At 68.3% G+C, this 54,657-nt stretch carries 55 protein-coding genes and 3 pseudogenes (2 of these 58 running past the window's edge); 25 read left to right on the top strand and 33 right to left on the bottom strand.

Translation table 11 applies throughout. The features are described from left to right. The 8 genes and pseudogenes from AC07NF_RS25585 to AC07NF_RS25550 form a co-directional block, all read left to right on the top strand. Positions 1–406 carry the 3' end of a type II and III secretion system protein family protein gene (locus AC07NF_RS25585; RefSeq protein WP_494633991.1) on the top strand. Its footprint begins 1,298 nt before the window's first position, so 406 of the gene's 1,704 nt are visible here — the last part of the coding sequence; the start codon falls outside the window, past its left edge; it ends in the stop codon at positions 404–406. A gap of 9 nt (positions 407–415) precedes the next feature. Beyond that, positions 416–1,096, top strand: coding sequence for a CpaD family pilus assembly lipoprotein (locus AC07NF_RS25580; protein ID WP_494633973.1), 681 nt, complete (start codon positions 416–418; stop codon positions 1,094–1,096). Next, a complete protein-coding gene (locus tag AC07NF_RS25575) occupies positions 1,096–2,664 on the top strand; it encodes a CpaE/TadZ family protein (protein WP_494633975.1) in 1,569 nt (522 codons plus the stop codon). Before AC07NF_RS25580 ends, AC07NF_RS25575 begins: the two co-directional genes overlap by 1 nt. After that, positions 2,665–4,179 (top strand): TadA family conjugal transfer-associated ATPase, encoded by a 1,515-nt coding sequence (locus AC07NF_RS25570; RefSeq protein WP_492814791.1) that lies wholly within the window; start codon positions 2,665–2,667, stop codon positions 4,177–4,179. Positions 4,180–4,185: 6 nt separating this feature from the next. Then, positions 4,186–5,163 (top strand): type II secretion system F family protein, encoded by a 978-nt coding sequence (locus AC07NF_RS25565; RefSeq protein WP_492814793.1) that lies wholly within the window; start codon positions 4,186–4,188, stop codon positions 5,161–5,163. A 12-nt stretch (positions 5,164–5,175) separates the two neighbouring features. Beyond that, complete coding sequence (locus AC07NF_RS25560; RefSeq protein ID WP_492814795.1) at positions 5,176–6,162, top strand: type II secretion system F family protein; 987 nt, start codon at positions 5,176–5,178, stop codon at positions 6,160–6,162. Continuing rightward, positions 6,159–6,268, top strand: a pseudogene (locus AC07NF_RS25555) (hypothetical protein); the annotation flags it as partial. The gene AC07NF_RS25560 and the pseudogene AC07NF_RS25555, both read left to right, overlap by 4 nt. A 73-nt stretch (positions 6,269–6,341) precedes the next feature. Then, positions 6,342–6,539 (top strand): hypothetical protein, encoded by a 198-nt coding sequence (locus tag AC07NF_RS25550; RefSeq protein ID WP_295112154.1) that lies wholly within the window; start codon positions 6,342–6,344, stop codon positions 6,537–6,539. On the opposite strand, the gene AC07NF_RS25545 is transcribed toward AC07NF_RS25550, so the two are convergent. Further along, positions 6,540–7,352, bottom strand: coding sequence for a tetratricopeptide repeat protein (locus AC07NF_RS25545; RefSeq protein WP_494633978.1), 813 nt, complete (start codon positions 7,350–7,352; stop codon positions 6,540–6,542). An 85-nt stretch (positions 7,353–7,437) separates the two neighbouring features. Between AC07NF_RS25545 and AC07NF_RS25540 the strand changes: the two genes are divergently transcribed. Then, positions 7,438–8,844, top strand: a complete 1,407-nt coding sequence (locus AC07NF_RS25540; RefSeq protein ID WP_494633980.1) for a leucyl aminopeptidase family protein — start codon at positions 7,438–7,440, stop codon at positions 8,842–8,844. Next, the gene (locus AC07NF_RS25535; protein ID WP_494633982.1) at positions 8,841–9,674 is read left to right on the top strand and encodes a C40 family peptidase; all 834 of its coding nucleotides are present in this window, start codon (positions 8,841–8,843) and stop codon (positions 9,672–9,674) included. The genes AC07NF_RS25540 and AC07NF_RS25535 overlap by 4 nt, the downstream gene beginning before the upstream one ends. 10 nt (positions 9,675–9,684) lie before the next feature. Here the strand turns inward: AC07NF_RS25535 and AC07NF_RS25530 are convergent, their stop codons facing one another. Next, on the bottom strand, positions 9,685–10,653 hold the full coding sequence (locus tag AC07NF_RS25530) for a helix-turn-helix transcriptional regulator (protein WP_494633983.1): 969 nt from the start codon (positions 10,651–10,653) through the stop codon (positions 9,685–9,687). 209 nt (positions 10,654–10,862) lie between these two features. On the opposite strand from AC07NF_RS25530, the gene AC07NF_RS25525 reads away from it, so the two are divergent. After that, a complete protein-coding gene (locus AC07NF_RS25525; RefSeq protein WP_494633984.1) occupies positions 10,863–11,108 on the top strand; it encodes a hypothetical protein in 246 nt (81 codons plus the stop codon). 27 nt (positions 11,109–11,135) lie between these two features. Here AC07NF_RS25525 and AC07NF_RS25520 read toward each other — a convergent pair whose 3' ends face one another. The 3 genes from AC07NF_RS25520 to AC07NF_RS25510 form a co-directional block, all read right to left on the bottom strand. Then, complete coding sequence (locus tag AC07NF_RS25520) at positions 11,136–12,179, bottom strand: alpha/beta fold hydrolase (protein ID WP_494633985.1); 1,044 nt, start codon at positions 12,177–12,179, stop codon at positions 11,136–11,138. Between the two features lie 27 nt (positions 12,180–12,206). Beyond that, on the bottom strand, positions 12,207–12,722 hold the full coding sequence (locus AC07NF_RS25515; protein WP_494633987.1) for a thioredoxin family protein: 516 nt from the start codon (positions 12,720–12,722) through the stop codon (positions 12,207–12,209). A 110-nt stretch (positions 12,723–12,832) separates the two neighbouring features. Then, positions 12,833–13,534 (bottom strand): c-type cytochrome, encoded by a 702-nt coding sequence (locus AC07NF_RS25510; RefSeq protein WP_492814813.1) that lies wholly within the window; start codon positions 13,532–13,534, stop codon positions 12,833–12,835. Between the two features lie 167 nt (positions 13,535–13,701). Between AC07NF_RS25510 and AC07NF_RS25505 the strand changes: the two genes are divergently transcribed. The 3 genes from AC07NF_RS25505 (at position 13,702) to AC07NF_RS25495 (ending at position 15,793) form a co-directional block, all read left to right on the top strand. Further along, on the top strand, positions 13,702–14,442 hold the full coding sequence (locus AC07NF_RS25505; RefSeq protein ID WP_494633448.1) for a 3-deoxy-manno-octulosonate cytidylyltransferase: 741 nt from the start codon (positions 13,702–13,704) through the stop codon (positions 14,440–14,442). Continuing rightward, complete coding sequence (locus AC07NF_RS25500) at positions 14,439–15,287, top strand: prephenate dehydratase (protein WP_492814817.1); 849 nt, start codon at positions 14,439–14,441, stop codon at positions 15,285–15,287. Before AC07NF_RS25505 ends, AC07NF_RS25500 begins: the two co-directional genes overlap by 4 nt. An 89-nt stretch (positions 15,288–15,376) precedes the next feature. Further along, positions 15,377–15,793, top strand: a complete 417-nt coding sequence (locus tag AC07NF_RS25495) for an MAPEG family protein (RefSeq protein ID WP_494633447.1) — start codon at positions 15,377–15,379, stop codon at positions 15,791–15,793. A 4-nt stretch (positions 15,794–15,797) separates the two neighbouring features. On the opposite strand, the pseudogene AC07NF_RS25490 reads toward AC07NF_RS25495, so the two are convergent. From AC07NF_RS25490 to nadA, 4 genes and pseudogenes are all read right to left on the bottom strand, one after another. Further along, positions 15,798–15,935: pseudogene (locus AC07NF_RS25490) on the bottom strand (hypothetical protein); the annotation flags it as partial. Next, positions 15,931–16,782 carry a carboxylating nicotinate-nucleotide diphosphorylase gene (nadC, locus tag AC07NF_RS25485; protein ID WP_494633446.1) on the bottom strand — a complete coding sequence of 284 codons (852 nt, stop codon included), beginning with the start codon at positions 16,780–16,782 and terminating at the stop codon, positions 15,931–15,933. The gene nadC and the pseudogene AC07NF_RS25490, both read right to left, overlap by 5 nt. Continuing rightward, the gene (locus AC07NF_RS25480; RefSeq protein ID WP_494633445.1) at positions 16,779–18,293 is read right to left on the bottom strand and encodes an L-aspartate oxidase; all 1,515 of its coding nucleotides are present in this window, start codon (positions 18,291–18,293) and stop codon (positions 16,779–16,781) included. Before AC07NF_RS25480 ends, nadC begins: the two co-directional genes overlap by 4 nt. A 154-nt stretch (positions 18,294–18,447) precedes the next feature. Then, positions 18,448–19,536, bottom strand: coding sequence for a quinolinate synthase NadA (gene nadA, locus AC07NF_RS25475; RefSeq protein WP_494633444.1), 1,089 nt, complete (start codon positions 19,534–19,536; stop codon positions 18,448–18,450). Positions 19,537–20,261: 725 nt separating this feature from the next. Here nadA and AC07NF_RS25470 point away from each other — a divergent pair. Further along, positions 20,262–23,195, top strand: a complete 2,934-nt coding sequence (locus AC07NF_RS25470; RefSeq protein WP_492815272.1) for a TonB-dependent receptor plug domain-containing protein — start codon at positions 20,262–20,264, stop codon at positions 23,193–23,195. Positions 23,196–23,389: 194 nt separating this feature from the next. After that, a complete protein-coding gene (locus tag AC07NF_RS25465) occupies positions 23,390–25,735 on the top strand; it encodes a hypothetical protein (protein WP_494633443.1) in 2,346 nt (781 codons plus the stop codon). A gap of 4 nt (positions 25,736–25,739) precedes the next feature. Here AC07NF_RS25465 and AC07NF_RS25460 read toward each other — a convergent pair whose 3' ends face one another. From AC07NF_RS25460 to AC07NF_RS25440, 5 genes are all read right to left on the bottom strand, one after another. Further along, entirely contained in the window at positions 25,740–26,336 is a 597-nt protein-coding gene (locus AC07NF_RS25460; protein ID WP_494633442.1) for a hypothetical protein, read from the bottom strand. Positions 26,337–26,507: 171 nt separating this feature from the next. Further along, positions 26,508–28,811 carry a TonB-dependent receptor gene (locus AC07NF_RS25455; RefSeq protein WP_494633441.1) on the bottom strand — a complete coding sequence of 768 codons (2,304 nt, stop codon included), beginning with the start codon at positions 28,809–28,811 and terminating at the stop codon, positions 26,508–26,510. 211 nt (positions 28,812–29,022) lie between these two features. After that, positions 29,023–30,648, bottom strand: coding sequence for an autotransporter outer membrane beta-barrel domain-containing protein (locus AC07NF_RS25450; protein WP_494633440.1), 1,626 nt, complete (start codon positions 30,646–30,648; stop codon positions 29,023–29,025). Between the two features lie 96 nt (positions 30,649–30,744). Then, on the bottom strand, positions 30,745–31,422 hold the full coding sequence (locus AC07NF_RS25445) for a DUF1353 domain-containing protein (protein WP_494633439.1): 678 nt from the start codon (positions 31,420–31,422) through the stop codon (positions 30,745–30,747). Between the two features lie 61 nt (positions 31,423–31,483). Continuing rightward, entirely contained in the window at positions 31,484–31,819 is a 336-nt protein-coding gene (locus AC07NF_RS25440; protein ID WP_494633438.1) for a winged helix-turn-helix transcriptional regulator, read from the bottom strand. A gap of 102 nt (positions 31,820–31,921) precedes the next feature. Here AC07NF_RS25440 and AC07NF_RS25435 point away from each other — a divergent pair, with 102 nt between their 5' ends. Then, positions 31,922–32,794, top strand: a complete 873-nt coding sequence (locus AC07NF_RS25435; RefSeq protein ID WP_494633437.1) for an NAD(P)-dependent oxidoreductase — start codon at positions 31,922–31,924, stop codon at positions 32,792–32,794. Here the strand turns inward: AC07NF_RS25435 and AC07NF_RS25430 are convergent. The 5 genes from AC07NF_RS25430 to AC07NF_RS25410 form a co-directional block, all read right to left on the bottom strand. Then, on the bottom strand, positions 32,791–33,210 hold the full coding sequence (locus AC07NF_RS25430) for a DUF1801 domain-containing protein (protein WP_492814846.1): 420 nt from the start codon (positions 33,208–33,210) through the stop codon (positions 32,791–32,793). The genes AC07NF_RS25435 and AC07NF_RS25430 overlap by 4 nt on opposite strands. Before the next feature lie 9 nt (positions 33,211–33,219). Further along, positions 33,220–33,420, bottom strand: a complete 201-nt coding sequence (locus AC07NF_RS25425) for a hypothetical protein (protein WP_494633436.1) — start codon at positions 33,418–33,420, stop codon at positions 33,220–33,222. A 5-nt stretch (positions 33,421–33,425) separates the two neighbouring features. Then, on the bottom strand, positions 33,426–33,845 hold the full coding sequence (locus AC07NF_RS25420) for an SRPBCC family protein (protein ID WP_494633435.1): 420 nt from the start codon (positions 33,843–33,845) through the stop codon (positions 33,426–33,428). After that, positions 33,842–34,168, bottom strand: coding sequence for an ArsR/SmtB family transcription factor (locus tag AC07NF_RS25415; protein ID WP_492814852.1), 327 nt, complete (start codon positions 34,166–34,168; stop codon positions 33,842–33,844). Before AC07NF_RS25415 ends, AC07NF_RS25420 begins: the two co-directional genes overlap by 4 nt. Before the next feature lie 178 nt (positions 34,169–34,346). Next, the gene (locus AC07NF_RS25410) at positions 34,347–36,746 is read right to left on the bottom strand and encodes a PAS domain-containing protein (RefSeq protein ID WP_494633434.1); all 2,400 of its coding nucleotides are present in this window, start codon (positions 36,744–36,746) and stop codon (positions 34,347–34,349) included. Between the two features lie 60 nt (positions 36,747–36,806). On the opposite strand from AC07NF_RS25410, the gene AC07NF_RS25405 reads away from it, so the two are divergent. Both AC07NF_RS25405 and AC07NF_RS25400 read left to right on the top strand, forming a co-directional pair. Continuing rightward, on the top strand, positions 36,807–37,286 hold the full coding sequence (locus AC07NF_RS25405; RefSeq protein ID WP_291871399.1) for a Dps family protein: 480 nt from the start codon (positions 36,807–36,809) through the stop codon (positions 37,284–37,286). Between the two features lie 27 nt (positions 37,287–37,313). Then, positions 37,314–38,555, top strand: coding sequence for a cell wall hydrolase (locus AC07NF_RS25400; RefSeq protein ID WP_494633457.1), 1,242 nt, complete (start codon positions 37,314–37,316; stop codon positions 38,553–38,555). Between the two features lie 124 nt (positions 38,556–38,679). Here AC07NF_RS25400 and trxB read toward each other — a convergent pair whose 3' ends face one another. Beyond that, positions 38,680–39,687 (bottom strand): thioredoxin-disulfide reductase, encoded by a 1,008-nt coding sequence (trxB, locus tag AC07NF_RS25395; RefSeq protein WP_494633433.1) that lies wholly within the window; start codon positions 39,685–39,687, stop codon positions 38,680–38,682. A gap of 123 nt (positions 39,688–39,810) precedes the next feature. Between trxB and AC07NF_RS25390 the strand changes: the two genes are divergently transcribed. Genes AC07NF_RS25390 through pseI form a run of 4 tightly spaced genes read left to right on the top strand, consistent with a single transcriptional unit; the run spans position 39,811 to position 41,751 of the window. Beyond that, entirely contained in the window at positions 39,811–40,038 is a 228-nt protein-coding gene (locus tag AC07NF_RS25390) for a DUF433 domain-containing protein (protein WP_492814860.1), read from the top strand. Next, positions 40,035–40,367, top strand: a complete 333-nt coding sequence (locus AC07NF_RS25385) for a DUF5615 family PIN-like protein (RefSeq protein ID WP_492814862.1) — start codon at positions 40,035–40,037, stop codon at positions 40,365–40,367. The genes AC07NF_RS25390 and AC07NF_RS25385 overlap by 4 nt, the downstream gene beginning before the upstream one ends. Next, positions 40,364–40,639, top strand: a complete 276-nt coding sequence (locus AC07NF_RS25380; protein WP_494633432.1) for a hypothetical protein — start codon at positions 40,364–40,366, stop codon at positions 40,637–40,639. Before AC07NF_RS25385 ends, AC07NF_RS25380 begins: the two co-directional genes overlap by 4 nt. Positions 40,640–40,698: 59 nt before the next feature. Continuing rightward, on the top strand, positions 40,699–41,751 hold the full coding sequence (gene pseI / locus AC07NF_RS25375; RefSeq protein WP_494633431.1) for a pseudaminic acid synthase: 1,053 nt from the start codon (positions 40,699–40,701) through the stop codon (positions 41,749–41,751). Here pseI and AC07NF_RS25370 read toward each other — a convergent pair. The 4 genes from AC07NF_RS25370 to AC07NF_RS25355 all read right to left on the bottom strand — a co-directional run bounded on the left by AC07NF_RS25370 (position 41,748) and on the right by AC07NF_RS25355 (position 46,515). After that, positions 41,748–42,920 carry a DUF418 domain-containing protein gene (locus AC07NF_RS25370; RefSeq protein WP_494633430.1) on the bottom strand — a complete coding sequence of 391 codons (1,173 nt, stop codon included), beginning with the start codon at positions 42,918–42,920 and terminating at the stop codon, positions 41,748–41,750. The genes pseI and AC07NF_RS25370 overlap by 4 nt on opposite strands. Then, a complete protein-coding gene (locus AC07NF_RS25365) occupies positions 42,920–44,116 on the bottom strand; it encodes a DUF418 domain-containing protein (RefSeq protein WP_494633429.1) in 1,197 nt (398 codons plus the stop codon). Before AC07NF_RS25365 ends, AC07NF_RS25370 begins: the two co-directional genes overlap by 1 nt. 65 nt (positions 44,117–44,181) lie before the next feature. Beyond that, positions 44,182–45,042 carry an SDR family NAD(P)-dependent oxidoreductase gene (locus tag AC07NF_RS25360; protein WP_494633428.1) on the bottom strand — a complete coding sequence of 287 codons (861 nt, stop codon included), beginning with the start codon at positions 45,040–45,042 and terminating at the stop codon, positions 44,182–44,184. A gap of 15 nt (positions 45,043–45,057) precedes the next feature. Beyond that, positions 45,058–46,515, bottom strand: a complete 1,458-nt coding sequence (locus tag AC07NF_RS25355; RefSeq protein WP_494633427.1) for a LytR/AlgR family response regulator transcription factor — start codon at positions 46,513–46,515, stop codon at positions 45,058–45,060. Between the two features lie 111 nt (positions 46,516–46,626). On the opposite strand from AC07NF_RS25355, the gene AC07NF_RS25350 reads away from it, so the two are divergent. Further along, on the top strand, positions 46,627–48,084 hold the full coding sequence (locus tag AC07NF_RS25350) for an alpha/beta hydrolase (protein ID WP_494633456.1): 1,458 nt from the start codon (positions 46,627–46,629) through the stop codon (positions 48,082–48,084). Here the strand turns inward: AC07NF_RS25350 and AC07NF_RS25345 are convergent. From AC07NF_RS25345 to AC07NF_RS25335, 3 genes are read right to left on the bottom strand one after another with little or no spacing between them, the layout of a single operon-like run. Next, positions 48,081–48,788, bottom strand: coding sequence for a WbqC family protein (locus AC07NF_RS25345; protein ID WP_494633426.1), 708 nt, complete (start codon positions 48,786–48,788; stop codon positions 48,081–48,083). The two genes, AC07NF_RS25350 and AC07NF_RS25345, sit on opposite strands and share 4 nt — an antisense overlap. Further along, positions 48,785–50,038 (bottom strand): flavin monoamine oxidase family protein, encoded by a 1,254-nt coding sequence (locus AC07NF_RS25340; RefSeq protein ID WP_494633425.1) that lies wholly within the window; start codon positions 50,036–50,038, stop codon positions 48,785–48,787. Before AC07NF_RS25340 ends, AC07NF_RS25345 begins: the two co-directional genes overlap by 4 nt. After that, positions 50,035–50,682, bottom strand: coding sequence for a class I SAM-dependent methyltransferase (locus AC07NF_RS25335; RefSeq protein ID WP_494633424.1), 648 nt, complete (start codon positions 50,680–50,682; stop codon positions 50,035–50,037). The genes AC07NF_RS25340 and AC07NF_RS25335 overlap by 4 nt, the downstream gene beginning before the upstream one ends. Positions 50,683–50,750: 68 nt before the next feature. On the opposite strand from AC07NF_RS25335, the pseudogene AC07NF_RS25330 reads away from it, so the two are divergent. Then, positions 50,751–50,884, top strand: a pseudogene (locus AC07NF_RS25330) (hypothetical protein). Between the two features lie 21 nt (positions 50,885–50,905). On the opposite strand, the gene pseG reads toward AC07NF_RS25330, so the two are convergent. From pseG to greA, 6 genes are all read right to left on the bottom strand, one after another. Beyond that, a complete protein-coding gene (gene pseG / locus AC07NF_RS25325; RefSeq protein ID WP_494633423.1) occupies positions 50,906–51,886 on the bottom strand; it encodes a UDP-2,4-diacetamido-2,4,6-trideoxy-beta-L-altropyranose hydrolase in 981 nt (326 codons plus the stop codon). Then, positions 51,883–52,596 (bottom strand): cytidylyltransferase domain-containing protein, encoded by a 714-nt coding sequence (locus AC07NF_RS25320; RefSeq protein WP_494633455.1) that lies wholly within the window; start codon positions 52,594–52,596, stop codon positions 51,883–51,885. The genes pseG and AC07NF_RS25320 overlap by 4 nt, the downstream gene beginning before the upstream one ends. Continuing rightward, positions 52,593–52,688, bottom strand: coding sequence for a hypothetical protein (locus tag AC07NF_RS25315; RefSeq protein ID WP_492815278.1), 96 nt, complete (start codon positions 52,686–52,688; stop codon positions 52,593–52,595). Before AC07NF_RS25315 ends, AC07NF_RS25320 begins: the two co-directional genes overlap by 4 nt. Beyond that, entirely contained in the window at positions 52,689–52,916 is a 228-nt protein-coding gene (locus AC07NF_RS25310) for a hypothetical protein (RefSeq protein WP_492814885.1), read from the bottom strand. A gap of 45 nt (positions 52,917–52,961) precedes the next feature. Next, on the bottom strand, positions 52,962–54,092 hold the full coding sequence (locus AC07NF_RS25305; RefSeq protein WP_492814887.1) for a mitochondrial fission ELM1 family protein: 1,131 nt from the start codon (positions 54,090–54,092) through the stop codon (positions 52,962–52,964). Between the two features lie 98 nt (positions 54,093–54,190). Then, positions 54,191–54,657, bottom strand: partial view of a transcription elongation factor GreA gene (greA, locus tag AC07NF_RS25300; protein WP_492083176.1) — the 3' portion only. It continues 7 nt past the right edge of the window; the window shows 467 of its 474 coding nt (coding positions 8–474); the start codon falls outside the window, past its right edge; it ends in the stop codon at positions 54,191–54,193.

The raw sequence follows: 54,657 nt of genomic DNA, 5'->3' as shown, positions 1-54,657 counted from the left end.
GACGACGTCGTCGCCGGCCCTGACGGTCCCCGGCCTGGCCGTGCGCCGCGCCGAGACGACGGTCGAGCTGCCGTCGGGCGGGTCGTTCATGATCGCGGGCCTGCTGCAGCAGACCACCAAGCAGACCATCGACTCCATACCGGGCATGACCTCCATGCCGATCCTGGGGACGCTGTTCCGCTCGCGCGACTTCCTGAACAACCAGACCGAACTGGTGATCATCGTCACCCCGTACATCGTCGACCCGACCCGTCCGCAGAACCTGCAGACGCCGGCCGACGGCCTGAGGTTCGCCAGTGACATGAGCACGGTCTTCATGGGCCGCATCAACAAGGTCGTGAAGGCGCCGCCCGGCGCGAACGCGGGGCGCGCGTATCAAGGCCCCGTTGGCTATGTGATCGAGTAGGACGCCGCCATGACGCTTCGCACCTCCGTCAAGATCGTCCTGATGGCCGCCGCCGTGGCGGGCCTGTCGGCCTGCGCCTCGGCGCCGAAGGACGAGGGTCCGTCCACGACCGCCGCCACCGAGACCCAGCAGTGGGTCGACAAGATCAAGGTCACCTCCGCGCCGGACGAGATCGTTCTGGCCCCGCATACGACGGGCCTGTCGGCCAACCAGTCGGCTGCCCTGGAAGACCTGCACCGCCGCTGGCTGGAGGCCGAGAGCCGCGAACTGGTCGTCACCGCGCCCAACAGCTCGGGCATGATGGCCACGCAGATCCGCGACCGCCTGATCGGCCTGGGGGCGCCGGGCGCGCGGGTGCGCGTGGTCGGCTTCAACCCGGTCGGTCCCGAGGATAACACCATCCGCGTCGGTTTCCTGCGCTACGAGGCCGAGAAGCTGAAGTGCGGCCAGCAGTGGGAAAACCTGACGGCGACGCGCAACAACGTCGCCTATGACAACTTCGGCTGCGCCATGGCCGCCAACCTGGCGGCCCAGGTCGCCAACCCCGAGGACCTGATCCGGCCTCGCGACATGACGCCGGCCGACACCGGCCGCCGCGACCGCGTCACGGGTCTCTACCGTAAGGGCGAGATCACCAGCACGGCCAAGGACGAACAGGCGACAGGCTCGATCTCGAAGGCGATCCCGTAATGCGGCCGACCGACAACGATCCTTTCGACCTGGGCTTCGACGCCGCCGACGAGTTCACGACCGGCGCGTCCGATCCCTGGCGCTCGTCCGCCCCCTCGCTGACCCCCGCGGGCGGCTTCGACGACCCGTTCGCCGAATTCCCGCCGGCCCGTCCGCGCGACGACGCCCTGCCCGCGCGTGCGCCGCAAGCCGCGCCGCCGGTCACGCGTCCGCAGCAACAGCAGGTCCGCCAGGCCCAGCCGCAGCAGCAGCGCGCGCCGCAGCCGGCCGTCGCCGCGGCCGACCTTCACGACCGCGACCTGGACATCGCGCCCCGCGCTCCGGTCGCGCCCGAGCCCGTGTACAACGAGCCGATCCCCGACAACGGCATGGGCGAGGCGGTAATCCCGCGCATCACCCTGCACGCCTTCTGCGCCCGTCCCGAGACGATGGCGCTGATCGAGCACGCCGCCGCCGACCGCCGCATGGCCCGCGCCTCGACCATCGTCCGCGACGGCGGCCTGGAAGCGGCCGTCGAGTACTACCAGAACCAGCCGACGCCTTCGCTGGTCATGGTCGAGACCAACGACACCGCCCAACGCCTGCTCCACCTGCTCGATAGCCTGGCCCAGGTCTGCGATCCGGGCACCAAGGTGGTCGTGGTCGGCCAGACCAACGACATCGCTCTGTATCGCGAGCTGATCCGCCGCGGCGTTTCCGAATACCTGACCCAGCCGCTGTCGCCTTTGCAGGTGATCCGCGCGGTCGGCGGCCTGTATGCCGACCCGTCCGCGCCGTTCATCGGTCGCCAGATCGCCTTCGTCGGCGCCAAGGGCGGGGTGGGGGCCTCGACGCTGTCGCACAACTTCGCCTGGGCCATGGCCGAGAAGATGCAGACCGCCACCGTGCTGGTCGATCTGGACCTGGCCTTCGGCACCGCCGGCCTCGACTTCAACCAGGACCCGCTGCAAGGCGTGCTGGACGCGCTGAGCCAGCCCGACCGCCTGGACCCGGTGCTGATGGACCGGATGATGGTCCGCTGCGGCGATCGTCTCAGCCTGTTCGCCGCTCCGGCCTCGCTGGACGACGACTACGAGATCACCGCCGACGCCTATGAGGAAGTGACCCAGAAGATCCGCGGCGCCGCGCCCTTCGTGGTGCTGGACATCCCGCACATCTGGAACGCCGCCGCCCGCCGCGTGCTGGTCGGCTCGGACGAGCTGGTGGTGGTGGCGACGCCGGATCTCGCGTCCCTGCGCAACGCCAAGAACATCATCGACCTGGTCAAGGGTTCGCGCCCCAACGACGTGCCGCCGCGCCTCGTGCTGAACCAGGTCGGCGTGCCCGGCCGTCCCGAGATCCCCGTGAAGGACTTCGGCGAAGCCCTGGGCGTCCAGCCGTCGCTGGTGCTGCCGTTCGATCCCAAGCCCTACGGCCAGGCGGCCAACAACGGTCAGATGCTGGCCGAGGTGGCGCCCAAGTCGAAGGCCGCCGAGGGACTGGAACACCTGGCCCGCCTGATCAGCCGGCGCGAGCCGCCGCCCGTCCAGAAATCTTCCATGCTCTCGGGCCTGTTCAAGAAGAAATAGATGTTCGGCAAGCGCGATCAGTCAGCCCCCGCCGAACAGAAGGCGCCGCCCCCCGCTCCGGCGGGCGGCGCGCCTATCGCCACGCGCCCGCAACGGGTCGAGCCGTCCGCGACCGCGCCTGAACCCAAGGCGCCGGCGCCGAAGGTGAACGGCCCCGCGCCCAAGTCGACCGCCGGCCTGGACCAGCTGCGCGCCGCCCAAGGCGTGGCCGCCGCCCAGACGACCAACATCGTCCGCGAGCAGAGCGACTACTACCACGCCACCAAGACCACGATCTTCAACGCCCTGCTGAACACCATCGACCTGAGCCAGCTGGCCCAGCTCGACCAGAAGCAGGCGGCCGAAGAGATCCGCGACATCGTCGCCGAGCTGGTGGCGATCAAGAACGTCTCGATGTCGGTGGCGGAACAGGAACACCTGGTCCAGGACATCATCAACGACGTCCTCGGCTACGGCCCGCTGGAGCCCCTGCTGGCGCGCGACGACATCGCCGACATCATGGTCAATGGCGCGCACCGCGTGTTCATCGAAGTGGGCGGCAAGGTCCAGCTGACCAACGTGCGCTTCCGCGACAATCTGCAGCTGATGAACATCTGCCAGCGGATCGTCAGCCAGGTCGGCCGCCGCGTCGACGAAAGCTCGCCGATCTGCGACGCCCGCCTGCCCGACGGCTCGCGCGTCAACGTCATCGCCCCGCCCTTGGCTCTGGATGGTCCGACCCTGACCATCCGGAAGTTCAAGAAGGACAAGCTGACGATGAAGAACCTGGTGGAGTTCGCCTCCATCAGCCCGGAAGGGGCGCGGGTTCTGGGGGTTATCGGCGCCTGCCGCTGCAACATCGTCATCTCCGGCGGTACGGGTTCGGGCAAGACCACCCTGCTCAACACCATGACCGCCTTCATCGACCCCACCGAACGGGTCGTGACCTGCGAAGACGCCGCCGAACTGCAGCTGCAGCAGCCACACGTGGTGCGCCTGGAAACCCGTCCGCCGAACCTGGAAGGTTCCGGCGCGGTGACCATGCGCGATCTCGTCAAGAACTGTCTGCGGATGCGTCCCGAACGCATCATCGTCGGCGAAGTCCGTGGCCCCGAAGCGTTCGACCTGCTGCAGGCCATGAACACCGGCCACGACGGCTCGATGGGCACGCTGCACGCCAACAGCCCGCGCGAAGCCATCAGCCGTATCGAGAGCATGATCACCATGGGCGGCTACGGCCTGCCCTCCAAGACCATCAAGGAGATGATCGTCGGCTCGGTCGACGTCATCGTCCAGGCGGCCCGTCTGCGCGACGGTTCGCGCCGCATTACCCACATCACCGAAGTCGTGGGCCTGGAAGGCGACGTCATCGTCACCCAGGACCTCTTCGTCTACGAGATCACCGGCGAGGACGAGGCGGGCAAGGTCGTGGGCAAGCACCGCTCGACCGGCATCGCCCGCCCGCGCTTCTGGGATCGCGCCCGCTACTACGGCCTGGAGCGCGAGCTGGCCGAAGCCCTCGACGCGGCGGAGTAGGCGGCGATGCTGTTCATCATCGCCGGGATCCTGGGCTTCATCACCATCGCGGGGCTGGGCTTCGCCTTCGCCGGCGGCGACAGCGATACGGTCAAGGCGACCAAGCGCGCCCAGCTGATCGCTGGCGGCGGCGAGCGCCAGGCCAGCGTCCGCGCCAAGGCCGCCGCCAACACGCCCGACGCCCGTCGCCAGGCCATCCTCAAGTCCCTGAAGGACCAGGAGCGCAAGCAGAAGAAGGCGTCGCTGAGCATCGGCGCGCGCATGCAGGCCGCGGGCCTCGCGCCAAACGTCAAGATGTTCTGGATCGTCAGCGGCGTGCTGGGCGTGTTCGTGGCCCTGATCATCCTGGTGCTGGGCCAGTCGCCGCTGGGCGCCCTGGGCGCGGGCTTCGCCGCGGGCCTGGGCCTGCCGCGCTGGGTGCTGGGTTTCCTGGGCAAGAGCCGCACCACCAAGTTCACCGAGGCCTTCGCCGACGCCGTCGACATCATCGTGCGCGGCATCAAGTCGGGCCTGCCGGTCCACGACTGCCTGAAAATCATCGGCAAGGAGTGCCCCGAGCCCCTGGCCGGCGAGTTCCGCACCCTGACCGAGAACGTCGCCATGGGCGTGCCGATGGATGCGGCCCTGGAGAAGATGTACGAGCGCATGCCGACCAACGAGCTGCGCTTCTTCTCGATCGTGCTGGCCATCCAGCAGAAGACCGGCGGCAACCTGGCCGAAGCGCTGGGCAACCTCTCCACCGTGCTGCGCGCGCGCAAGCTGATGAAGGAGAAGATCAAGGCGCTATCGGCAGAGGCCGTCGCCTCGGCCTTCATCATCGGCTGCATGCCGCCGGCCGTGGTGACGCTGATCACCGTGACGTCGCCGGCCTACATGAAGCCGATGTTCACCGACCCGCGCGGCCACCTGATGCTGCTGGCCGGCGCCACCCTGATGACCATGGGCATCTTCGTGATGCGCAAGATGATCAACTTCAAGTTCTAGGGGGAGGGGAACATGACCATCGTCGACACCCTGACCGATCCCTCGAACCTGCTGACAGCGTTCATCGCGCTCGTCGTGTTCGCCACCATCATCACCCTGGCCGCCCCGGCCATGCGCGACAACAACCTGGAAGGCCGCCTGAAGTCGGTGGCCAACCGCCGCGAGGAGCTCAGACGCCGCTCGCGCCAGAACATCGCCACGCGCACCGGTCCGGGCAGCAGCTCGCTGCGCCACACCGACGAAGGCCTCTACAAGAACGTCGTCGAGCGGCTGCAGCTGTCGCGGCTGCTGGAGGATCCCAAGGTCGTCGACAAGCTGGCCCAGGCCGGCTTCCGTGGTCCGCGCCCGGTCTCGACCTTCTACTTCTTCCGCTTCGTCATGCCGTTCGCCTGCGCGGCCATCGCGGCGTTCTATCTGTACGTGATCAACGGCTTTGGCCTGCTGCCCATCCAGAAGGTCTGCTTCTGCGTCGGCTTCCTGGCGCTGGGCTACTACGCGCCCAACGTCTACATCACCAACATCGCCCAGAAGCGCCGCGAGTCCATCGTCGCCGCCTTCCCCGACGCGCTGGACCTGCTGCTGATCTGCGTGGAAAGCGGCATGTCGATCGAGGCGGCCATCCAGAAGGTTGGCTCGGAAGTCGGCGCCTCGTCGATGGAGCTGGCCGAGGAACTCAGCCTGCTCACCGCCGAGCTGTCGTATCTGCCCGACCGCCGCCAGGCCTACGAGAACCTGTCGCGCCGGACCAACCATCCGGGCATCAAGTCCGTGGCCACCGCCATGATCCAGGCCGAGCGCTACGGCACGCCGCTGGGCACCGCCCTGCGCGTCATGGCCAAGGAAAACCGCGAACTGCGCCTCTCGGCCGCCGAGAAGAAGGCCGCGGCCCTGCCGGCCCAGCTGACCGTGCCGATGATCATGTTCTTCCTGCCGGTGCTGTTCCTGATGATCCTGGGCCCGGCGATCATGAGCATCATGGACGTGTTCGGGAAGAAGTGACGCCCGAGCGCGAAAACCTCGTCCTTCGACAAGCTCAGGATGAGGTTTTCGACTGAACCGCCGTGCCAATAGCCCTCATCCTGAGCTTGTCGAAGGACGAGGGCGGACCCACGGCCTCCCCGCAACTGGCGTATGGTTTGCGAGTCCTTAACCGGAACGTTTCGGTTTGGGACAGTGCGATGGATTACGGCTTCGGCAAGGGTCCTCCGATCCGCGTGTTCGCGGAGGAGGAAGAGGGCGGCGCGGCCCTGGAGATGGGGCTGCTGCTGGGGCTGGCGGCGTTCTTCGCGTTCACAATGAAACACCTGATCGCCGCGCCCCTGCTGGGCACCTTCACCAAGGCGGCGCAGGTGATGAGCCAGGCGCTGGCGGGCTAGTTACTGCCCGCCGCCGGCCTTCAGGGAATCCCACGAGCGGTTCGCGCCGGCCTGGCCGGTCGCGGCGCGCAGGTAGGCCAGGTTGTTGGCGACCTGTTCGGGGGGGAGGTCGGCGCGGGCCAGTTTTTCGGCTTCGGGCAGGCGGCCTTGCAGGCCGACGACCAAGGCGAGGTTCTGGCGCACCTGGATGGTGGCCGAGGGCAGGGCGGCGGCGCGGCGCAGTTGCGCTTCGGCGCCGGGCAGATCGCCCTTGGCGGCCAGGTGCATGGCGTAGTTGGCCAGCGGCGTGGCTTCGGTCGGCGCCAGCGCGAGCGCTTGGCGGTGCGCGACCTCGGCCTCGTCGTCGCGTTCGGCCTGTTCGTAGGCCACGCCCAGCAGGGTCAGCGGACGCCAGTCCCTGGGGTTGGTCGCGGCGGCCTTGCGGGCCGGGTCGATGGCGTAGAAGCCCTGGCCGCGCGCGATATGGGCGCGGGCCAGTTCCAGCAGCAGGGTCTCGTCATTGGGATTGGAGACCAGCGCCTTGGTCGCGGCCTCGGCGGCGTCGTCATTGCGGCCAAGGCCGCGCAGGGCCTGGGCCAGGCCAGCGCCGGCCTGGGCGTCGGCCGGATCGATCTCGAACTCCGAGCCCCAGAAGGCCGCGCGGGCCAGCGGGTCCAGGCGCGCGGCTTCGGCGCGCTGCTGCGGCGAGGCCTTGACCGGGGCGGCGACGGCCGGCGAGGCCGGCTTGGGCGCATCCGCCGCGAAGGCGGGAGCGGCCAAAGCCAAGAAAGCCGGGGCGAGAACGGTTGCGACGAGCGCGCGCTTGCGACACATGAAAGACATGTCTCCAGAGAGTGCGCGCATCATCCGGGCGCGGCCCTCAAGGAATCGTTAAGCATAATTTTAAAGGGTTTCGCCGATGTCCGACGTCACGCACCCGATCCTCGCCGACGCTCCGGGTCAGGCGATCCCGGTCCATCCGTTGGCGGAGAGCGAAGTCGAGGCCTTCCTGGCGCAAAAGCGTGCTCCGGTAAGGACTTACGTCGCCGCCAACAAATTCTCGGGCAAGACCGGCCAGGTGCTCAGCGTGCCGGGCGCGAGCGGCGCGGTCGAGCGGGTGCTGCTGGGAACCGGCGCGGGCCGCGTTGATCTGTCGCTGTTTCGGACGCTGGCGGGCAAGCTGCCGGCCGGCGACTACGCCCTGGCCAAGATCCCCAAGGGCGTCGATCCGGCCGAGGCGGCGCTGGCCTTCGCGCTCGGGACCTACCGCTTCGATCGCTACAAGAAGAAGGGCGAGCCGATCGCCCGCCTGGTCGCGCCCAAGGGCGTCGACGCCGCCGCCGTGACCGCCTTCGCCCACGCCTGCGCCCTGGCCCGCGATATGGTCAACACCCCGGCCAACGACATGGGGCCGCTGCAGATCGAGACGATCGCCGGCGAGATCGCGCAGAAGTACGGCGCGACCCTGTCGGTGGTGCGCGGCGACGACCTGCTGAAGGAGAACTACCCCGCCGTCCACGCCGTGGGCCGCGCCGCCGTCGACGCCCGCGCGCCGCGCATGATCGAGGTGTCGTGGGGCGATCCCTCGCACCCCGTGCTGGTCCTGGTGGGCAAGGGCGTGGTGTTCGACACCGGCGGCCTGGACATCAAGCCCTCGGCCGGGATGCGGCTGATGAAGAAGGACATGGGCGGCGCCGCCCACGCCCTGGCGCTGGGCCGCATGGTGATGGAAGCCAAGCTGCCGGTGCGCCTGGTGATCCTGACCCCCGTGGTCGAGAACGCCATCGCCGGCGACGCCATGCGGCCGGGCGACGTGCTGCAGACCCGCGCCGGCCTGACCGTGGAAGTGGGCAACACCGACGCCGAGGGCCGCCTGATCCTGGCCGACGCCCTGACCCGCGCCGGCGAGCTGAAACCCGCCCTGACCCTGGACTTCGCCACGCTGACGGGCGCGGCGCGCATGGCCATGGGGCCGTTCGTGATTCCGTTCTGGACGGCCGACGACAAGCTGGCCGGCCAGATCGAGGCGGCCTCGCGCCAGGTCTCCGACGCCCTGTGGCGCATGCCGCTGACCGAGGCCTATCGTGAGGCCCTGGACAGCGACATCGCCGACCTGAAGAACGACCCCGACGGCTGGGCCCAGGCCGGGGCCACCACGGCGGCCTTGTTCCTGCAGCGTTTCGCGCCACATGGTGAGGATGTGGGACCCTGGGCTCACTTCGACGTCTTTGCCTGGAACCCCAAGGGACGCCCCGGATTCCCGGTAGGGGCGGAGGTCCAGGCCATCCGCGCCGCGTTCGCCATGATCAAGAGCCGCTTCGCATGACGCTAGACACCCGCATCACCCTGGCCCGCCCGGATCTGGCCGACCAGCGCCTGGAAGGCCTGGCCCCGGCCGAGCGCTACGCCGAGAGCCGGGTCATGGTCTGCGCGGTCCCTGCCACGGCGATCCGCGCCGCCGCCGCGCCCGACGCCGAGCAGTGGGACCAGCTATTGTTCGGCGAGGTCTTCCGCGTGCTGGAGGAGAAGGACGGCTTCGCCTGGGGCCAAGCCCCGCGCGACGGCTATGTCGGCTACGTCGCCGTCTCCGACCTGGCCGAGCAGGGCCATCCGCCGACCCACGCGGTCAGCGCCATCCGCACCTATGCGTTCTCAAAGCCCGACATCAAGTCGCGGCCCGAAGGCCTGTACAGCCTCAACAGCCTGATCACGATCGAGGCGCGCGAAGGCCGCTTCGCCAAGGGCGCCGGCACCGGTTGGTTCGTTGAGGCTCACCTGACCGCCATCGGCCGGGGCCAGCGCGACTACGTGTCCGTCGCCGAACAGTTCCTGGGCGCGCCCTACCAGTGGGGCGGCCGCGAGAGCCTGGGCCTGGATTGCTCGGGCCTGGTGCAGCAGGCGCTTTATGCCTGCGCCCGCGCCTGTCCGCGCGACACCGACATGCAGCGCGGCTTCTTCCCGGAGGTGGCCGAGGCTGACCGCCGTCGCGGCGACCTGATCTTCTGGAAAGGCCACGTCGCCATCCTGCTCGACGCCGACACCATCCTGCACGCCAACGCCCACCACATGGCCACGGCGGTCGAGCCGCTGGCCGAGGCGGTGACGCGGATCGAGGGCACGCCGACGGGCGGGGTGCTGGGGTATCGGCGGGTCTAACGCGCCGCCTTTATCGTCCCCGCGCCTGGCTTGGCGAGAGGCCGTACGTTCGGCGAAACTGTCTGTTGAAATAGGACAGATCGTTGAAGCCGCTCGCCGCAGCGATATCGGTGATGCGCAGCACATCGCCTTCCGCGCTGGTCAGCAGGGTCATGGCGCGCGCGAGCCGCAAGGCGTTGACGCGCTGGTCCAGCGACTGTCCGGTCTCCGCCAGCAGCTCATTGACGTAGCGTCGCGACAGGCCCAGCGATCGCGCCAACACCTCCGACGAAAACCCAGGCTGGGCGAAGCGGCTATCGATGGCGAGCAGGACGTCGGTCAGCCGTTTCGCGCGCAACCCCCTGCCGATCGCCGCTTCGGCCGCTTCTCCCCTGCCGCCCAGTCCCAGCACCGCCAGATCGGTCAACATGGCGCCGATGCTGACGCCGACGGCCGGCGGCAGGGCCTGTTCGCCGCTGCGCAGCAGGAAATCGGCATAGCTCTGCAGGTGCCGCAGGGCGGGCGTATTGACCGCGATCGGGCGGGCCACGGCGTCCTCGATCTCCGGCGCCAGGGCCGCCAACCGCGCCCGGTCGAAGCCGATCATGTGGCCGGAAACGCGATCCTGCTCGCGCCGTTCGAAGGCGACGGTATTGCTCCAGATCAGCATCTCGCCGGCATGGATCACGCTGTCGCGACCGCAGTGGCGCACCCAGACCGGCCGCGGCGATCGGTTGAAGCCCATATAGAGATAGTCGTGCTTGTCGGCGGCCGCCTGCGCCGCGGTGCGCACATAGTGGCTCGTCGTCGCATCGACCTGCGCGACGACGACCTCGTCGAACCAGGCGACGTCGGCCCGCGCCTCGAACGGCCGGTCCGGGATCGCCGCGATATCGCAGGCGCCGACTTCGTCGCCCCAAAGCTCCTGCCAGCGCGCGACACGGGTCTTGTCGCTCAAATGGGCCGGCAGGCTACGGGACGTGAAGGTCTTGCGGTTCATTCGACGTCCAGCGCTGTGTCCGCACACCTTGCAGGTCGCGGAAGCGCAAGAAAACCGGTCTTGCCGCCCAGCGGTCATAAAAGTCCGCGGTTCCGCTCGTCAGTCCGCACCCAGCGCTCCAGAGGCCAAGCCCTCCGCCGTGGGTTCACCGTAAAGGTTCCCGCGATTTCAAAACCGGCGTCGCTGTCGGACATCCCAGGGAGTGTTTCATGACCATCGTCCGTCGCGTTCGATCGCTATCGATCGCCGTCTGCATCGCTTCGACCAGTCTCCTGGCCACCCAGCCGGCGCTGGCCGGTCCGGTCGGAACCGGGACGAAGGCCGCGGAGGCCACGTCGGCCGCCCAGGATCAGCAGGAGGCCCTGAAAGGCTTCGTCGCGAAGATCCTGCAGATCCTGAAGGATCTTCGCGATCGGACGTCCGAGTCCTCGACCGGGACCATCCAGCGAGGCTGATGGTGGGGCCGGCGCGAGCAGGGGACCCTAGCGGTCCCCCGCGACCGCCTCGGCCCGCACCGCCATCAGCGCCGCGAACTGCGCGTCGATCATCGTCGGGTTCGGGTCGTGTCCCGTCCGAGCCAGCGGGACCCAGGTCTTCTTCGGCGCGATGATCTCGTCGAAATAGGCCTTCGACACCTCGGGCGGCGTGACCAGATCGGCGTCGCCCTGCAGCATCCAGACCGGCATGGCGAAGCGGGTCCCCAGCTTGCGCAGGTCGATCTTCGGGCCCATGCCGTCGCCGGCCGGGCCGACGAATTCGAAGAACGAATAGTCCTCGCCGGCCGTGTAGTCGGCTTCGTAGGCGGGGGTGTCGTAGCCTGGGGCGAAGGCGAACCAGCCCTTGGGCGGCGGGTCGCTGGCCAGGGCTTCGTACTTGCGGCCGATGCGGCGCAGGATCCCAAAGTTGCGAGGATTGGTCCAGGGCGGCGGGCCGATCGTCTCCAGCTTGCTCAAGGACTCCGCGTCGCCGGCGGCCTTCACCAGGGCCCGGGTCCGTGCGTAGCCGGCCTGGACGTCCAGCTGGTAGTTCACCAGCTGGGCCGTGCCGACATAGGCGTTGAACAGATCGGGCTGGGCCATGGCCATGTTGACGGCGAGGGCCGAACCCCACGACCCGCCCATCAGGATCATCTTGCGCTTGCCAAGGTGGCCGGCGGCGTAGCGGGCGACCTCGACGCCGTCCTGCGTCAGGCGGGCCATGGTCAGGCGCTCGCCTTCCGCGGGCTTGCTTTCACCAAAGGTCTTGCCCGCGCCGCGCTGGTCCCACTGGACGATCGTGAAGTCGCGGGTCCAGGCGCCGAACAGGGCCTCGGCGAAGGGCGTGTTCGGATTGCCCGGGCCGCCGTGGACGATCAGCACCACGGGGTTGGCGCAGTCCTGGCCGTTGACCGTCACCCACTGGCGGATGCCGCCGATCTGGACAAAGCCGGCCTCGCCGATCGCCTGGCCTGCCTTGCAGGCCGCCTGGGCGATCCCCGGCGCAAGCAACAACACGGCCGCCGCGACTGCCCACAAACGCTTCATCATGCCCCCGGAGGAAAAGCTCTCTTCCGCCTACTTCACCCACTGCGCCAGCCAGTCGACGATCGACTGCGGCGTCATGTGGCGGGCGTCGGTCAGGGCGAAGAAGGCGCCGTCATTGACCAGCTTGCCCTGGGTGTCGACCACCAGGAAGGACGGCACGCCCTTCAGTTTGTCGACGCCGTAGCGGGCCGGGATCTGCATGTTGTGGTCGTAGCGGCCGACATTGATGGTCACGACCTCGTAGTGCTTGTCGACCCAGCGCTTGACGTCGGGCTGCTCGATGACGCCGGCGAAGACGCGGCAGTCGCCGCACCAGTTGCCGCCCAGGTCGATCAAAACGAGCTTCTTGTGAGCCTTGGCCTTCTTGAGCGCGGCGGCCAGGTCGGCTTCGGCGTCGGCCTTTTCGTCATAGGGATAGGGCAGGGGCGTCGGCAGGCCGTCGATCGACTTCAGGGCGACGGTCGGGGCCTTGGCGGCGAGGGCCATGGCCGGAGCGGTGAGGGCCAGGAGGCCGGCGACGGCCAGGACGCGGAGCTTCATCGACATAAGGCTTTCAAGCGGACGTTCAGTCCTCAAAGCCTAGCTGCCGGATAGAAAAAGGGCCGCGAAGAAATCTTCGCGGCCCTTTCAGATTCGGTGATCCGCTTAAGAAGCGATCAGACCTTCGGCGGCGCCGCAGCGCCACCGGCTTGCGGGGCGGCCGGTGCGGCAGCCGCGCCAGCGGCCGGAGCGGTCGTGCCGCCCACAGCGCCAGGCGCGGCGGCGTCGGCGGCCGGAGCGCCAGCAGCGGCCGGAGCCGCGGCGGCGGCGGCCGGGCGCGGCGGCGGCACCGGCAGCTTGCTGCCCAGGCTGTGCAGGTAGGCGATCATCGCGATGCGATCTTCCGGCTTCTTCAGACCCACGAAGGTCATGTTGGTGCCGGGGACGTCCTTACCGGGCGCCTTCAGGAACAGGTACAGGGCGTCGTAGTCCCACACCGGGGTCTTGCCCGAGAAGTCCTTCATCGCGCCCGAATAGTTGAAGCCCGGGTGCGCGGCCGGCTTGCGACCGACAACGTCCCACAGGCCCGGGCCGGTGGCGTTGGCGTTCGAGGCGTCCAGCTTGTGGCAAGCGGCGCACTTGGCGGCGACGGCTTCACCGGCGGCCACGTTGGCCGGGGTCAGCACGGCATTCCAGTCCGGCGGGGTGTCGACAGCGGCGGCGCCGCCGGCCGATTCTTCCTGCACGGCGATCTCGTAGCCGGCCTTCTCGACTTCATGCTTCTTGAAGACGATGTCCGACGCTTCGCGGAGACCGAAGATAACGAGGCCGGTCAGCAGCACGCCGCCAGCGATCTTGTTGAACGTCAGGTCGCTCATTTCAGCCTTGTCAGCCTCTTGTCCACCCGTCGGAAGGCGGGTCTGAAACCTGCGTACCGGAAGCCCCCCAAATGAGTCCCCAGTACGCGTCATGTTGCGCTCGCGTCTCTTACACGCTACCGCCCCTCGCGCAACCGGTTGGCAAAGATTTGAGGCCACGAAGCGTCATGAACCCCATCGTCCTGATCCCGGCGCGGATGGCGGCGACGCGTCTGCCGAACAAGCCGCTGGCCGATATCGGCGGCCTGACGATGATCGTCCGGGTTCTGCGCCAAGCCCTGGCGGCCAAGATCGGCCCCGTGGCCGTGGCGGCGGGCGATGCGGAGATCGTCGAGGCGGTGCGGGCGGCCGGCGGGACGGCGGTGCTGACCGATCCGGATCTGCCCTCGGGCTCTGACCGCATCCTGGCGGCGCTCGCGCAGCTGGATCCCCAGTTCGAGCACGACGTGGTCATCAACCTGCAGGGCGACATGCCGTTCGTCGATCCGGCGGTGCTCAGCGACTGCGCGCGCATCCTGGAAGAGTTCGGCGACGCCGACATCGCCACGGTGGTCGCGCCCGAGGCCTCGCCGGCCGACCGGTCCAACCCCGATGTGGTCAAGGCCGTGCTGGCCATGGAGGACGACGGCCAGAGCGGCCGGGCGCTCTATTTCACCCGCTCGACCCTCTACGGCGACGCCCCCGTGTGGCGCCACATCGGCATCTATGGCTATCGCCGCGAGGCGCTGGAGGCGTTCAACGCCGCCTCGCCCTCGCCGTTGGAGACCCGCGAGAAGCTGGAACAGCTGCGCGCCCTGGAGCAGGGCATGATCATCCGCGCGGCCGTCGCCGCCGAGGCGCCGATCTCCGTCGACAATCCATCAGACCTAGAAGCCGCACGCCAAGAAGCTGGAAAACAGGCCCAATGAGCATCCTCAAGAAGATCGCCTTCCAGGGCGAGCCCGGCGCCAACAGCCACGAGGCGTGCCGGACCTACTTCCCGGATCACGAGGCCTATCCCTGCGCGACGTTCCAGGAGGCGTTCGAGGCTATCAAGACCGGCGTGTGCGAGCTGGGCATGATCCCGATCGAGAACTCGATCGCCGGCCGAGTCGCCGATGTGCACCACTTGCTGCCGGCCTCGGGCCTGAAGATCATCGGCGAGCGCTTCAAGCCGATCCGCTTCCAGCTGATGGCCAACAAGGGCGTCAAGCTGTCGGACGTCAAGGTGGTGGCCTCGATGCCGATCGCCCTGGCCCAGTGCCGTCACAGCCTGAACAAGCTGGGCGTGGCCACCGAGGCGGCGGGCGACACCGCCGGCGCCGCCAAGGCCCTGGCCCTGAAGCCCGACCCGACGCGCGGCGCCGTAGCGCCCGCCCTGGCCGCCGAGATCTACGGCCTGGACATCCTGGCCAGCGACATCGAGGACGAGCGCCACAACACCACCCGCTTCCTGGTGATGACGGCCGACAAGGCCCCGCCGGCCCCGGACTTCACCCACCGCTGCGTGACCAGCTTCGTGTTCCGCGTCCGCAACCTGCCGGCGGCTCTGTACAAGGCCCTGGGCGGTTTCGCGACCAACGGCGTCAACATGACCAAGCTGGAAAGCTACATGGAGGGCGGCGCCTTCACGGCGACCTTCTTCTACGCCGAGGTCGACGGCCGGCCCGAGGACCGCTCGCTGGCCCTGGCCCTGGACGAGCTGAAGTTCTTCTCCGAGCGCTTCGAGATCTTGGGGGTCTATCCGGCCGATCCGTTCCGCGACCGGGGGTAGCTTCCCCAAACGTCACTATTTGCCAGAACGGCGTTCTCTGATCTTCTCCCCGGGGTAACAACGAGAAATCCCTGGGGAGGGGACCAAAGATGCAAGCTTCGATGATCGCGCCGGTCATGGCGCTGGTGGGCTGGTCGCTGCTGGTCTGGCTGTGGATGTACATCCAGCGAATCCCGGCGATGCAGAAGGCCGGGATCAAACCGCAGGACGCGCGGTTTCCCGGATCGCTGGACGGACTGCCCGACACGGCCCGCCAGGCGGCCGACAACTACAATCACCTGATGGAGCAGCCGACCATCTTCTACGCCGCCGCCCTGGCCATCCAGGTGGCGGGGCATGCCGACGGCATGGCGGTGCATTTCGCCTGGGTCTATGTGGTGGTGCGGGTGCTGCACAGCCTGCTGCAGGTCAGCGTGAACCTGGTGGCGGTGCGGTTCTTGTTGTTCGTGATTTCCACCGGCGTGCTGGCGGCGATGGTGGTGCGGGAGTTGATGCGGCTCTTTTAAGCGCAAAATCCGTGTCATCCCGGACGGCCCGCAGGGCCGATCCGGGACCCAGGGGCCGGCGCACTGCGGCTACCCCTGGGTCCCGGCTCTCCGCTTCGCTACGGCCGGGATGACACGCTATTTTTGCTGCGGAATTTTCAATCCGCCGCGTCCAGCCCGATATCCAGCACCGGCGCCGAGTGCGTCAGCGCTCCTACGCTGATCACGTCCACGCCCGTCTCCGCGATCGCCCGCACCGTGGTCAGGTTCACCCCACCCGAGGCCTCCAACACCGCCCGGCCCTTGGCGAGCGACACCGCCGTCCGCAGGTCCTCGAGACTGAAGTTATCCAGCATCACCACGTCGGGCCCGTGCTTCAGGGCCTCGTCCAGCTGGTCCAGCCCGTCGACCTCGACCTCGACCTTCACCAGGTGCCCGGCATGGGCCCGCGCCCGGCGGACGGCTTCGCCGACGCCGCCGCAGGCGACGACGTGGTTGTCCTTGATCAGGATGGCGTCATCCAGGCCGAAGCGGTGATTGACCCCGCCGCCGCAGCGGACGGCGTATTTCTCCAGGGCGCGCAGGCCGGGCGTGGTCTTGCGGGTGTCGACGATGGTCGCGCCGGTGCCCTCGACCAGGCGCACATAGGCCCGCGTCAGGGTGGCGACGCCCGACAGGCGGCCCAGCAGGTTCAGGCCGGTGCGCTCGGCGATCAGCACGGCGCGGGCGTTGCCCTCGGCGCGGGCCAGGACCGTGCCGGGCAGGACGTCCGAGCCGTCCGGCGTCACGACTTCGAAGCTGGCGCTCGGGTCCAGGGCCGCGAGCGACAGGCGTGCGCAGGAAAGGCCGGAGACCCTCCCATCCTGCCGGCTGGCCCAAACCACCGACAGGCGGGCGTCAGGATCGATGCAGGCCTGGCCGGTGATGTCGCCGGCGCGGCCCAGGTCTTCAGCGAGCGCCAGGTCGACGATCGGACGGACCAGCAGGTCGTCCAGAGGCTGGATGGTCATTCGGCGGCGTAGCGGACGGCGGTGTCCGCATTCTCCAGGGTCACGAAGGTGCGGACCGGTGCGGCGGTCGCGGGGAAGTCGCTGCGATAGTGGCCGCCACGGCTTTCCTGGCGGGCCAGGGCGGCGTCGACGATCAGGCGGGCGGCGACCAGGGGCGGGCAGGGGCCGTAGGCCGGCTCCAGGGCGTCGATCTGGGCGAGCAGGCGGGTTAGGCCGGCCTCGTCGCGGATGACGCCGGCGTCGCGGCTCATGGCCTTGCGCAGCACCTGCAGCGTGGCGTCGGGCAGGTCGGGCAGGGGCGCCAGGCTGACCGGCTCGCCGCCAGCCACGCCCTCGGCCGCCGCCGCATGACCGGCGCGGGCGCCGAACACGGCCGCTTCCAGCAGGCTGTTGGAGGCCAGGCGGTTGGCGCCCTGCACGCCGGTCGAGGCGCACTCGCCGGCGGCGTAGAGGCCCGGCAGGCTGGCGCGGCCGTCCAGATCGGTGGCGACCCCGCCCATGTGATAGTGCACGGCCGGCGTGACCGGGATCATTTCGCGGCGCGGGTCGATGCCGGCGCTCTGGCAGGCCTCGAACACGGCCGGGAACTCGTGCGGGAAGTGCGCGCCGACCGCCGTGGTCGCATCGAGGAAGGCGCCGCGGCCCGCCGCGCGCTCGGCGTGGATGGCGCGAGCGACGACGTCACGCGGCGCCAGCTCCTTGGCCGGGTGATAGTCGGCCATGAAGGCCTTGCCATCGGTGTTGCGCAGGATCGAACCCTCGCCGCGCAGGGCCTCGGTGGCCAGGGGCGCGGGGTCGCGGCCGATGTCGATCGCGGTCGGGTGGAACTGCACGAACTCCGGATCGGCGATCGTCGCGCCGGCCAGGGCGGCCAGGCCCAGGCCTTCGCCGCGCACCTGGGCCGGCGTGGTGGTGACGGCATAGAGGCCGCCGACGCCGCCGGTGGCCAGGATCACGGCCTTGGCGCGGATCTCGACCAGCGCGCCGTCGATTTCAGCCAGCACCCCGACCACGCGGCCAGTCTTGTCCTGCAGCAGGCGGCGGGCGCGGGCGGTCTCGCGAACCTCGATCGTGGGCGCAGCGCGGACGGCGGCCACGACGGCGGCCATGATCGCCGCGCCGGCCCCGTCGCCGCCGACCCGGGCCACGCGGGCCTTGGCGTGGGCGGCCTCGAGGCTGAGGACGAAGTCGCCGCCCGTCTTGCGATCGAACGGTGCGCCCAGGGCGGCCAGGTCGCGGACGGCCTGCGGGCCTTCGTGGGTCAGCAGGGCGACAGCGTCCGGATCGCAGAGACCCGCGCCGGCGGCGATGGTGTCGGCGGCGTGCAGCGCGGGGGTGTCGTCAGCGGCCAGGGCGGCGGCCATGCCGCCCTGCGCCCAGGCGCTGGAGCAGCCGGTCGCCAGCGGTGTCGGCGACAGCACCATCGCCTTGCCCGCCGCCAGAGCAGCGGTGAGACCGGCCAGCCCGGCCCCGAGGATCACGGGGCCGTCGAAAACCAAACGCGGGGTCATTCTACACTCCACTCCCTTCCCCTTGATGGGGAAGGGCCGGGGATGGGGTGAACGCGGCGGTTCAGCCATCCGAGAAAGACGAAGGATGGCGTTGAAGCGGATCGGCCGCGTCACCCCCATCCCCAACCCTTCCCCCATCGAGGGGGAAGGGGGCTTAGATCAGCTCCACGTCCACATGGTGCTTGGCCTTCACCAGGTCGTACCGGGCCGGTGTGGCCGGCGGCGGCAGGTCGATCATCCGCTGTACCGCCAGCCTCGCGCGGTCGAGGACGTCGGCGTCGACCGTCACCTCGTACTGCTCGTAGACCAGGGCGTCGTGGATGTTCTGCAGGGTGATGCGCTTCATGTGCGGGCACATGTTGCAGGGGCCGATGAACTGGGTCGCCGGGCTTTCGGCCTGGACGTTGCTGGCCATCGAGCACTCGGTGATCAGCACCACCTGGGCCGGCTTTTTCGCGGCGACATAGTCGTTCATCGCGGCGGTCGAGCCGGCGAAGTCGGCGGCTTCCAGGATCTCGGCGGGGCACTCGGGGTGGGCCAGCACTTCCGCGCCCGGCCAGGCCGCGCGCATGTCGGCGATGTCGCTGACGGTGAAGCGCTTGTGCACTTCGCAGTGACCGGCCCAGGCGATGATCTTCACATCGGTCTGGCGGGCGACGTTGCGGGCGAGGAACTCGTCCGGGATCAGGATGACTTTGTCGGTCCCCCATTCCTTGGCGGCCCACTCGACCACCTGCACGGCGTTGGCGCTGGTGCAGCAGATGTCGGTCTCGGCCTTCACGTCGGCCGTGGTGTTGACATAGGTGACCACCGGCACGCCCGGATAGCGCTGCTTGATCAGTCGCACATCGGCGCCGGTGATCGAGCTGGCCAGGCTGCAGCCGGCCTTGAGGTCGGGGATCAGGATCTTCTTCTCGGGGCTCAGGACCTTGCTGGTCTCGGCCATGAAGTGCACGCCGGCCTGGACGATGATCTTGGCGTCGCTCTTGGCCGCCTCTTTCGCCAGGGCCAGACTGTCGCCCACGAAGTCGCCCACGCCATGGAAGATGTCCGGCGTCATGTAGTTGTGGGCCAGGATGGCGGCGTTCTTCTCGCGCTTCAGGCGGTTGATCTCCGCGATCAGCGGGGCCTGCGCGCGCCACTCCATCGGGGTGACGTGGTGCTTGACCTTGTCCCAGATCCCGCTGGTCTCCGCTTCGACTTGAGCGGTGAATTCGAGCGGGGCGGCGAAGCCATCGGCCATCTGATACTCCGTTATGCTCAAAGTGAGCATTTCCAGGGCCTCAAAAAACGCCGGAGCTATACGGAGCGTTCCGCGGGGCTCGGCGTCCAGGTTATGCTGAAAGTGAGCATAACCTTCCCGTCACATATAGCGCCTGCGAAGCGGAATGCAAACCCTGGAGAATCTGAAAGCAGGGGCGCCATTTTCTGAGGCGCGGGTCTCGGGCATCGGTGCAATGGTTTAAGCGCGACAAGGCGCCGCGGCACATTAGCTTGCCAAGAACAGCGTTATCTTCGCTGGTTTTAATCCTTACAAATCGGTAATGCGGAAGAAAAATTCCGCCACAGCCGCAGGTACGCAGAAAGCTCGCGCCCCAATCATATGATGCTTTGTGTACAGTAATTGCTGTACAAATAGTCGTAACTAATTCCCGTATCGAAATTCGAAAATTACGAGCAGTTCGCCGAACCCAAAGTGGCAATCTCGTCTTTGTGTATATTGTCTCGCAACTTTAGAGTATTTGAATTACCTAATTGTAATGATGTGACTTTAATGAGACAGCGAATTTACGCGTTGTTTCAGCGTCGCAATGTTCGTTGACCTAGGATCATTTCGGCCCGTAGCTCCCCGCCAGCCGGATTCAACGAGGGGTCCGACAACCGAGCATGTTCGCATGCACGCGCTAAGACGCTGGGGAGTTTAACTTGATTACGAAGTCCATCCGGGAGCGCCTGCTGGCCTCCTCCATGATCTGCGGCATGGCCGTGCTGGCCGCTGGCCAAGCCGCCGCCCAGACCGCTGCTCCGGCTCCGGCCGAAGACACGCAAGTCGAAGAAATCGTCGTCACCGGCTCGCTGTTCCGCCGGACCGACACCGAAACCCCGTCGCCGGTCACCGTGCTGACGTCGGAAAACCTGCAACGCGCGGGCATCAGCACCGCTTCGGACGCCATCCGTACGATCTCGGCCGACGGCGCCGGTTCGATCCCGACCGGCTTCCAGGGCGGCTTCAGCGCCGGCGGCTCGGCCGTCTCGCTGCGCGGCCTGGGCGTCTCCTCGACGCTGGTGCTGGTCGACGGCCTGCGCTCGACCAACTTCCCGCTGAACGACGACGGCCACAACGCCTATGTCGACCTCAACACCATTCCGTTCAGCCTGATCGACAAGATCGAAGTCCTGAAGGACGGCGCTTCGTCGTCGTACGGCGCTGACGCCATCGGCGGCGTCGTGAACCTGAAGCTGAAGAAGACCTTCGTCGGCGTGGCCGGCAGCCTGGAAGCCGGTGAAAGCGACCGCGGCGACGCCTCGCACAAGCGCGGCGACCTGACCCTGGGCTTCGGCGACTACCGCGAGAGCGGCTGGAACGTCTACATCAACGCCGAGTACCAGAAGGACGGCCGGGTCACGAACCACAGCCGTGGCTTCCCGTACAACACCCTGGACCTGACCCCGATCGGCGGCGTCGACAACAACACCGCCGACAGCAGCCTGACGGTCACCACCGGCACGCCGACCGCCGTCGTCACCCGCGTGGGCCAGACCGACCTCAACAACCCGCTGTCGGGCGCGGCCGGTTCGCCGTTCACCAACCAGTACCAGGCCCTGAACCTGAACTGCGCCAACGGCACGTTCACGGTCACCACTGGCGCCGCCCAAGGCACCAGCTGCAAGTACAACTTGCAGGACATGTACAACCAGATCCAGCCGCTGCAGAAGCGCTACGCCTTCAACGGCCGCCTGAGCGTGCGTCTGACCGACAACATCGAAGCCTACGCCACCGGCAGCTTCTCGCGTAACGAAGTCAGCATCAAAGGCCAGCCGCAGAACACCCGTCTGCGTCAGCCGTTCGGCGCCGCCGCTTCGCTGGCCTCGAACAACCCCGGCATGGTCCTGCCGGTGTGGATCTGCTCGGCGGGCGTCAACTGCTCGACCGCTTCGGATCGCGCTCTGAACCCGAACAACCCGTACGCGGCCGCCTACGCCAACGATCCGTCGAACGGCGCGGCCCGCATCTACTACGTGTTCGGCGACATCCCGTTCGCCAGCGACCGTCGCAACGACGTCATTCGCGGCACCGCGGGCCTGTCGGGCGACTTCGGCGGTGACTGGAACTGGCGCATCGAAGCCGTCGGCGCCAAGGACAACCTGCGCCTGGTCCAACACGGCTACCTGAACATCGCCAACACGCTGAAGGCCATCAACACCGGCTCGTACAACTTCGTCGATCCGTCGAAGAACACGGCCGCTGTGCGCCAGTCGATCGCGCCGGACATCACCACGCCGTCCAGCTCGTCGCTGATGGCGCTGGACGCTTCGATCACCAAGCGTCTGTGGACCCTGCCGGGCGGCGACATGCAGCTGGCCGTCGGCGCCCAGATCCGTCGCGAGGAACTGGAAAACAACAACCAGAACGCCCGCCTGGACACCTGGACCCTGACCACCTCGTCGGCGTTCGGTAAGCACACGGTTTCGGCCGGCTACTTCGAAGTGCTGGCTCCGGTGCTCGACACCCTGGAAGTCAACCTGTCGGGTCGTTACGACCACTACTCGGAAGGCTACGGCCACTTCTCGCCCAAGATCGGCGCCAAGTTCACGCCGATCAAGCAACTGGCCTTCCGCGGCACCTACTCGAAGGGCTTCCGCGCCCCGACCTTCGCCGAAGCCAGCCCGCGTTCGCAATATGCCGGCTTCTCGAACTACACCCCGCCGGTCGCGTTCCAGAACGCTCACGGCGGCACGGTCACCGGCGGCAACAAGAACCCCTATGCCGGCCAGTACTCGATCGGCGGCGGCTACAACGGCAACCCGGACCTGAAGCCGGAAACCTCGCGTAGCTTCACCGTCGGCGCGATCTATGAGCCGACCCGTTGGCTCAGCATGACGGTCGACTACTACAACGTGAAGAAGTCGGACCTGATCGTGTCCGGTCCGCTGATGGCCGACGCTCGCGCCGCCTACTTCAGCAAGACCAACGTCGCTGACGCCTGCGCCGCCGTGGCGGCCGTGGGTCCGGGCTACTCGTGCAACGTCGTCGACGGTGTCGACCCGCTGTTCCCGACCGCCCTGCCGCGCGTGCTGATCATCAACGCGCCGTTCGTCAACGCCAACTACCAGATCACCTCGGGCGTCGACTTCGCCGCCACGGGTCGCTTCAACATCACCGACAGCCTCAAGCTGACGAGCCGTGTCGAAGTCACCCACGTGATCAAGTCGGACCTGCATGCCGCCAACGGCGTGCAGAAGTACGCCGGTACGCTGGGCCCGAACGGTCTGTCGGCGGGTAACGGCACGCCGAACTGGCGTGGCAACTGGCAGAACACCTTGTCGTTCGGCGACAAGTACACCCTGTCGGCCACCACCTACTTCGTCGGCAAGATCAAGCAGGTCGCTGCTGACGTCTACACCGACACCAGCTGCGCCAAGGGCAACCTGTACAACAACGGCGACCAAGCGATGGGCGAGAAGTTCTGCTACGTCAGCAAGTTCGTCAATGTTGACCTGAACGGCACCGCCCAGGTGACCGACCAGGTCCAGGTCTACGCCAACGTGGCCAACCTGTTCGACGAAAAGGCTCCGGTCGCTCCGGGCGCCTATACCTCGAACCCGAACTATCTGAGCGCCTTCCACTACGCCGGCCTGATCGGCCGTTCGTTCAAGCTGGGCGTCCGCTTCCAGTACTAAGACTCTCGAGCCTCACGGCGAGAGGGAAGGGCCGGTTCCGAAAGGGCCGGCCCTTTTTCTTGCGCGGTGATCCACTTTTTTGACGAGATAATTACGACGCACAAATGTATCGAATTGATCTTTAGGTAAGTGTCGGATAGCTGACTCAACCCAGCTGAAGGCGCTGCGTGGGGCGCGCCCAAGGGGGATGCGAGATGGCCTATACGCTGGAACAGCTGACGCTGGCCCATACGGCGGTGCATGACGGGATCGCGCCGAGCGCGGCGGCCCTGGCCAATTTCGAGATGGTGGCCATCTTGAGCGCCAATGGGCAGCTGAGCGACGCCCAGATCCTGGCGAACATCATCAACAGCGCCGACGGCACGACGGCCCTGGCGGTGCTGAGCTACCAGTTCTTCACCGGCAAGAGCCCGTCGAAGGCGGGGCTGGACTACCTGGTCAATTCGCCGACCAACACCAGCGACCTGAACGATCCGTACTACGCCCGTTTCGGCCTGGAGAATCGCTACATCAACTTCGCCGCCAACCTCGGAGTCCGAGGGGAAGGGGCGGCGAGCTTCGCGACCAAGTACGGCGCGATGAGCTTTGGCGAGTATGTGGCGGCGATCTACCAGACCATCATCGGCGCCTCATACGCCCAGGCCGCCGGCGTCGACGCCGCCAAGGCCATCGCCGACATCGTCAGCCGCAAGGACGCCATCCTGGCCACCGCCCAGGGCGCGGGCATGATCACCCCCAACATGACGGCGGCCCAGGTCGACCTGGCGGTGAAGGCCGCGGCCGCCGGCTACCTGTTGGGCGAGGCGATCAAGGCGGACATCGGCCTCTACGCGGCGGCGGCCAGCAACTTCATGGCCGCCCTGGCCACGGGGACGGCGGTCTACAACACCGACATCACCCAGACCTATCGGCCGACCGCGGACTCCATCGCCCACGGCACGGGCAAGGCGGCGGACCGGGGCGCGGTGCTGCCCGCGCCCGAGCCGCCTCCGTCGAGCGGTTCGCTCGACATGACGATCGTGCTGACCGGCGGGGTCGCCACCGTGCGCGGCGGCGCCGGGAACGACAGCTTCATCGGCACGAACCTGACCTTCGCCGGCGTCACGACCTTGGGCGGCGGGCCCGGGAACGATAGCCTGACGATCAATGTCGGCGTCGGCGGCTACGTCCTTCCGGTCCCCGCGGCCACGGGCGTAGAGACGGTGACCATCAACGGCGTCAACGGCTTTACCGACGACATCTCGAGCTGGACGGGCGTGACGCGGCACAACGTCAACGGCCAGGGCGACATGATGCTACGAGCGTCGGGGACCACCGACATCGTCGTCGCCAACACAAGCCAGGGGAGCGGCCGCGTTAAGGTCGACGGCGGGCGCGACGTCACCGTCACGACGGCCGACAGCTCGAATGCCGTCGTGATCGGCGAAAACTTGGAACCCACCGGAAGCATCACCGTCATCCAGACCGGCGCTGGCGGCGGCATGGTCGTCGCGGTCGGGGGGACGGCCGTCAGCATCACGCAGAGCGCTGGCGACTCGTACGTCCTCGGGGGCGCCTTCACCACCTCGGCGAAGGTCAAGCACACCACCGGACCTCAGTATGTCCAGGTTGACGACATCAACCATGGCTCGGCGACAGTGGGCACGATCAAGACCATCGATCTCGATAGCTATTTGAGCCCCGTGATCCGCGCCAGCGGCGTGACCACGCTGAAGCTGGCGAACGGTTCGACCGACATCAACATGCAGCGCACGGGTGCGGTCGGTGCGCCGACCTCCCTGGCCCTGACACTGAATGGCGTCGCCGGCGGCGCGCTGACCGACGATTCCGACACCTATGCGACCATAAACATCACCACCACGGGCGCGGACTCGATCTTCGGGCTTGTCGACAGCGGCCTGACGACGCTGAACATCGCCGGCTCCAACCGGCTGACCCTGGCGACGGCCAACGCCCTGAACGTGACCACGGTGGACGCCACCGCAATGACGGCCGGCGGCCTCATCTGGTTCGCGGGCGCCCAGAACAACGCCCTGACGGTCAAGGGCGCGGCGACCAGCGCCAACACGATCGACGTCGGGGCTGCGGTCTCGACGGTGAACTACACCGGCGGGACGGCGGCGGACACGATCACGGTCAACAACAAGGCCAATACCATCGACGTCGGGACCGACGCCGCCGTCGACACGGTGAAGATCGGCGCGCCGGGGGCCACCGGCGCGGTGTTCACGACGATCTCGCACCTGGCGGCGGGCGACAAGCTGGACCTGACGGCCGTCAATTCGGGCATGACCAGCCTGGCGGCGCCGACGGCGCTGGGCGCTCAGCCCAGCCTGGCCGCCGCACTGAACGTCGCCACGGCCGGCGACGGCTCGGTGACGCCGATCCTGACCTGGTTCACCTGGGGCGGCGACACCTATGTGGTCGCCGACCGCAGCGCCGGCGGCAGCTTCGTCGACGGCGTCGACTACGTGGTCAAGCTGGCCGGAACCAGCCTGACCTCGGCGTCGATCACCGGGACGGTTCTCACCTTCGCCTAAAGGCTCAGCGGCTGGGTGGGTGGACGAAGTCCCAGGCGGTGATGACCTTGTCCGGAAGGTTGACCTGGAACTCTTCCTGGGCGGCCCTGGAGAACGTGACCGGGGCGAAGGTGCTCAGGCCCAGGGTCGTCGTCGCGTCGCCACGGGACACGGCCACGCCCGAGACGCGGCCCAGCTTGTTGGGATCACGGGCGTCGTCCTGCGTGGCCGGACGAGGCGACTTGGCCGCGTCGAGCAGCAGATAGGTGCCGACAGGGCCATTGGAAGTCGATTGACCGCCCGCCCAGGCCACGGCCGCGGCTTCGGCGCGACGGTCGGCGGGGCCCGAGATCGAGCAGGTGCGGCGCTCGCCGCGGGCCATCCGCTGGACGGCCGAGGTCAGGATGTAGCCGTCGCGCGACCAGGCCTTGGCGCGGTCGAAGCCTTGCGGCGTCTTGACGGTGCGCCAGCCCTTGGCGGCGGTGCGCACGCGCTCGGGCTGGGCGTTGGCCTGGACGCAGGCCTGCTGGAACTGGCTGAAGAGATCGGCTTGCTGAGCGGAAGCGGCGGCCGGCACGGCCATGACGGCGGTGAGAGCTAGGATCGACCATGTTGAGCGCATGGCAAGGCTCCGGATGACTGTTTACCAGCAGAGCCTAGTCCCCAAATGCGCGTACTGACAATCCCTAGGTTGAGTTGGGGTTTGTAACAAAGAAATGCCCCGGAGCTTGCAGGCTCCGGGGCAGGCAGGGGGTGGCTCGACCCGCAAGAGGCCGAGCCGGGGAAGAAACGACTATTTCAGCTTGGCGCTCAGCGAGACGCCGACGATGCGGGGCTCGTTGTAGACGGCGGCCATGTAGTTCTCGATCACGCCCTTGAGGTTCTTCTCGTTCGTGATGTTGCGGCCGAACAGGGCGATCTCGTAGCCCTTGTCCAGGTTCTCGTAGCCCAGCTTCAGGCCGCCTTCGAAGGCGCCCTTGGCGTAGAACTCCTTGGTCTTGTAGAGCACGAAGTTCGTGTAGCCCTGGACGTTCCAGTCGGTGGCCGCGAAGAAGCGACCGGCGTCGCCGACCGGGATGTTGTAGCGGGCGGTGAAGTTCAGGTTGTACTTCGGGGCGTTCGGCAGCGGCTGGCCGTCGATCTGGGCGAAGGTGTTGGCCCCCACCTTGATCGTCGGGTTTTCGACCGTGCAGACCACCACGCCGTTCAGCGCGCAGACCTGGGCGTAGACGCGCTTGTCCTTGATCTCGCTGTGCAGGTAGCTGGCGCCAGCCGTCAGCAGCAGGTTCTGGACCGGGCGCCATTCCAGGTCGGCTTCGACGCCGTAGGCCTGGGCCTTGTCGGCGTTGAACAGCACGCCGTTGCCGTTGCTGTCGTTGCCGTTCAGCTGGATGTCCTTGACCTCATAGGTGAAGGCCGAGGCGTTGAAGCGCAGGGTGTTGTCGAGCAGGAAGCTCTTGAAGCCCACTTCGTACGACTGGATCGTTTCCGAGTCGGCCGTGGTGAAGTCGGCGTTGAACACCGCCGAGCGGCCCTGGATGGTCGGGCCGCGGAAGCCCTTGGCCGTACGAGCGTAGATGCTGACGTCCGGATTGACCTGGTAGTTGGCCGACAGGTCCCAGCTGACCTGCTCGTCGGCCAGGCGCACATAGCGACGACCCGTGTAGGTCGAGACGTTGGCGGCGTTGTTCGAGGTCTTCACCAGGACGGTCTTCTTGGCGTCGTAGGTGTCACGGATGCCGGCCGTGATCGTCAGGGCGTCGGTCAGGGCGTAGCTGGCCTGGCCGAACACCGCCCACGAGGTGTTCAGGTTGTTCAGGCGCACCCAGTTGTTGGGGTTGTAGCCGGCCGAGGTCGGCAGCAGGAAATAGCCGCGCTGATAGAAGTCGGTGGTGTCGCGCGAGTCGAAGTACAGGCCGCCGACCTGCCACTTCAGCTTGCCTTCGCCGTTGCTGGCCAGGCGGATTTCCTGGGTCAGCTGGTCCAGGTCGCGGACCTGGCCCATCGACTGGCCAAAGCCGTTCGGCACGCCGCCGACCGGGAAGTTGGCCGCCGCGCCGCCGTCGGTGTCGCCACGGCTGTAGCCCTTGGTGTGCTCCAGGGCGCTGATCGAGGTCAGGGTCACCGGGCCGAAGTCGTAGTCGACGTGGGCCGAGATGCCGTAGGTGTCATAGGCCTGCGGGTTGTTGGCCGCTTCGTCGAAGGCGACCTTGTCGCGCGGGGCGGCGCTGTCGTTCGAACCCTTGGTCAGGGCCTGGCGCAGGAACAGGGTCGAGGTGCCCTCGTACGAACGGGCGTGGGCCGAGACCAGGACCGACAGCTTGTCGTTCGGCTTGGCCAGCACCTGCAGGCGGGCGTCCTTTTCGGTGAAGCCGCCCATGGCGTTCTTCTCGGGCGTCTTGGTGCCATCGGCGCTGACGCCGGCGAAGGTGTTGTCCACCCAGTCGTCGCGGTGCTGGTACAGCACCGAGGCGCGGAACATCAGGCCGTCGGCGATCGGGCCGCCGATACCACCATCAAAGGTGGTCGTGCCGTAGGTGCCGTACGACGCCGAGAAGCGGCCGTTGAAGTCTTCGCTGGGCTTGATGGTGTCGAACTTGACGATGCCGGCGGTGGTGTTGCGGCCGAACAGCGAGCCCTGCGGGCCGCGCAGCACTTCGACCTGGCTGATGTCGAACAGCGGGTTCGACTTCAGGACCACGTGCTCCAGCACGACGTCGTCATGGATGATCGACACGGGCTGCGAGGCGCCCAGGTAGAAGTCGATGTTGCCCAGGCCGCGGATGTAGAAGCGCGGGAAGATGCGGCCCGTGGTGGTCTCGGCGTAGAAGCTGGGGACCTTGCCCGACAGGGCCAGGATGTCGCCGCCGTCGGCGGTGACGGCGCGCAGTTGGTCGCCCGAGACGGCGGCCACCGACAGCGGCACCTTCTGCAGGTTTTCCGAGCGGCGCTCGGCGGTGACGACGATGGCGTCCAGCTGGGCGCTGTCGGCCTGAGCCTGGGTTTGGGCTTGTTGGGCGTGGGCGGCGCCGGCGAAAGCCAGGGTCGCGGAAGCCGCGCCCAGCAGCAGAGCCAGCTTGGGGGAGGAGAGACGCATGGGGAGAGACCTTTCATCGCGGCCGTTGGCGGCCGTCTTCGTGAAGCGCCAGCGACCTAGCGGAGCGAACGCGATTCGTCCCGCTACCAGCGCGTCCGCGCTATAGGCCTCTTCCATGTCGGTTCAGTGAAGGACTTACTTACTTGGCTGTAGGCGACAGCCCGTGGGTGAGGCGCGAAAGCCTCACCCACGGGCGTTACCTTAGGAACGGCTAGAAGCCGATCCGCACGCCCAGGCGCAGGGCGCCGCCGGTGCGGCCGTCGCCGGCTTCGCCCGCGCCTTCCACGAAGGTGACCACGGCGCCGCCGGCGCGGTAGCTGAGGCCCGCCGTCAGCTGGCCGAAGGTGCGGCCGCCGTCCTGGGACAGGTGCTCGCGCTGGTCGCCGCTGACCAGGTCCAGGCTGTTCTTGATCGTGAAGTCATGCGCGACGAAGGCCGAGCCGTAGGTGGTGACCACCCCGCCCAGCGCCTCGCTCTCGACCGAACCGCGCACGCCCAGCTTGGCGACGAAGCCGGTGGCGTTGTCGAAGTCCAGCTTCTGCGAGAACACCGCCGCGTCGTCGAGGCGGGCGCTGACATAGTTGATGCTCAGCAGCTGCTCGAAGTGGACGCCGTCGCCGCCCGAGCGCAGGCCGGCTTCCAGCAGGCCGCCATAGGCCTTGCCGTCGAACTTGAAATCGATCGCGTCGGGACCGTTGGTGACCTTGATCGACTGGCTGTCGACCTTGGCCAGGGCGTTCATGAAGAAGCCGCCGTGGGTCAGGCCGATATAGCCGCCGAAATTGGCGACCTGCAGCTTGGCGGTCTGGGCGCCGTAGCCGCTGAAGCGCTGGCGGGCGTCGGCATAGCCGCCGGTCAGGCCCAGCAGGATGCGGTTGTCGTCCATGCCGGCATTGATCAGGTCAACGCCCATCTGGCCGCCATAGGCCGTCTGGCGATAGTCGACCTCGACGGTCTGGTCGCCGCTGCCGATCTTGCCGTCGCGGTCCAGGCGGCTGCCGAAGGCCTGGCCCCAGACGCCCATGCCGCTGGCGTCATGGCCGGCGTCGCGCAGGCTGGCCACGTGAGCACTCCAGGCCTCGGACGACTGGCGCCAGAGGTCGCGCACGCTCTCGGAGACCTTCAGCATCTCATAGGCCCGCTGACCGGCCACGCCTTTCAGGCGGTAGGTGACGGTCTTGTCGGCCGCGACGTCCTGCACCAGGCCGTAGCGGACGAAGCCGATCTCAGTGTTCTCGATCGAGAAGGCGTCCTTGGTCGACTCCGCGCCCGCCTGGATCAGCACCGGGCCCTTATCGCCGGTCAGGGCGGCGGTCTTGGCGGTGAGGCCGCCCAGGACGACGGCGGTCTTGCCGTTGGCCACGTCGCCGATCACCAGGCGGTCGACGCCGCCGGGACCGACGTCCAGGCCCAGGCGCGCCTTGCCCGAGCCGTTGTAGTCGCCCGACAGGGTCAGGACGTCCCCGGCATGGCCATTGCGCAGGTCGATCAGGCCGGCGTTCTTCAGGGCTTCCAGCTGCAGCAGCTTGACCTGGACGGGCGCCGTCGCCTTGGCGCCGATCGTGATCGTGCCGTTGTTGGTCAGCGAATTGGCGCCGCCGCCGAAGTCGACGCTGTTGATCAGGTCGACGGTCTTTTCGTTGGTGATGGCGTCGTCGCTGTCGGTCAGCGTCTTGTCGCCGAACGTCTTGTCGGGATCCTTGGGCGCTTCCTGGGCATGGACCGCGAGCGGCGCGGCCAGGACCAGAGCGATGGCGGAAAGGGCTGCCGGCGTCACGCGGGGCAGCCAGGAACGATCCGCGGCGGCCTGGCCGGCGCGGAGAACTGGAAACAACACTTACTGGACTCCGTAAGCGATCGCGCCCCCGCGATGCCTGGGGGTCTACTATGGCGGCGCTGTCGCAATCAAGGCGGAGTTGTGGTGGGCAGATTGCTAGGCGTAGCCGATCGCGCTGCGAACCTCTTCGGCCTCGTTCTCGAGGTCATCGAGCGAAGCCTCGCCCAGGCGTTCGGCGTTCTGTTCGAGCAGCGAGGAAAGCGCCCGCTCCTGCGCCTTGCTGAGGGGGGCGGCTTTTTCGGAGATCTGGATGTCGCCGGACTCGAAGCTCACGCCGAACGTGCCGTCACCCGTGGCCATGCGGGTCATGCTCTGGCCGCCGCTATGGGAAAAGTTAGAGCGGAAGCTCTCCGAAAAGTCGGGAGCGCCCGTGACGATCGTCGTCGTCGAAATTCCGGTATTCACCATCGCCTGGTCGTTCCATCGCGGGCCGCCGACCAGGACGCCCAGGTACATCGCCTTCGCGAGAGGCTCCGGCGTGTCGCTGGCCCGCATCGCGTTGTAGAACATCTTGTGGACCTGCTTCCACGGGCGAAGCCGAACGTCGCAGTACCAGTCGTGGACCACCGCTGCGTCGCGATAGGGCGTATCGAACGGTGAGCCGATGACGGTCCATAGAACGCGGGGGATCGACGCGCCGTCGGTCTCCGCGCCTTTGGGGACGGACCAGACGACGGTGGCGGGATCCGTATAGCTGAACTCACGCAGAAGCTTCATCCGGCGTTCTTTCTTCAGCCATTCGACCTGGATCGCATCACTAAAGCTGCCGGCCATTGCTTCCCCCATGGCGTGTGCCTGAATTCACTATCGCGCCAAAGTCGTTTTAAGGGAAGGCTCAACCTTCTGGGTACAGCCCGTGCGCCTTGGCATAGGCCTCGCCCCAGTCTGCGACCGGCGCTAGGGCCGTGTTCAGCTGCACGCCCCACGCGGTCAGTTCGTACTCCACCCGCGGCGGGACCTCGGGAAACATGCGGCGCTCGACCAGGCCGTCGCGTTCTAGCTCGCGCAGCTGCTGGATCAGCATCTTCTCGGTGACGCCAGGTACGCGGCGCTTGAGCTCGCCGTAGCGCAGGGCGCCGGCGTTCAGCTCCCAGAGCAGGGCGGCCTTCCACTTGCCGCCGATGACGCCGAAGGCCGGGCCGATGCCGCAGGCGTAGCCGGGGTGCTTCATGACTTACCTTTTGGATAGTACCTTACAATTTGGTCAGTTCTTGCGACTTGGAGAGTAGGCTTCCTACTTGCGGCGTCCAACATTTTCGCAAGGAGAAAGCAAATGTCGGACGTCAGCTTGATCGGCCTGGGCGCCATGGGCGTGGTGCTGGGTGACCTGCTCCTGAAGGCCGGAAAGTCGGTCACGGTGTGGAACCGCTCGCCGGACAAGGCGCGGGACCTGGAGGGGCAGGGGGCGGCGGTCGCCGCCAGCCCCGCCGAGGCCATCGCGGCCAGTCCCGTGACCCTGGCCATCCTCTATGACGACGCCGCCGTCGCGGCGGTGCTGGCCGCGCCCGGCGTGGACGCGGCGTTGAAGGGCCGTGTGTTCGTCAACCTCGGCACCACGGGCCCGGAAGCCGCCCGCGCCTTCGCCGCCCGGATCGAGGCGGCCGGCGGTCGCTATGTCGACGGCGCCATCCAGGCCGCGCCCAGCCAGATGGGCCAGCCGGACACCCCGGTGCTGGTGGCCGGCGCGGCCGCCGACCTCGAGGCCGTCGAGCCGCTGCTGCGTCTGCTGGGCGGCAATCTGGTCAAGGTGGGCGAGCGGGTCGACGCGGCGGCCTTCATGGACCTGGCGACCCTGTCCTATGTCTACGGCGCCTATGCCGGCTTCGCCCACGGGGCCCGCATCGCCGAGGCGGTCGGCATCGACGTCGCCGCCTACGGCACGCTGGTCAAGGACATCTCGCCCAGCTTCGGCGCGTTCTTCGAGCACCAGGGCGGGGTCATCAAGTCAGGCGACTTCACCATCAGCCAGAGCCCGCTGCGCATCTCGATCTCGGCCGTCGACCGGATCTTGAAGAGCTCGCGCGACCTCAAGCTGAACGACCAGTTGCCGGCCCTGGTCGACGGCTGGCTGCAGGAGGCCGACCGCCAGGGTCTGGCCGACCAGGAGCTGGCCGCCGTGGTCAAGGTGCTGGGCAGCCCGGCCTAGGCCTTCTTCTTCTTGGCGGTCCGCGCGGCCTGGTCGGCCTTGTTCACGGCCACGGCCGCGCGGATCAGGGCCTTGAAGGCGTCCGCGTCGATCGGCTCGCCTTGCTTGAAGTCGATCGCGCGGCGGACGTTGCCGTCCAGGCTGGAGTTGAACAGGCCCTTCGGATCGGCCACCGACGCGCCCTTGGCGAAGGTGGTCTTCACATAGGCCTTGTAGGTCTCGCCGGTGCAAATCAGGCCGTCGTGCGACCAGACCGGCTTGCCCCACTTCCACTCCTCGACCACGTCGGGATCGGCTTCGTGGATCAGGGCGCGCAGGCGGGCCAGGGTCTCGCCGCGCCAGTCGCCCAGATTGGCGATGGCTTCGTCGATCAGGTCTGCGACCGGGACGCCGGCCGGGGCGGGTTTCATCGGCATGGCGTCCTCCTAGGCTTTCGCGCCGCGCCGCACGTACGGCAGCACGAAGAGATAGAGCCCCGAGATCAAGAGCAGGATCAGCGGGATCAGGGCGAACAGGCCAACCCAGTAGGGCGGTTGGCCTTGGCTCATGACGATGATGTAGCCCAGCACCCCGGCGGTGAAGGCGATCGACAGCCAGCGGTGGGTCTGGCGGATCAGCTTGCTCATGACGCTCAGCCTTCCTTGTCCAGCAGGGTGTCGAGCTTCTCGAGGAAGCCCTTCCAGCCGGCGTGGGCGCCGCCGAAGGCTTGCTTCTGGTCGGGGCGGAAGCCGGCCTGTTCGACGCGCAGATGCGTGCCGGTCGGGGTGGGGGTGAGGGTGAAGGTCACGACGCTGGTCAGGTCGTAGGCCGGGTCCTCGTGCTTGAAGTTCCAGCTGTAGGACAGGCTGGTGGGCGGCTGGAGGCTCAGCACCTCGCAGTCCAGCACGCCGCCCCATTCGCCGCGCAGGTTGAACTTGTGGCCGACCTGCGGCTGGAAGTCGTTCTTCATCAGCCATTCCTCCATCAGGTGGGGCTGGGTCAGGGCGCGCCAGAGCTTCTCCGGCGGGTGGCGAAGGTCGCGTTCGATGACCACGGTCTTGGTGTCGGTCATTGGTCCATCCTGTTCAAAAGGTCTTCGAGCTTGTCGAACCGGCCTTCCCAGAAGCCGGCCATCTTGCTCGTCCAGTCGATGAGCGGGGCCAGGGCGTTCAGCTGGGCGCTGTAGTGCGTCTGGCGACCCTCGTGCCGGTCGGCGACCAGGCCGGCGGTTTTCAGCACCGCCAGGTGCTTGGACACCGCCGGCTGGCTGACCCCCGCCTGGGCGGTGAGCGCGCCAACCGTCTGCTCGCCGTCCCGACACAGGCGCTCGAACAGGGCGCGGCGGGTCGGGTCGGCGAGGGTGCGGAAGAGGGTGTCGTGGGGTGTTTCGGTCACTGACTCATAACTCATGGGCTATGGGTTTTCGTATAACTCTGGGGTTATGGGTTGGTCAAGGGGGTTATGCGGAGGGGCCAAGAACCTCGTCCTTCGACAGGCTCAGGATGAGGTTCTCTACTGACGCGGCGTTCCCGTAGCCCTCATCCTGAGCTTGTCGAAGGACGAGGGCGGATCGCTAGTGCGGCCGCGCCTGCGCTAGCGCCTGCGCCAAGGTCTCCAACGAGAACGGCTTCGAAATAAACGGCCAGTCCCCGGCCCGAGCCCGCCCTTGGTCCCCGCCCGTGTAGCCCGAGCAAAGCACCACCGGCAGCCCCGGCCGATCGGCCGCCAGCTGTTCGGCCAAGTCCACGCCGCTCTTGCCGCCCGGCATGATCACGTCGCTGAGCACCAACTGGATGCCGTCATCCTGAGCCAGCCGCGACAGCGCCTCATCCACCCCGCCGGCCCGCACCACGCTGTGCCCCAGGTCGTGCAGCATCACCCCGACCAGCTCGGCCACTTGCGGATCGTCCTCGACCAGCAGCACGCGCGAGGGGACCTGAGCCTGGACGTGGTCGACGGCCGGGGCGGTCTCGGCGGCGACCTCGTTCAGGTCGATCGGCAGCAGCAAGGCGATGGTCGCGCCCTGGCCGGGCTTGCTCTCGATATCGACCGAGCCGCCCGACTGCCGCGCGAAGCCATAGACCTGGGACAGGCCCAGGCCCGTGCCCTCGCCCGGGGCCTTGGTGGTGAAGAACGGCTCGACCGCGCGGATGATGGTGGCCGCGTCCATGCCGGCCCCGGTGTCCCGAACGGCGACCCGCAGATATTCCCCAGGCTCCAGCTCGCCCTGCTTGCGGGTGATGGTGACCGGGCGGCTCTCGATGGTCACCTCGCCGCCGGGCGGGGTGGCGTCGCGGGCGTTGACGACCAGGTTCAGCAGGGCCGCCTCGAACTGGCCCGCATCGATCCTGGCGGCGCGCACGCCCGCGCCCAGCCGCAGGTGGAAGGTGTAGGCGTCGCCCAGGGCGCGTTTCAGCAGGCCTTCGCACTCGGCGATCAGGCGGTCGACGCGGCAGACCTCGGGCTTCAGCGGCTGGCGGCGGGCGAAGGCCAGCAGGTGCTGGGTTAGCTTCTCGCCGCGCTTGGCCGCCGCCAGGGCCGCGCCGATCATCTTCTCGCGCCGGCGCTCGTCGTCGGGGTGGCGCTCGACCACGTCCAGGGCGCCGATGATCACCGTCAGCAGGTTGTTGAAGTCGTGGGCCACCCCGCCGGTCAGCTGGCCAATGGCTTCCAGTTTCTGCGACTGCAGCAGCGCCGCCTGGGCGGCGTCGCGCTCGGCCACGGCGGCCTCGACGCGCTCTTCCAGCAGCTCGTTGACCCCGGTCAGCTTGGCCTCGGCCTGCTTGGCGTCGGTGGTGTCGAAGGCGATGCCGATGAAGCCGATGAAGGCCCCGTCGGGGCCAAAGCGCGGCTGCGAGAACGACTTCAGCCAGCGCCACTCGCCGTCGTTGCGGCGATACCGGCCCTCCAGACTGAACGGCTTGCGCGAGGCCTCGCCCGCCACCTGGGCCTTGAGGATGCCCGGCAGGTCCTCGGGAAACAGCCGCGTGCGCCAGTCCATGGTCAGGGCGCCGTCATAGTCCAGACCCGTGAACTCGACATAGGCGCGGTTGACGAACTCGCGGATGCCGCCCGGCCGCGACACCCACATCAGGGCGGGCGCGCTGTCGGCCAGGTTCCGGAAGCGGGCCTCGCTCTCGCGGACCTGTTCTTCCGAGCGGCGGCGGTTGGTGACGTCGAAATTCAGGCCGATCATGCGGACCGGCTTGCCCTCCTCGTCGCGGATCACCTCGCCGCGGCCGTGCACCCAGCGCTCGCCCTGGCTGGTGTCGGCCAGGCGATACTCGACCTCGTACTCCTCCAGCCCCTGGAGCGCCCGTCGCACTCGCTCGCGCGTCATCTCGCGGTCGTCGGGGTGGACATAGGACGGCAGGTCGCCGATCCGGACCCGGCCCTCGTCGGGCGCGCCCATGTTCCGCCGCGCGCCGGGCGACAGATAGAGCTCGTCATGGACCATGTCGTAGTCCCAGGGCCCGACGCCGGCGGCGGTCTGGGTCACGCGCAGGCGGGCCTCGGCGTCGGCGCGCTCCTCGCGGGCCCGGGCCAGCATCCGCATCGCCCCGCGCAGGCCTTCGGCCGCCGCCACGATCATCACCGCACACAGCAGGAAGATGACCAGGGTGGCCAGCTCGTCCTCGGATATCGCGGTCGTGCCCTGGTCGGTCCACAGGTAGAAGCCGAACGCCGCGCCGGCCCCCAGAGGGACCAGTCCCCAGCGCCAACCGGCGTACAGGGTGACCAGCATGATGGCCGGGAAGAACGGCTGGGTGGCCCCCACGCCGCCGTGCAGGCCCAGCAGGGCCACGCGCATCAGCACCGCCATGGCCACGCCGATCAAGGCGGCCACGGCGCATCGCCACGCCGGTGGTGGAACCGGAGGGATAAGCCACGCGCTAACTAGAGCATGGATTCGACGGTGCTCGTCGGAAGCCAAGTTCGGGGCGTCTTCTTTTACCACCTCTGCTCCCCGCAAAGATGTCTTGCCAAGAGCATGGACACGCTTACCTAGAGCACGCAACCGAGGAGATCAGTGATGGCCGACACCTTGAACACCGGGCTGAGCGCCAAGCAGCGCGCCGACATCGCCGCATCGCTGAACAAGGTCTTGGCCGACAGCTACGCGCTCTATCTCAAGACGCATGGTTATCACTGGAACGTCCGGGGTCCGAACTTCCAATCCCTGCACGTCCTGCTGGAAGGCCAGTACCAGGAAGAGTGGGCGGCGCTGGACGACATCGCCGAGCGTATTCGCGCTCTGGGCGAGCTGGCCCCGATGGGCTACGGCGCCTTCGGCAACCTCTCCAGCCTCAAGGACGGCAATCCCGAAAATGAGTGGGAAGCCATGCTGAGCGAGCTGAAGGCCGACAACGAAACGGTTATCCGCACCCTGCGCGACGCCTTCCCGATCGCCGACGACGCCGGCGACGAGGCCACGGCCGACCTGCTGACCCAACGCCTCCAGGCCCACGAGAAACACGCCTGGATGATCCGCTCCACTCTCGGTAGCAAGTAGCTGCTGGCCGGGGGCAGGGTGGGGACCCTGAACATCACCGGCCTTCGCGCCGGAAACTGGAAGACCGCCGCGACCGTCCTGGTCGTCGGCGGTCTTTCGGCGTGCGCCACCACCACCTATTACGTGCCGGCCGGATCGGGGCGCGAGGCGGGGCTGATGCGGGTGACGCGCAGCTTCAGCGAGCGCGCGCTGCGCCACTATGTCGCGGACTTCGACCCCGCCATGCTGGCTCTAGCCCAGCGTCACGACCCTCGTCCGCACAAGGACTACTGGGGACGGGTCGAGGGCTGGGAAGTCATCAATCTCAAGGACATCCCGCGCCTGGGCGACCGCGTCGCCGACTTCGACGAGGCGCGGATCATCAACGCCCTGCGCCCGGCGGTTCCGGAAGAGCTCGAGGCCGCGCGGCCGTTCGTGATCACCGGCTCGGCCGACGCCCGCGCCAAGGCGCTGAACTGCCTGACCCAGGCGGTCTATTACGAGGCCGGCTTCGAGCCTGGCGAGGGCCAGATGGCCGTGGCCCAGACGGTGATCAACCGCATGCGCCACCCGGGCTATCCGAAGTCGATCTGCGGGGTGATCTACGAGGGCGCGGCGCGCTCGACCGGCTGCCAGTTCAGCTTCGCCTGCGACGGCTCGCTAGCGCGGGTGCCGCCGCCGACCCTGTGGGCCAACGCCCAGGCCGTGGCCAAGCGGGCGCTGAGCGGCTTCGTGTTCAAGCCGGTGGGCGTGGCCACCCACTACCACGCCGACTACGTCTCGCCTTATTGGGCGCCGACCCTGGTCAAGCTGAAGCAGTTCGGCCAGCACATCTTCTATCGCTGGACCGGCCCCGCCGGGACCCTGGCGGCCTTCACCGGCCGTTATTCGGGCAACGAGACGGTCAGCGCCGAGATCCTGATGGCCGCCGACCCGCGCACCCTGGAAGCCGCCCCGCCCGAGGTGCTGGCCGCCCAGAACGCGCCGGCGATCGCCTCCAGCGCCGCGGCCCGGATGCTGGGCGTCGACAACCTCGTTTTGCCCGAAGCCAAGCTGATGGCGGTGCCGGACGCCAACTCGCCGACGGGCGAGCGGTTCACGATGGTCGGAACGGTGGCCGGGCGAAGGATCCCGACCGCCGAGGAGATCGCCAAGATCAACAAGGCGCTGGAAGCGGTGGCTGAGCCTCCGCCGCCGGCCGTGGAAGCGCCGGCGGCGCCGGCCACGCCGCCCCCTCCGCCGCCGAAGCCCAAGCCCCGGCCGCCGAGTTTGTTGAATCCGTTGAACTGATGCTCCCCCGCGATGCGGGGGAGCTGTCGCGTAGCGACTGAGGGGGCAAGTGCTGCTCAGGCCGAGCTAGCCCCCTCCGGCCCTCTGGGCCACCTCCCCCGCATCGCGGGGGAGGATCTAGTCCCTACCAAACCCCGATCTTATTCGCTTCCGCGTGACTGATCGGATGATGCGCGGCCTTGTGGTCCTCTTCCGCGAGGAAACGCACCGCCTCCAGCGCCGCCATGCAGCCCATGCCGGCCGCGGTCACGGCCTGGCGATAGACGTCATCGGTCACGTCACCCGCCGCATACACCCCCTCGATCGCCGTCGAGGCCGTGCCCGGCTTGACCTTCAGATAGCCACCCGGACCAACCTCCAGCTGGCCCGCGAACAGCTCCGACGACGGCGCGTGGCCGATGGCGATGAACACGCCGTCGGCGGCCACATCGGTCGTTTCGCCGGTCTTGATGTTCTTCAGCCGAGCGCCGGTGACGCCCATCGGATCGGTCTGGCCGGTGACCTCGTCGATGACGCTGTCCCAGATCACTTCGATCTTCGGGTGGGCCAGCAGGCGCTCCTGCAGGATCTTCTCGGCGCGCAGCTCGTCCTTGCGGTGGACCAGGGTCACCTTGCTGGCGAAGCTGGTCAGGAACAGCGCTTCCTCGACGGCGGTGTTGCCGCCGCCGACCACGATGACGTCCTTGCTGCGATAGAAGAAGCCGTCGCAGGTGGCGCAGGCGCTGACGCCAAAGCCCTGGAACTTAGCTTCGCTCTCGATGCCCAGCCACTTGGCCTGGGCGCCGGTGGCGATGATGATGGTCTCGGCGATCCAGTCCTGGCCGCTGTCGGTCTTCACCGTGAACGGGCGCTTGGAGAGGTCCACCGAGGTGACGATGTCGCTGACGAACTCGGTGCCGACATGCTCGGCCTGGGCGCGCATCTGGTCCATCAGCCAGGGACCCTGGATGACGTCGGCGAAGCCCGGATAGTTCTCGACATCGGTCGTGATGGTCAGCTGGCCGCCGGGCTGGATGCCGGCGATCAGCACGGGCTTCAGCAGCGCGCGGGCGGCATAGATGGCGGCGGTGTAGCCGGCGGGGCCCGAACCAATGATCAGGCAGCGGGTCTGGCGGGGAGCGGTCGTGGACATGGCCGCAGATATAGTGTCGATTCCGCCGCGAGGCGATGGGCTGAAAGTGGTGAAAAACTCACGCCGCATCGAGGTCTTTTCAGCTTGGTGGCGGCCCTTCGCCATTGGCGTTATGTTGTGACCATGAACCCGTTGCTGGAACGCATCACGATTGAACCTGGCAAGGTCGGAGGCCGGCCGTGCATTCGCGGCCTGCGGATCCGTGTTCAGGACGTGCTGGAAATGCTGGCCAATGGCATGACCACGGCGGAGATCATCGAAGACTATCCTTATCTCGAGGCCGATGACGTTCGCGCCGCGCTTGCCTATGCGGCCGCGGCGGTGAGCGACACCGCCGTCGTCGCCGCTTGAGATTCCTCGTCGACGCTCAACTCCCGCCGGCTCTGGCGTCCTGGTTGCGTTCGAAGGGTCATGAAGCCCGCCACGTTATCGATGCGGACCTGGGGGACGCGCCTGACGCCGACATCTGGGCGTTGGCGATCGCGGAAGACGCCATGATCGTGACCAAGGACCGCGATTTCGTGGACTGGGCGCTAGCCCGAACGCCCAGGGCGCGTATCCTTTGGGTCCGATTTGGCAACATACGACGCGACGCCTTGATCGCCAGATTCGAGACGGTTTGGTCTGAACTGTCCGGTGTCCTGGCCAGCGACGTAACGATCATTGAGGTGGGACGATGAAGGCCGGACTTCCGATCGGGCTGGGCCTGGGCGTCGCCATCGGCGTGGCCTTCGGGCTGGCGCTGAACAACCTGGCGCTGGGCATCAGCTTGGGCGTCGCCATCGGCGGCGGGCTGGGCGTGGTCTCGATGGGGATTCCGAGCGCCAACAAGGCCAAGAACGCCGGCGGCGACGGCGGGACCTTCACCAGCGACGCCAGCAACTCGACGGGCTCCGATTGCGGCTCGGACGGCGGTGGTGGCGACGGCGGAGGCTGTGGCGGCGGCGATTGACGCCTCGTCCACCTTTTCGGGGTTAAGATGACGGCAACCACGTTTTCGGGTGATCCGTCATGTCCGCCCCCTTCATCGAGATCGCCGGCCGCAAGATCGGCCCCGCGCACTCGCCCTATGTGATCTGCGAGCTGTCGGGCAATCACAACGGCAGCCTTGAGCGCTGCCTGGCGATGGTCGACGCCGCCGCCGACACCGGCTGCGACGCCATCAAGATCCAGACCTACACCGCCGACACCATCACGCTGGATGTCGACCGGCCCGAGTTCAAGATCCACGGCGGCCTGTGGGACGGGCGCACCCTGTACGAGCTGTACGCAGAGGCCCACACCCCGTTCGAGTGGCACGCGGCCATCTTCGAGCGCGCCCGCCAGCGCGGCGTGACCATCTTCTCCAGCCCGTTCGACGAGACCGCCGTCGACCTGCTCGACAGCCTGGGCGCCCCGGCCTTCAAGATCGCCTCGTTCGAGGCCGTCGACCTGCCGCTGATCAAGTACGCCGCCTCCAAGGGCAAGCCGCTGATCATCTCGACCGGCATGGCCAACCTCGAAGAGATGCAGATCGCGCTGGACACGGCCCTGCAAGCCGGCGCGCCGGGTGTGCTGCTGCTGCACTGCGTGTCGAGCTATCCCGCGACGTTCGCTGACGCGAACGTTCGTACTGTCCCAGACATGGCCGCCCGCTTCGGCTGCCCGATCGGCCTGTCGGATCACACGCCGGGCACGGCCGCCTCGGTGGCGGCGGTGTCGCTGGGCGCCTGCTGCGTCGAGAAGCACTTCACCCTGGCCCGCGCCGACGGCGGCCCGGACGCCGCCTTCAGCCTCGAGCCTGCCGAGTTCAAGGCCCTGGTCGACGACACCAAGAACGCCTGGGCCTCGCTGGGCGCGGCGCATTACGACGTGCTGGGTTCGGAGCAGGGGTCCTTGCTCTTCCGCCGCTCGCTGTACATCACCGCCGACGTCAAGGCCGGCGAGCCGCTGTCCCGCGCCAACATCCGCTCGGTCCGCCCCGGCAACGGCTTGCCCCCCGGCGAACTGGACAACGTCCTGGGCAAGACCGCGACCCGCGACATCACGCGCGGCGAGCCGCTGGACTGGTCGATGGTGGGCTAGGCGCGCCGCAGCGTCGTCCGCCCGCGATAAGCCCAACGCCAGAGCCACTCCAGCGGGCCCATCGCGAACCGGCTCATCCACCAGCGCGACCACAGGATCTGCGCCGCCCAGGTGGCGATGACGATCGCGGTCAGGGCGGGGCGGTCCAGCTTGCCGTAGAGCGCCGGGCCTCGGCCGCCGTAGAACAGCACCGTCATCACTGCCGACTGGGCGATGTAGTTGGTGAAGGCCATCTGGCCGACGGGGGCGAGGGCGGCGGGGATCGCCTTCCAGACCTTCGAGCGGGCGGCCAAAACAAGCAGGCCCGCATAGCCCAGGCCGACGATCGGGGCCGTCGCGCGCTGGATCCAGCGCGCCAGGTCCCACAGGGTGTCGGGGTGGTCCGGCGCGGCGACGTACAGCGCGAAGGGCAGGGCGGCGATCAGCAGGGCGAACAGGCCCGCAGCGGCCAGGGCGCGCCAGACGCCGGCGGAGACGCGGCCGCTCAGCACGCCCAGCTTGAACAGGCCCATGCCCATCAGCATCAGGGCCGTCACGGTGAGCGGCCAGTTCGACGGCCATTGCAGCCAGACGTGGCTGAGCACCTCACGATAGTCGGCCAGGTTCTGGGCCAGGGACTGGGCGAAGGTCCCGCCGTAGCGCGCGCCGGCGATGGCCTGGGCGGCCAGGTCGGGGGGCTGGGGCACGGGCGGGTCGATGGTCTCACCGATGATCTTGAAGCCGGTGGCCAGCGACATGGAGAGGTCCAGCGCGATGCCGACCGCCAGCAGCCGCCAGGCCGGCCAGTTCCGCGCCAGCGCGACGACCAGCCCGATCAGGGCGTAGTAGGTCAGCACGTCGCCGTTCCACAGCAGCGCCCCGTGCAGCGCGCCGATGATCAGCAGGCTCAGCAGGCGCTTCAGCAGCAGCCCTTCGCGTCCCTCGCCTCCGACCAGCAGGATCGAGACGCCGAACAGCATCGAGAACAGGGTGTAGAACTTCTGCTGGAAGAACACCTGGGTGACCCACCAGACGCCGACCGAAGCTGGCTCCATGCCGTGCGGCCAGTCGACCAGGCTGGTGGCCACCGCGTGCGGCTCGGACGCCAGCGGGATGTTGCACAGGAAGATGCCCAGCACGGCGAGGCCGCGTAAGGCATCCAGCAGGACGATGCGGTTCTTGTCCTCCATCAGGCCGCCCGTCGCAGGGGCGCGGGGCCGCGATAGGCCAGGCGCCACAGCCATTCCAGCGGCCCCATGGTGAACCGGTCCAGCCACCAGCGCGACCATAGGATCTGGGCGATCCAGATCACGACGACGATCCCCGCCAGGGCCGGGCGATCCAGCTTGCCGTACAGCACGGGCCCTCGGCCGCCGTACGAGATCACGGTCATGATCACCGACTGCATCAGATAGTTGGTGAAGGCCATCTGGCCGACCGGCGCCAGCACGGCGGGGATAGCGCGCCAGACCTTGGCGTTCGCCGCCAGGGCCAGCACGGCCAGGTAACCCAGGCTGACGGCCGGGGCGGTCAGGCCTTGCAGCCAGCGACCCAGCACGCCCAGCATCATCGGCTTGGACGGCACGGCCAGATAGAGGCTCAGGGGCGCGGCGACCACGATCATGGCGCCAAGGCCGATGGCGACCAGGGCCTTGTGCGCGCTCGGCGACAGCTCGCCCTTCAGCACCCCTAGCTTGAACAGGCCCATGCCCATCAGCATCAGGGCCAGCACGGTCAGCGGCCACAGCGGCGGCCACGACCAGGACTCGACCAGGAAGCCCCAGTAGCCGTGGGCGTTCTGGCCGAGCGAGGAGGAGAAATCGCCGGTGAAGCGGGCGGTCTCGGCGGCCGCTTCCTTGGCGATGCGGGCGGTCAGGTCGGCCGGAAACGGCTGGTCGAAGCGGGCCGCGTGACCCAGGGTGCGCCACAGCTTCCAGCCATATTCGCCAAGGTGCAGCACGATGCCCACGGTGAGCAGCCGCCACGCCGGCCAGCCCCTCGCCAGCAGCGCGACCAGGCCGATCAGGGCGTAGAAGCTCAGCACGTCGCCCTGCCAGACAGCCAGGCCGTGGAAAAGGCCGATGGCCAGCAGGGCCAGCAGCCGCTTGACGATCATCACCGTGCGGTCGCGGTCGCCGCCTTCCCCGCCGATCAGCAGGATCGAGGCCCCGAACAGCATGCCAAACAGGGTGTAGAACTTCTGCTGGAAGAACACCTGGGTGACCCACCAGACCGCCAGGCTGGCCGGCGCCTGACCGTGCGGCCAGAACGGCACGCTCTCGGCCACGCTTTCGGGTTCGAAGGCCACGGGGATGTTGCAGATCAGGATGCCCAGGATCGCCAGGCCCCGCAGGCTGTCCAGCAGGACGATACGATCCTTCTGCATGCGTGATTCCCCTCAGCCTCACGCAGCGATGCTGGGCGCGCCAGGGTTGAACTACAAGTCTAAATCTAGCCTTCTGGCAGCAGTCCAAGCCGCTTGCCGGTGATCCGGTCCAAGGTGCGTTTGGGCAGGATCTCGGTCATCAGCACCTGCATCGGCGAGGGCGAGACGACGTAGCGGACCTTGGGCCTGGCCGCCGTCAGGGCGGTGGCGATGGCCTCGCCGATCGCCTCGGGCGGCAGGCCGGCCTTGCCGATCTGCAGCATGTAGGCCCGCAGCCGATCCAGCGCCGTGGCATAGGGCGTGTTGGCGTAACGCGTGACATCGACCTGGTCGGCCTTGTCCCAGATCGGCGTGGCCACCGCGCCCGGCGCGACCACCACGACGTCGACCCCGAACGGCAAGAGCTCGCGGCGCAGCGACTCCGACAGGCCCTCCAGTCCGAACTTGGTGGTGCAGTAGGGGGCCATGAACGGATTGGCGTTGCGGCCGCCGACCGACGAGATGTTGACGATGCGGCCGGGGTTGGCGACGCGCGCCTCGCCCGCGCCCAGAAGCGGCGCGAAGGCCTGGGTGGCGATCACCACGCCGGTCAGATTGACCTCCAGCTGCTGGCGCCAGTCGTCCAGCGACAGGTAGAGCAGCGGCCCCGCCACCGCGATGCCGGCGTTGTTGACCAGGCCCGCCAGGGTGGCCCCGCCCAGCACCGCCTCGACCTGTTTGGCGCCCTCGCGGACGGCGGCCTCGTCGGTGACGTCGAACAGCAGCGGCGTGAAGGCGTCGCCGAACTCGGCCTTCAGCCGCTCGGCGTCGGCGGCCTTGCGCACGCTGCCGAAGACGTGGAAGCCCTTGGCGACCAGCACCTTGACCGCGCCCCAGCCGATGCCGGTGGAGACGCCGGTGACGACAACGGATTTCTTCTGAAGCATGGGTGAGCCCTCCCGCTAGACGGCGGAGGATGGGGCAAGTGAACGCTGTTCGCTAGAGGGCGGCGGCGCGTCCAGGGCCTCGCGCAAGGCGGGCTGGCGCGAGCGGCTGACCGGCAGGGGCGCGCCCTCGTTCAGGTGCAGCCGCCAGCGGTCGCCGTCGCGCTCCAGGCGCTGCACGTGGGCCAGGTTGGCGATCACCGAGCGGTGGACGCGCAGGAAGTTCGCCGGCAACTGGGCGGCCAAGCCGTCCAGGCGAGCAGCGTGCAGCAGGCTGCGACCGCCGGCCAGCCGCAGCTCGGCATAGTCGTCGGCCCCGACCACGGCCAGGATCTCGGCGGTTGGGACCAACTCGACGCCCCGCGCCGAGGCCACGGTCAGGCGGTCGGGTTGGCTGGCGGCGCGGGTCAGGGCGGCTTCGCGGCCGCGGTCGTCGCGGGAGAGGCGCACCACCTCGACCATCAGCAATGGCAGCACCAGCATGGCGGCCAGCAGGAAGTAGGAGAAGTCGGCCAGCCACTCGGGAAAGCCCAGGGCCAGCACCAGGAACAGCGCCAGCCAGGCCAGGGTCGGTCGCGCGCCGGGGACGCGCCAGCGTACGCCCGCCGCGGCGGGTACGGCGGCCAGGATCACGCCCAGGATCAGCGCCCAGACCGTCTTCATGTCGAAACCCGGCAGCAGGGCCGTGGCCCCGACCGCGCCCAGCGCCAGGCCGATGACCAGACCCCGCGCCCTGGGCAGGAACCGCGCCGTGACATAGGCCGCCAGCAGGATCGCGAAGGTCGCCGCCAGCCCCCAGATGGCGCTCATCCGCCAGGCGTGCAGCGGATAGGGATAGTCGAACAGCGGCCGCAGGCTCTCGACGATGGCCTGCAAGGCCGAGACCCCGGCCATGGCCGCCAGGATCAGGCTGGACCCGGTGCGGCGCATGGCGTGGATGACGCCAAAGCCGAACGCCGCCGCCAAAAGGGTCCCGGCCGCCACGAAGGTGATGGCCAGCAGTGCGGTGCGTTGCGGATAGGGATAGGGCATGACGAACAGCGCGCTCATCGGGCGGGCGAATGGCAGGCCGCCGTGGAACGACGACAGGCGCAGCACAAGCGTGTTCCCGTCCGTCCGCCAGGCGCTCTCGCGGATCGGAAACACCGCCTGGTAGCGTCCGGGAATCTCGTCTCGCGCCGTGGCGCCGGGACGGCCGTTGGCCCCCAGGCGCTGGCCGTTGAACCAGATCTCGGACGAGGCGACCCCCGCCACATAGAGCGCGTGTGGCCGTGTGTCTTTCGGCGCGGCGATCGTGGCGCGGATCCACAATTCGCGGCCCTGGGGATCGACGAAATCCTGGACCGGACGGCAGTCGCTCAGCACCGGACCAGCCGGTCCGGCCGCGCCGTGGCAGGCTTGCCATGACAGGTCCTGCGCTCGAGCCAGGGTCGTGAAGGCGGCCAGGAGCAGGCCGAGAAGCAAGGTTCGCCACATGGCGTCACTTTAAGGCGCCGCTCGCCGAGATGCGCCGCCATTCACCGACGCAGCGGCGCCATTGACCGAAGCGGCGTGGCGGACGTCGGTCCGGACGGCTCAGCTGTCGGCATGACCCAGACCTCGCTTCATCGCCGCGCCCTGCTCACCGCCGCCGGCCTCGCCCTTCCGACCCTGGCCTTGGCCCAGGCGCTTCCGTCGGTTCCGTCGCCGGCCCAAGCCGGCCCGTTCCGCTTCAAGGGCTGGCGCGGCCAGGAGGTCGACGCCGAGCGCGGCTTCTTCGAGGTCCCGGAGGATCGCCGCATCCTCGGCTCGCGAAAGATCCGGCTGGGTTATGTGCGGTTCGCCTCGACGGCGGCCAAGCCCGGTCCGCCGATCGTCTATCTGGCCGGTGGTCCGGGCGGCGAGGGCACGGGCGCGGCGAGCGGTCCGCGCTTTCCGATCTTCATGGCCCTGCGCGCCGTGGCCGACGTCATCGCCTTCGACCAGCGCGGCACGGGCCTGTCGACCAGTATCCCCGAGCGGCCGGCCTCGACCCGTCCGCCGCCGGTGTTCACCGAGGCCGGACTGACCTCGTACTTCCGGAGCGAGTTCCAGAACGCCTGGGTCGACTGGACCCGGGCCGGCGTGGCCATGACCGGCTACAACACCGAACAGAACGCCGACGACATCGACGACCTGCGCCGCCATCTGGGGGCCGAGACGATCGACCTGTGGGGCACCAGCTACGGCTCGCACCTGGCGCTGAGCGTGCTCAAGCGGCACGGCGACCGGGTCAGCCGCGTGGCCCTGTCCAGCCTGGAAGGCCAGGACCAGACGGTGAAGCGGCCGGCGCGGGTCGACACGCTGCTGCGCCAGGTCGACGCCCTGCTGGGCGCGGACCCCGCCGCTCGCGCGGCGATCCCCGACCTGCCGGCTCTGATGCGCCGCGTGCACAAGCGGCTGGAAGCTCAGCCGGCTCTCACCAAGGTCAAGATCAACGGCGCGCCGGGCGAGATCCGGATGGGCGGCTTCGGCGTCCAGATGCTGGCGGGCGGGCTGATCGCCAACCCCCACACCCTGGCCATGCTGCCGGCCCTGTACCTGGGGCTGGACGCGGGCAAGACCGACGTCCTGGCGCCGTTCATGGGCGATGTCGCCGACTGGCTGAGCTTCCGGGGCATGCCCGAGGCCACGGACCTGGCGTCCGGGATTTCGCCAGCCAAGCTGGCCGTGGTCCGGCGCGAGGCCAAGACCGCCGTGGTGGGCTCGGCGCTGAACTTCCCGATGCCGCAGCTGCTGGGCGCGGTCCCGGGCGTCGACCTGGGCGAGACCTTCCGGACGCCACTGCGCATCGAGCAGCCCGCCCTGCTGGTCGCCGGCTCACTGGACGGCCGCACGCCGCTGGCCGAGCAGGACGAGGTGGCGGCCCAGTTCCAGCACAAGTCGCGGGTGCTGGTCGAGAACGCCGGCCACAACGTCTTCGAGGCCCATCCCGACGTGCAGGGGATGCTGGTGAAGTTCTTCGCAGGCGAGGCCGTGGCCGATGCGCGACTGAGCCTGCCGCCGCCGAAGTTCAAGCTGGCCTAAGCCCGCACCAGCCCCTTCATCCCGTCCCAGCCGACGTTCATCAGGGCGTCGACGAAGCCCATGTACGGGGTGAAGGGCTGCGAGCCTTGCGGATATTCCTCCAGCCGGAAGGGCTGGAAGCGGGCCGGGAAGTTGGCGCCTGAGAACACGCCGTCCTCTTCCATGTAGTCGGCCGAGCCCATCGGCGAGACGTATTCCTCGGCCTCGACGGCGCGGCACAGGTTCAAGAGGTGCTCGGACCGCGCGCCGCCGGCGTTCAGCGTCGAGGCGCGGACGAAGCGGGTCTGGATGTCGAGCTTCCCGGCGGCCGCTTGGGCCACGCCGCAGGTCAGGTCGGCCAGCTTGCCGTCCCGCTCACGGGCCAGCTGCTCGGAGACGAAGGCCCAGCCTTCCTCGAAGAACGGCCGCTTGCCATAGGCGTGGCGGATGGCGGCCAGGTGCTTGTCGCGCCAGGGCTGGCTGTCGTCGATCTCGATCAGGCAGATGGGTGTATCGCGGTCGTGTTTCTTGACCGGCACGGTCAGCATCAGCTCGCCCTGGGCGGTCAGGATGCGGTTGCGCGACTGCCACGAGCGGCGGGCGAACTGCACGTCGTCCAGGAAGACGAACACGTAGCTGGCGGCCATCAGCTGGAAATAGCCGAGATAGGGCAGATAGGTCGGCTGCATGATCGCCGCCGCCCGGAGCAGGTGGTGCGGGCTCATCCCGCTCGCGCCAGGGCCGGCGTCGTTTCACGCGCGGCGGCGAGCGCGGCGTTGACCTCGGCCAGCTTGGCGCTCTTGGCGTAGGGCTCCCAGGCGCCGGGGATGAACCGGCCGCCGAAGCGTTCGGTCAGCTTGCCGCGCAGCGCGGCCAGGCCGTCGATGGCGGCGCGCGAGTGGTAGATCCAGCGCGGCTGGGCGTCGCTGTGGACCATGGGGCCCAGCTTCAGTGACCCGAAGCCCGACAGCAGGGTGCGCAACTCGGTCGGCAGGGTCTTGAGGTCGGCCTCGCGGACGCACTCGGCCACGACCAGGGTCTGACCGCCGCTCTCATAGAGATAGGCGCGGAAGGTCGCGCCCTGGGCGGTGAAGTTCTGGACATAGATCGGGCAGGGGCCGTCGAAGGCCTCGACCGCGTAGACATAGGTGAAGAAGCTCTTCTTCACGAGCGACGGGGTGGACAGGCCCATCGGCTTGAACAGCGGCGTGGGGTTGGCGGCCCAGACGATGGTCTCATCGGGATCGTCCTGCGCCATCAGCTGGCGCGGCGGGACCAGGCAGTTCAGTTCGACCTTCACGCCCAGGCGCGTCAGGGCGCCGTGCAGGCCGTCGAACAGCTTGGCGAAGCCGCCGGCCGGCAGGGTCGCGGTGACATTGGCGGTGCGGCCCGACAGGCCGCGCGGAATGGCGTACAGTTCGTCCGTCCACGGATCGGTCGCCTTGGCGCTGGCCAGGGCGGTCAGGTCGGCGGCGGCCGGGAAGACGCGGTTGATGGCCAGCGGGATGGCGGCCTCGCCATGGATGACGGCCGGATCGGTTTCCAGGTGCCAGCGGACATAGGCTTCCAGCGTCGCGGCGATCTGCGGCGGATAGGCGGCCAGGCGCGCGGCCAGGCTGTCGTCGGCGGGCTTGGCGACCTTGCCGGCGGGTGCGTCGACGGCCGGGCCGCCGAAGTCCCAGGTGAACACGCGCTTGCCGTCGGCGCCGGTGCTCAGCGAGCCGAAGCGGTTGTCGAAGGTCTCGAACCGGGCGCCGTGGGCGGTCAAGGTGTCGACGATGACATCGCCGGCCCCGCCGAAATAGACGCAGCCGTCGCGCATCTCGGCGCCGTGCACGAGCTTGGGCCGGGCGACGCCGCCCAGGGCCTCAAAGCGTTCCTGGATGGTGATGTCGCGCCAGCCCAGGCGGTGGGCCTCGAAGGCGGCCAGGATGCCGGTCAGGCCGCCGCCGACGATGCGGATGCGGCTGCTCAAGCTACCGCTCCCCACACGACCAGGTCGCTGTTGGGGGCGACGCGGACGCCGTCCTGGATGTTGTCGAACGCCACCTTCAGGGCGGTGATGTCGGTGAGGCCCAGCTCCTCGACCAGGCGGTCGACCAGGCCTTGCTCGGTGTAGAACAAGTTAAACAGGCCCGCCTCGCCGGTCTCGGGCGTGGCCAGGCGCCAGCCGTTCGGCTCTTCCTCCACGCCCTTGCCGCAACGATAGTCGTCGGTCAGGCGGGTGCGGACGAAGACCTCGGCGTTGGGGGCCAGCCGCTCGCGAGCGGCGGTCAGCACCGCCTTGGCCTGGGCGTTGGTCAGGTAGCAGAGCAGGTTGGGGATCAGCAGCACGTCGATCGGCGCTTGTCCCAGGTCGGGCAGGCCCTTGGAGAGGTCGGCCTCGATCAGGGTTACGGCCTCGCCCAGGTTCCAGCGGCAGTCCTCAAGGGCGGCGGCCGAATAGTCGACGCAGGTCAGGTCCCAGCCATAGGTCGCGTAGAGCGACAGGTTGTTACCCGTGCCCCCGCCCAGCTCGACCACGCGGCCGGTCTTGCGGTGCAGGCCGCGCTTGAAGAAGTGCCGGATGACGAACTCGTCCGGATACTTGAGACCGTGGATGTCGGGCAGGGCGCGCATGGTGGCTGGGAGAGTCGGGCCGAAGCAGCGAATACTTTGTTAACGATGATTATCGATTAGCGGCCAAGTTGTCGCAGGTGGGGGCTGAGCGCCCCCTCCGTCTCGCTGCGTATCCGCAGCGATCCACCTCCCCCGTTTCACGAGGGAGGAGAAGACACTCCCTCCTGCCCCGCTTGCGGGGGAGGTGGCGCGGCGCCGATAGGCGACGTGACGGAGGGGGCGCTCAGAGCAGGCTCAGAAACGCCTCCGCCACTCGATCAGCACCCCGCCCATCGCACACCGTCGCACTGGCCGCCGACAACGCCGCGCGGCGCTCCTCGCTTCCCAGCAAGCTCTCGACCTCGCGCACGAACGCCGCCTCGAACCCCGGATCGCCCACCTCCAGGCAGGGCGTCACCCCCGCCGCCTCCAGCGCCCGCGCCGCCGCGACCTGGTTATCGGCCAACATCAGGGTCAGGGCGGGCAGGGCCAGCACGCAGCGCTCCCAGGTGGTCGAGCCGCCGGCGCCGATGGCCAGGTCGGCGTCGAACACAAGTTGCGGCATGTGCTGGGTGTCGACGTGCAGCTCGATGCGCGGATCCTCGCCCGCCAGCGCCCACAGGTCCGGCAGGCTGGGCGCGCCGCCGCCGACCACCAGGTCCAGCCGGGCCTCGCCGAGGATCGGCTGCAGCAGCCGGGTCACCCGGCCGGTGATGCCGCCGACGTCGGTCAGGCCCAGCGAGACCAGGACTCTCTGCACCGGCCCGCGCTCGGCCCGGCGGGCCAGGGCCTCGTCACGCAGCTCGGCGAAGGCCGGACGCACGGGGGCGTAGTTCGGGCCGAGCAGCAGCTTGGCGCCATCCGGAACCAGGCCGGCATAGTCTTGCGCCTGCCGCGCCGGGCCGGCGTCCAGCACCAGGTCCGCCGCCAGCGGCCGGTCGGCCAGGTCGTCGATGACCAGGGTCGGGCGGCCTTGCGCGACCGCGCGGTGGTCGTTGGCGGTGAGGGCGTAGCTGTCGAACACCAGGGCGTCGAAACCCTCATCGGTCTCGGCCCGCGCCATGTCGGGGGCGAAGGCGTCGAGCACGACCGCGACCTCTGGTGTCGCCGCGAACGCGCAGTCCGCGCCCCGCGCCGCTAGCGCCCGCGCCAGGGTCAGGGACCGCATCACATGGCCGCCGCCCACGCTGGGACCCGCCGCGCAGACAAACAGGATGCGGGTCATACCCGCGGATCGCCGCCGTAGTCGGCGAGATCCGGCCGGCTCCTCACGAAGGCCCGCACGTCGTCCGAGGTGAAGGCGCGGTTCTTTTCGTAGAGGGCGTCATAGACCGCCGCCACGAAAGCGTAGTCGTCAGGTCGGTCGACGGTCCAGCGCACCGCGCCCTGGTCGGGGTAGCAGGGCAGCCAGGCGCAATCGAAGCGGCCGGACCGGTAGAGGTCCCAGGTGACGTGCTCGCGGGCCTCTTGCGTGGTCGCCTCGGCAGCGGCCTGGCGCAGGGCGGCGGCGGTCATCACCTCGACATCGGTGCCCTTGGGGTGGGCGTGGCCGTCGGGGGTGTTGCTGACATAGTCAGCGCCCTTGGACAGGCAGAGCTGGATGGTGGCGTCGATCAGGTCGGGATCGGCCAGCGGGCAGTCGGCGGTCAGGCGCACGACGTGGTCGGCGGGATGGGCGTCCAGCGCGCCGATGAACCGCTGCTGGACGTTCTCCAGCGAGCCCCGGAATACGGCGATCCCCTCGCGCCGCACGGCGGCCTCGATGGCGTCGTCCTCGGGACGGTCGGAGGTGGCCACGACCAGCTTGTCGACAAGGCGCGCGCGGGCGACACGCTCGATCTGCCGCACGATCATCGGCTGGCGCACGATCGGCATCAGCACCTTGCCCGGCAAGCGGGTCGAACTCATGCGGGCTTGGAGGATGGCGAGGATCAGCGGCGGTCGTTCCGCATCGAGAGCCAGAACACGCCATAGGCGGCGGCCACGAACACCAGACCAATCAGGACGACTTGGATAACCGGATCCATTCAATCCTCCACTCGCGCCAGAATGTAGTGGAGAAACAACTGCAGGGCAACGAAGCCGACCAGCGCGCCGATCACGCTGACCCATCGCAGCTGGCCTCCGGTGACTGGCTGCAACAGGGCCGAGACGAAGAACGCCACCGCCACCGTGTTGCAGGTCGACGCGAACGCTTTTCGCCGCTCGTTGCGCGCCGCCTTGCCGGTCGACGATGGGAGCTCGGGCTCAATCATGGCGCGAACATAAGGCGAACGTTCGCGCGCTCGCAATCAGAAAAATCAGGCTTTCGGCTTGGCCGCGCGGGGCTTTCTCGGCTTCGGCGCGGGCGTCTCCGCAATCGCCTCGACCTTCTTCGCTCGAGGCTTCCGCGTGGGCTTCGGCGCCGCCTCGACGGGCGTCTCGACCGCCGGCTCCGGGATCTCCACCCCCAGCCGCGCCAGCACCTCCCGCGCCGCGCGGTCGGTCTCGTCGACCGGCTCGTAGGTCCAGCCGTGGAACGCGCCGCCGTAGGGCCGGGCCGCGCCCATGCGCTCCAGCTCTTCGTGGAACAGGCGGAACTTCAGGCTGTGGCCGTCCAGCTTCAGCACAAACACCGGCTTTCCGGTCGAGGCCGCCTCGGTGGCCATGTTGGTCGAGTCCTCGGTGACGAGGATGTAGTCGGCCGCCGCCAGGAAGGCAAAGTACGGATTGGGGCCTTCGCCGTTCCACACCATGCCCGGCAGGTGCCGCAGCCGCGCGGCCATCAGGGCGCGAGCCGGCTCAGGCGTGCGGCGCGAGAAGGTCATCAGCAAGCTGCCGCCGTCCTGCTCCAGCGGGATCTGGATCGAGTGGGCGATCTGCGCGGCCCGCTCGCTGGACAGGTCGAAGGCCTTGGACTTACCGCCGATCAGCACCGCCACGCGCGGGCGAGGCAGGGCGTCGATGACGTCCTTGAAGGCCGCGTACTCGGCCGCCAGTCGCTGGGGCGTCACCCGGTGCGGCGAGCCGCTGATCGGCAGCACGTTGTCGCCGGTCAGGCGGTCGTGCTTGGGCGGGATGACCAGGTCGAACATGTGGGCCGGGACCCGCGGGTCCTGAATCTGGACCACATAGGTCTTGCCGCCCGACCAGCGCTTGGCGCGGATGGAGAGAGGCAGGGTGGCGCGGCCGGCGGCGACCCAGACGTCGGGCCACTCTTCTCCTTTGCCGGTCGGGATGCCGCTGTCGGGCGTCAGCCAGCGCTTGGGCAGCAGGTTCAGCCACCAGGGCAGGCGGCCGATGCGGCCCGTCCAGCCGACGCGCTTGACCGTGACCTCGCAGGGGACCAGCCGCGCGATCGCGTCCGACAGGCCCACGACCTGGGCCTCGATGCCGGCGCGACCGTCGGACACCGCCCAAATCTTGAGGGGAAGTTTCGGAGCTTCGGCCAAGTCATCGACCCCGCATACGCAAACGAAACAAGGCCGCTGGTTAGCGGCCTCGCTCCATTGAACCGTACTTCATGGCGCAGCTAAGGCGGCAAGCCGCCTTACAGCCACTCCACCTTGGTGATTTCGTAGGCCTTGGTGCCGCCGGGGGTGTTGACCTCGACCACCTCGCCGACTTCCTTGCCGATCATCGCGCGCGACAGCGGCGACGAGACGGAGATGCGGCCCGACTTCACGTCGGCCTCATGCTCGCCCACGATCTGGTAGCGCGCCTCGTCCTCGGTGTCCTCGTCGATCACCGACACGGTCGCTCCGAACTTGATCTGCTTGCCCGACAGTTTCGACACGTCGATCACCTGGGCGCGGGCGATCTTGTCCTCGATCTCGGCGATCTGGCCTTCGATCCAGCCCTGACGCTCCTTGGCGGCATGGTACTCGGCGTTTTCCGACAGGTCGCCGTGCGAACGCGCCTCGGCGATCGCCGCGATCACCGACGGACGCTCGATGGTCTTCAAACGCTTCAGTTCTTCGTCGAGGGTCTGATACCCCACGACGGTCATCGGCACTT

The sequence above is a fragment of the Caulobacter sp. GW821-FHT10A06 genome, from assembly GCF_059415805.1.
This window is presented reverse-complemented; position numbering and strand designations above follow the sequence as displayed.

What these genes read in the sequence shown, in the direction of transcription:
- AC07NF_RS25540 (WP_494633980.1), top strand. Translation starts at nt 7,438, where the DNA reads ATGTCCGACGTCACGCACCCGATCCTCGCCGACGCTCCGGGTCAGGCG.
- AC07NF_RS25365 (WP_494633429.1), bottom strand. Translation starts at nt 44,116, where the DNA reads ATGCAGAAGGATCGTATCGTCCTGCTGGACAGCCTGCGGGGCCTGGCG.
- AC07NF_RS25465 (WP_494633443.1), top strand. Translation starts at nt 23,390, where the DNA reads ATGGCCTATACGCTGGAACAGCTGACGCTGGCCCATACGGCGGTGCAT.
- AC07NF_RS25435 (WP_494633437.1), top strand. Translation starts at nt 31,922, where the DNA reads ATGTCGGACGTCAGCTTGATCGGCCTGGGCGCCATGGGCGTGGTGCTG.
- AC07NF_RS25535 (WP_494633982.1), top strand. Translation starts at nt 8,841, where the DNA reads ATGACGCTAGACACCCGCATCACCCTGGCCCGCCCGGATCTGGCCGAC.
- AC07NF_RS25390 (WP_492814860.1), top strand. Translation starts at nt 39,811, where the DNA reads ATGAACCCGTTGCTGGAACGCATCACGATTGAACCTGGCAAGGTCGGA.
- AC07NF_RS25445 (WP_494633439.1), bottom strand. Translation starts at nt 31,422, where the DNA reads ATGGCCGGCAGCTTTAGTGATGCGATCCAGGTCGAATGGCTGAAGAAA.
- AC07NF_RS25430 (WP_492814846.1), bottom strand. Translation starts at nt 33,210, where the DNA reads ATGCCGATGAAACCCGCCCCGGCCGGCGTCCCGGTCGCAGACCTGATC.
- AC07NF_RS25310 (WP_492814885.1), bottom strand. Translation starts at nt 52,916, where the DNA reads ATGATTGAGCCCGAGCTCCCATCGTCGACCGGCAAGGCGGCGCGCAAC.
- AC07NF_RS25470 (WP_492815272.1), top strand. Translation starts at nt 20,262, where the DNA reads ATGATCTGCGGCATGGCCGTGCTGGCCGCTGGCCAAGCCGCCGCCCAG.
- AC07NF_RS25335 (WP_494633424.1), bottom strand. Translation starts at nt 50,682, where the DNA reads ATGCGCGCCCTGCCCGACATCCACGGTCTCAAGTATCCGGACGAGTTC.
- AC07NF_RS25550 (WP_295112154.1), top strand. Translation starts at nt 6,342, where the DNA reads ATGGATTACGGCTTCGGCAAGGGTCCTCCGATCCGCGTGTTCGCGGAG.
- AC07NF_RS25525 (WP_494633984.1), top strand. Translation starts at nt 10,863, where the DNA reads ATGACCATCGTCCGTCGCGTTCGATCGCTATCGATCGCCGTCTGCATC.
- AC07NF_RS25565 (WP_492814793.1), top strand. Translation starts at nt 4,186, where the DNA reads ATGCTGTTCATCATCGCCGGGATCCTGGGCTTCATCACCATCGCGGGG.
- AC07NF_RS25510 (WP_492814813.1), bottom strand. Translation starts at nt 13,534, where the DNA reads ATGAGCGACCTGACGTTCAACAAGATCGCTGGCGGCGTGCTGCTGACC.
- AC07NF_RS25425 (WP_494633436.1), bottom strand. Translation starts at nt 33,420, where the DNA reads ATGAGCAAGCTGATCCGCCAGACCCACCGCTGGCTGTCGATCGCCTTC.
- AC07NF_RS25560 (WP_492814795.1), top strand. Translation starts at nt 5,176, where the DNA reads ATGACCATCGTCGACACCCTGACCGATCCCTCGAACCTGCTGACAGCG.
- AC07NF_RS25500 (WP_492814817.1), top strand. Translation starts at nt 14,439, where the DNA reads ATGAGCATCCTCAAGAAGATCGCCTTCCAGGGCGAGCCCGGCGCCAAC.
- AC07NF_RS25315 (WP_492815278.1), bottom strand. Translation starts at nt 52,688, where the DNA reads ATGGATCCGGTTATCCAAGTCGTCCTGATTGGTCTGGTGTTCGTGGCC.
- AC07NF_RS25360 (WP_494633428.1), bottom strand. Translation starts at nt 45,042, where the DNA reads ATGCTTCAGAAGAAATCCGTTGTCGTCACCGGCGTCTCCACCGGCATC.
- AC07NF_RS25420 (WP_494633435.1), bottom strand. Translation starts at nt 33,845, where the DNA reads ATGACCGACACCAAGACCGTGGTCATCGAACGCGACCTTCGCCACCCG.
- pseG (WP_494633423.1), bottom strand. Translation starts at nt 51,886, where the DNA reads ATGACCCGCATCCTGTTTGTCTGCGCGGCGGGTCCCAGCGTGGGCGGC.
- pseI (WP_494633431.1), top strand. Translation starts at nt 40,699, where the DNA reads ATGTCCGCCCCCTTCATCGAGATCGCCGGCCGCAAGATCGGCCCCGCG.
- trxB (WP_494633433.1), bottom strand. Translation starts at nt 39,687, where the DNA reads ATGTCCACGACCGCTCCCCGCCAGACCCGCTGCCTGATCATTGGTTCG.
- AC07NF_RS25570 (WP_492814791.1), top strand. Translation starts at nt 2,665, where the DNA reads ATGTTCGGCAAGCGCGATCAGTCAGCCCCCGCCGAACAGAAGGCGCCG.
- nadA (WP_494633444.1), bottom strand. Translation starts at nt 19,536, where the DNA reads ATGGCCGATGGCTTCGCCGCCCCGCTCGAATTCACCGCTCAAGTCGAA.
- AC07NF_RS25460 (WP_494633442.1), bottom strand. Translation starts at nt 26,336, where the DNA reads ATGCGCTCAACATGGTCGATCCTAGCTCTCACCGCCGTCATGGCCGTG.
- AC07NF_RS25350 (WP_494633456.1), top strand. Translation starts at nt 46,627, where the DNA reads ATGACCCAGACCTCGCTTCATCGCCGCGCCCTGCTCACCGCCGCCGGC.
- AC07NF_RS25380 (WP_494633432.1), top strand. Translation starts at nt 40,364, where the DNA reads ATGAAGGCCGGACTTCCGATCGGGCTGGGCCTGGGCGTCGCCATCGGC.
- AC07NF_RS25405 (WP_291871399.1), top strand. Translation starts at nt 36,807, where the DNA reads ATGGCCGACACCTTGAACACCGGGCTGAGCGCCAAGCAGCGCGCCGAC.
- AC07NF_RS25355 (WP_494633427.1), bottom strand. Translation starts at nt 46,515, where the DNA reads ATGTGGCGAACCTTGCTTCTCGGCCTGCTCCTGGCCGCCTTCACGACC.
- AC07NF_RS25580 (WP_494633973.1), top strand. Translation starts at nt 416, where the DNA reads ATGACGCTTCGCACCTCCGTCAAGATCGTCCTGATGGCCGCCGCCGTG.
- nadC (WP_494633446.1), bottom strand. Translation starts at nt 16,782, where the DNA reads ATGACCATCCAGCCTCTGGACGACCTGCTGGTCCGTCCGATCGTCGAC.
- AC07NF_RS25515 (WP_494633987.1), bottom strand. Translation starts at nt 12,722, where the DNA reads ATGTCGATGAAGCTCCGCGTCCTGGCCGTCGCCGGCCTCCTGGCCCTC.
- AC07NF_RS25505 (WP_494633448.1), top strand. Translation starts at nt 13,702, where the DNA reads ATGAACCCCATCGTCCTGATCCCGGCGCGGATGGCGGCGACGCGTCTG.
- AC07NF_RS25575 (WP_494633975.1), top strand. Translation starts at nt 1,096, where the DNA reads ATGCGGCCGACCGACAACGATCCTTTCGACCTGGGCTTCGACGCCGCC.
- AC07NF_RS25455 (WP_494633441.1), bottom strand. Translation starts at nt 28,811, where the DNA reads ATGCGTCTCTCCTCCCCCAAGCTGGCTCTGCTGCTGGGCGCGGCTTCC.
- AC07NF_RS25545 (WP_494633978.1), bottom strand. Translation starts at nt 7,352, where the DNA reads ATGTGTCGCAAGCGCGCGCTCGTCGCAACCGTTCTCGCCCCGGCTTTC.
- AC07NF_RS25480 (WP_494633445.1), bottom strand. Translation starts at nt 18,293, where the DNA reads ATGACCCCGCGTTTGGTTTTCGACGGCCCCGTGATCCTCGGGGCCGGG.
- AC07NF_RS25495 (WP_494633447.1), top strand. Translation starts at nt 15,377, where the DNA reads ATGCAAGCTTCGATGATCGCGCCGGTCATGGCGCTGGTGGGCTGGTCG.
- AC07NF_RS25440 (WP_494633438.1), bottom strand. Translation starts at nt 31,819, where the DNA reads ATGAAGCACCCCGGCTACGCCTGCGGCATCGGCCCGGCCTTCGGCGTC.
- AC07NF_RS25530 (WP_494633983.1), bottom strand. Translation starts at nt 10,653, where the DNA reads ATGAACCGCAAGACCTTCACGTCCCGTAGCCTGCCGGCCCATTTGAGC.
- AC07NF_RS25520 (WP_494633985.1), bottom strand. Translation starts at nt 12,179, where the DNA reads ATGATGAAGCGTTTGTGGGCAGTCGCGGCGGCCGTGTTGTTGCTTGCG.
- AC07NF_RS25345 (WP_494633426.1), bottom strand. Translation starts at nt 48,788, where the DNA reads ATGAGCCCGCACCACCTGCTCCGGGCGGCGGCGATCATGCAGCCGACC.
- AC07NF_RS25370 (WP_494633430.1), bottom strand. Translation starts at nt 42,920, where the DNA reads ATGGAGGACAAGAACCGCATCGTCCTGCTGGATGCCTTACGCGGCCTC.